At 42.3% G+C, this 57,671-nt stretch carries 37 protein-coding genes, 1 tRNA gene and 1 rRNA gene (1 of these 39 running past the window's edge); 25 read left to right on the plus strand and 14 right to left on the minus strand.

All coding sequences use genetic code 11. The features are described from left to right. Positions 1–32 precede the first annotated feature (32 nt). A 5S ribosomal RNA gene (gene rrf, locus C234_RS0107350) occupies positions 33–143 on the plus strand. 169 nt (positions 144–312) lie between these two features. On the opposite strand, the gene C234_RS17415 is transcribed toward rrf, so the two are convergent. The 5 genes from C234_RS17415 to C234_RS0107375 all read right to left on the minus strand — a co-directional run bounded on the left by C234_RS17415 (position 313) and on the right by C234_RS0107375 (position 7,381). Then, complete coding sequence (locus C234_RS17415; RefSeq protein WP_158330266.1) at positions 313–840, minus strand: transposase; 528 nt, start codon at positions 838–840, stop codon at positions 313–315. A 359-nt stretch (positions 841–1,199) separates the two neighbouring features. Further along, positions 1,200–1,451, minus strand: coding sequence for an ISAon1 family transposase N-terminal region protein (locus tag C234_RS16100; protein WP_051290195.1), 252 nt, complete (start codon positions 1,449–1,451; stop codon positions 1,200–1,202). A 161-nt stretch (positions 1,452–1,612) separates the two neighbouring features. Continuing rightward, positions 1,613–2,485, minus strand: coding sequence for a hypothetical protein (locus C234_RS0107365; protein WP_027325223.1), 873 nt, complete (start codon positions 2,483–2,485; stop codon positions 1,613–1,615). 27 nt (positions 2,486–2,512) lie between these two features. Further along, positions 2,513–4,183, minus strand: coding sequence for a SusD/RagB family nutrient-binding outer membrane lipoprotein (locus C234_RS0107370; protein ID WP_027325224.1), 1,671 nt, complete (start codon positions 4,181–4,183; stop codon positions 2,513–2,515). A gap of 12 nt (positions 4,184–4,195) precedes the next feature. Next, positions 4,196–7,381, minus strand: a complete 3,186-nt coding sequence (locus tag C234_RS0107375) for a SusC/RagA family TonB-linked outer membrane protein (protein WP_027325225.1) — start codon at positions 7,379–7,381, stop codon at positions 4,196–4,198. Positions 7,382–8,114: 733 nt separating this feature from the next. Between C234_RS0107375 and C234_RS0107380 the strand changes: the two genes are divergently transcribed. The 6 genes from C234_RS0107380 (at position 8,115) to C234_RS0107405 (ending at position 19,263) form a co-directional block, all read left to right on the plus strand. Beyond that, complete coding sequence (locus C234_RS0107380; protein WP_027325226.1) at positions 8,115–9,278, plus strand: site-specific integrase; 1,164 nt, start codon at positions 8,115–8,117, stop codon at positions 9,276–9,278. Further along, complete coding sequence (locus C234_RS0107385; RefSeq protein ID WP_282705525.1) at positions 9,275–12,304, plus strand: SusC/RagA family TonB-linked outer membrane protein; 3,030 nt, start codon at positions 9,275–9,277, stop codon at positions 12,302–12,304. The genes C234_RS0107380 and C234_RS0107385 overlap by 4 nt, the downstream gene beginning before the upstream one ends. 29 nt (positions 12,305–12,333) lie before the next feature. Further along, complete coding sequence (locus C234_RS0107390; RefSeq protein WP_034538249.1) at positions 12,334–13,965, plus strand: RagB/SusD family nutrient uptake outer membrane protein; 1,632 nt, start codon at positions 12,334–12,336, stop codon at positions 13,963–13,965. Between the two features lie 262 nt (positions 13,966–14,227). Next, entirely contained in the window at positions 14,228–15,487 is a 1,260-nt protein-coding gene (gene hflX / locus C234_RS0107395; RefSeq protein WP_027325229.1) for a GTPase HflX, read from the plus strand. A 60-nt stretch (positions 15,488–15,547) separates the two neighbouring features. Then, positions 15,548–17,542 carry a DUF4954 family protein gene (locus C234_RS0107400; protein WP_027325230.1) on the plus strand — a complete coding sequence of 665 codons (1,995 nt, stop codon included), beginning with the start codon at positions 15,548–15,550 and terminating at the stop codon, positions 17,540–17,542. 83 nt (positions 17,543–17,625) lie between these two features. Continuing rightward, entirely contained in the window at positions 17,626–19,263 is a 1,638-nt protein-coding gene (locus C234_RS0107405; RefSeq protein ID WP_027325231.1) for a fumarate hydratase, read from the plus strand. 142 nt (positions 19,264–19,405) lie between these two features. Here C234_RS0107405 and rsgA read toward each other — a convergent pair whose 3' ends face one another. The 4 genes from rsgA to C234_RS0107425 all read right to left on the minus strand — a co-directional run bounded on the left by rsgA (position 19,406) and on the right by C234_RS0107425 (position 22,616). Continuing rightward, positions 19,406–20,338, minus strand: coding sequence for a ribosome small subunit-dependent GTPase A (rsgA, locus tag C234_RS0107410; protein ID WP_027325232.1), 933 nt, complete (start codon positions 20,336–20,338; stop codon positions 19,406–19,408). A gap of 360 nt (positions 20,339–20,698) precedes the next feature. After that, on the minus strand, positions 20,699–21,259 hold the full coding sequence (gene frr, locus C234_RS0107415) for a ribosome recycling factor (protein WP_027325233.1): 561 nt from the start codon (positions 21,257–21,259) through the stop codon (positions 20,699–20,701). A gap of 53 nt (positions 21,260–21,312) precedes the next feature. Then, a complete protein-coding gene (locus C234_RS0107420; protein WP_027325234.1) occupies positions 21,313–22,224 on the minus strand; it encodes a DMT family transporter in 912 nt (303 codons plus the stop codon). A 319-nt stretch (positions 22,225–22,543) separates the two neighbouring features. Continuing rightward, positions 22,544–22,616 (minus strand) — tRNA-Met (locus tag C234_RS0107425). Between the two features lie 237 nt (positions 22,617–22,853). On the opposite strand from C234_RS0107425, the gene C234_RS0107430 reads away from it, so the two are divergent. From C234_RS0107430 to C234_RS0107440, 3 genes are read left to right on the plus strand one after another with little or no spacing between them, the layout of a single operon-like run. Further along, positions 22,854–23,444 carry a TetR/AcrR family transcriptional regulator gene (locus C234_RS0107430; protein WP_027325235.1) on the plus strand — a complete coding sequence of 197 codons (591 nt, stop codon included), beginning with the start codon at positions 22,854–22,856 and terminating at the stop codon, positions 23,442–23,444. Positions 23,445–23,462: 18 nt separating this feature from the next. Then, positions 23,463–24,209 (plus strand): 3-oxoacyl-[acyl-carrier-protein] reductase, encoded by a 747-nt coding sequence (gene fabG / locus C234_RS0107435; RefSeq protein WP_027325236.1) that lies wholly within the window; start codon positions 23,463–23,465, stop codon positions 24,207–24,209. Positions 24,210–24,218: 9 nt separating this feature from the next. Continuing rightward, positions 24,219–24,884, plus strand: a complete 666-nt coding sequence (locus C234_RS0107440) for an RluA family pseudouridine synthase (protein ID WP_027325237.1) — start codon at positions 24,219–24,221, stop codon at positions 24,882–24,884. A 55-nt stretch (positions 24,885–24,939) separates the two neighbouring features. On the opposite strand, the gene C234_RS17765 is transcribed toward C234_RS0107440, so the two are convergent. Together C234_RS17765 and C234_RS0107450 are read right to left on the minus strand one after the other, a co-directional pair. Next, positions 24,940–25,191: a hypothetical protein gene (locus C234_RS17765; protein WP_027325238.1), complete on the minus strand. Its 252-nt coding sequence runs from the start codon at positions 25,189–25,191 to the stop codon at positions 24,940–24,942. A 239-nt stretch (positions 25,192–25,430) separates the two neighbouring features. After that, positions 25,431–26,792: a sigma-54-dependent transcriptional regulator gene (locus tag C234_RS0107450; protein ID WP_027325239.1), complete on the minus strand. Its 1,362-nt coding sequence runs from the start codon at positions 26,790–26,792 to the stop codon at positions 25,431–25,433. Between the two features lie 90 nt (positions 26,793–26,882). Between C234_RS0107450 and C234_RS0107455 the strand changes: the two genes are divergently transcribed. The 5 genes from C234_RS0107455 to C234_RS0107475 all read left to right on the plus strand — a co-directional run bounded on the left by C234_RS0107455 (position 26,883) and on the right by C234_RS0107475 (position 35,109). Then, positions 26,883–27,719: a peptidylprolyl isomerase gene (locus C234_RS0107455; protein ID WP_027325240.1), complete on the plus strand. Its 837-nt coding sequence runs from the start codon at positions 26,883–26,885 to the stop codon at positions 27,717–27,719. Positions 27,720–27,746: 27 nt separating this feature from the next. Next, positions 27,747–28,988 carry a M16 family metallopeptidase gene (locus tag C234_RS0107460; RefSeq protein ID WP_027325241.1) on the plus strand — a complete coding sequence of 414 codons (1,242 nt, stop codon included), beginning with the start codon at positions 27,747–27,749 and terminating at the stop codon, positions 28,986–28,988. A gap of 86 nt (positions 28,989–29,074) precedes the next feature. Continuing rightward, positions 29,075–30,424: an MATE family efflux transporter gene (locus C234_RS0107465; protein ID WP_027325242.1), complete on the plus strand. Its 1,350-nt coding sequence runs from the start codon at positions 29,075–29,077 to the stop codon at positions 30,422–30,424. Between the two features lie 23 nt (positions 30,425–30,447). Beyond that, the gene (locus C234_RS0107470) at positions 30,448–32,778 is read left to right on the plus strand and encodes a hybrid sensor histidine kinase/response regulator (protein ID WP_027325243.1); all 2,331 of its coding nucleotides are present in this window, start codon (positions 30,448–30,450) and stop codon (positions 32,776–32,778) included. A 198-nt stretch (positions 32,779–32,976) separates the two neighbouring features. Further along, on the plus strand, positions 32,977–35,109 hold the full coding sequence (locus tag C234_RS0107475; protein WP_081688138.1) for a DUF5686 family protein: 2,133 nt from the start codon (positions 32,977–32,979) through the stop codon (positions 35,107–35,109). Positions 35,110–35,445: 336 nt separating this feature from the next. Here C234_RS0107475 and C234_RS0107480 read toward each other — a convergent pair whose 3' ends face one another. The 3 genes from C234_RS0107480 to C234_RS0107490 all read right to left on the minus strand — a co-directional run bounded on the left by C234_RS0107480 (position 35,446) and on the right by C234_RS0107490 (position 43,343). Next, positions 35,446–36,357 (minus strand): nucleotidyltransferase family protein, encoded by a 912-nt coding sequence (locus C234_RS0107480; RefSeq protein WP_027325245.1) that lies wholly within the window; start codon positions 36,355–36,357, stop codon positions 35,446–35,448. 75 nt (positions 36,358–36,432) lie between these two features. Further along, on the minus strand, positions 36,433–38,787 hold the full coding sequence (gene tamL, locus C234_RS0107485; protein ID WP_027325246.1) for a translocation and assembly module lipoprotein TamL: 2,355 nt from the start codon (positions 38,785–38,787) through the stop codon (positions 36,433–36,435). Positions 38,788–38,804: 17 nt separating this feature from the next. Beyond that, positions 38,805–43,343, minus strand: coding sequence for a translocation/assembly module TamB domain-containing protein (locus C234_RS0107490; RefSeq protein WP_027325247.1), 4,539 nt, complete (start codon positions 43,341–43,343; stop codon positions 38,805–38,807). 941 nt (positions 43,344–44,284) lie between these two features. Here C234_RS0107490 and C234_RS0107505 point away from each other — a divergent pair. From C234_RS0107505 to rodA, 10 genes are all read left to right on the plus strand, one after another. After that, entirely contained in the window at positions 44,285–46,474 is a 2,190-nt protein-coding gene (locus C234_RS0107505; RefSeq protein WP_027325250.1) for a glutamine synthetase III family protein, read from the plus strand. 81 nt (positions 46,475–46,555) lie between these two features. Beyond that, on the plus strand, positions 46,556–47,257 hold the full coding sequence (locus C234_RS0107510; protein ID WP_027325251.1) for a Crp/Fnr family transcriptional regulator: 702 nt from the start codon (positions 46,556–46,558) through the stop codon (positions 47,255–47,257). A gap of 210 nt (positions 47,258–47,467) precedes the next feature. Further along, positions 47,468–49,426, plus strand: a complete 1,959-nt coding sequence (gene abc-f, locus C234_RS0107520; protein ID WP_027325252.1) for a ribosomal protection-like ABC-F family protein — start codon at positions 47,468–47,470, stop codon at positions 49,424–49,426. 52 nt (positions 49,427–49,478) lie between these two features. Further along, positions 49,479–51,515 carry a M13 family metallopeptidase gene (locus C234_RS0107525; protein ID WP_027325253.1) on the plus strand — a complete coding sequence of 679 codons (2,037 nt, stop codon included), beginning with the start codon at positions 49,479–49,481 and terminating at the stop codon, positions 51,513–51,515. Between the two features lie 90 nt (positions 51,516–51,605). After that, positions 51,606–53,129, plus strand: a complete 1,524-nt coding sequence (gene purH, locus C234_RS0107530) for a bifunctional phosphoribosylaminoimidazolecarboxamide formyltransferase/IMP cyclohydrolase (protein ID WP_027325254.1) — start codon at positions 51,606–51,608, stop codon at positions 53,127–53,129. A 123-nt stretch (positions 53,130–53,252) separates the two neighbouring features. Then, entirely contained in the window at positions 53,253–54,275 is a 1,023-nt protein-coding gene (locus C234_RS0107535; RefSeq protein ID WP_027325255.1) for a rod shape-determining protein, read from the plus strand. Positions 54,276–54,415: 140 nt separating this feature from the next. Next, positions 54,416–55,261, plus strand: coding sequence for a rod shape-determining protein MreC (gene mreC / locus C234_RS0107540; RefSeq protein ID WP_027325256.1), 846 nt, complete (start codon positions 54,416–54,418; stop codon positions 55,259–55,261). Further along, entirely contained in the window at positions 55,258–55,755 is a 498-nt protein-coding gene (mreD, locus tag C234_RS0107545) for a rod shape-determining protein MreD (RefSeq protein ID WP_027325257.1), read from the plus strand. Before mreC ends, mreD begins: the two co-directional genes overlap by 4 nt. Positions 55,756–55,757: 2 nt before the next feature. Continuing rightward, positions 55,758–57,620: a penicillin-binding transpeptidase domain-containing protein gene (locus C234_RS0107550; RefSeq protein ID WP_027325258.1), complete on the plus strand. Its 1,863-nt coding sequence runs from the start codon at positions 55,758–55,760 to the stop codon at positions 57,618–57,620. Continuing rightward, positions 57,601–57,671: the start of a rod shape-determining protein RodA gene (gene rodA / locus C234_RS0107555; RefSeq protein ID WP_027325259.1), read on the plus strand. It continues 1,387 nt past the right edge of the window; 71 of the gene's 1,458 nt are visible here — the first part of the coding sequence; its start codon is at positions 57,601–57,603; its stop codon lies beyond the right edge, outside the window. The genes C234_RS0107550 and rodA overlap by 20 nt, the downstream gene beginning before the upstream one ends.

Here is a 57,671-nt window from a genome sequence, read left to right on the forward strand (position 1 = left end):
TTTTTTTCTTTTTTCTCATGTCATAACCTTTTTCAGGTGGTTATAGCGCGAGGGTTCCACCTCTTCCCATTCCGAACAGAGCCGTTAAGCCTCGCCGCGCCGATGGTACTGCGTCACAGTGGGAGAGTAGGTCGCCGCCTTTTTTTTCTTGTATTCCCCTCTTTTCCCCTCAGAAGGAAGAGAGGGGAATCTTGTTTTTACCCACCCTTCACCTGCCGGTCACTGTATACATGCTGTTTAGGATATGGTAGATAATTAGGAATCACAGCACGAAATTAGTCTCGTCGTAGTGCTCATACAAGGTTGCCGAGATTACATTAAAGCTCTTGAAGCCGCTTGATCCACTTGTTCATGCCGGCGCGCAAGAGACATCCTTGCCACATCTTTGTGTGAGTTCTTAGAGAATATCATACGTAAGGAGTGGGTAAGTGAATAAGCTTTCTTCAGCTCAGGATACTGCTCAAAGAGCAGTTCTGCTCTCCATTTTTGGCTAGGTGTCCATTTGTCAACCGATTTAAAATGAAGGTATCGACTACGGGCTATAAGTTGCTTGGAGGTATCACCATTTGGCAGTATTTTGGCAATGTATCTTAGTCCTGACAACTTAGCCTCTTCACGAACATCAGTATCTGCTTGTATCGCCTCCCGACGATGGGCGATGCGCATCTCTTGTAGGGCATCACAAGCATATGAAAGCGGTCGATGGTGCGAAGCGCCCAAGGAAAACGCCCCCGGGCAATAGCCGGCATAATTGGACATATCCAAGGTGATTTCCTTGGCCATCTGTCTTTTTTCGCGATCTATACGCCTTAATACCTCACAAATGGTGTCGGCTTTCACACCCTTGATAATAATGGCGATGATTGTTCCCTTTTCCCTCTAGATGCACGATTGGTAACCAATGTATAGAGTTCTCCATTGCTAGGAGCTGTTTCATTTATACAGATACTCACCCATATTCTCCGGGAAAATCAACCAATCCTCTGCGTGCGGAAGTTTAGGTAGTCACTCAAGATCTCTTTATCCTGTTTTTCAAAACTATCGCCATTGATGTGGTGGTATAGGTCAAGCGAACGGGAGGTCGTGGGGATCCTCTTCATACAATCCTTCTAAAAAAGTCGCAAACTCTTTCGAGTAGCGGGTTCCCTCTGCTTTGAGGTCGTAACTCTCTGAAAAGTAACGATCGCTACTTTCTCATATCAACGACGCCGGCGGACAATTAAGTCTACGCCTTTATTGCGAATCGGGAAATCACGAATCACAACAGCTTCGCGAAAAACTTTAGACTCTAAGTCCGAATTCTTCTTATAGCTATCCATGAGCATCTCATCAAGATAGATTCGAATTAAAGAGTTATCCTCTTCAATGCGGACTTCCTTAAATTTTAACAAAATATCCGATGGAAGAAGTAATTGAGCTAATGATAAAAGACCTTGATATAGATATACCATTCTTCTTGTACAGACTAACTAAATTATACGCATGGTCCACATGAGTTTACTGGTGAGCCTTAAAGAGAAGTGAACACAATAACAGAAAGGGGCTTTCCGAACAAAAGCCCCTTTCTGAGTATCTATAACATCGCAATCTGTTAAATTAGAAAAATTATATTTTAATTTTTAATTTTCCAGTTTTGAGAAGTTCCAAAAGTCCCTTGATCTACGGCTATTGTTCCGTTAAAATCTATCAATCCGTTGCAAGCATCAATGCTTCCGGAACCCACGACATACAAATTAGTGTATTTACCAAAAGTAGGGTATAATACTTGCTTAGGAACTGTTACAGTATATGATACAGGATCTACAATGATGCGTAAATTAGCATCTTCAAAAAATCCTTGCACTTCCAATTCTGTATCTGAGATTTTGACACCTACAGCATTATAGGTAGCACCACCATAAAATACACTGTTATCAGTAATTGTCAAATCACCTACAAAATCATCTAAATTCAACGCACATACTACGGGGTATGTAACCGAAGATGAATATCCCCTATCTTCTACTTGCCAACCTAAAAATGCTTTGTTATTATAACCGGTATATTTATTCCATCCGGGTATAATATCACCATTTTTTAAAACAACGTTAGCAGTAATTGTTACTTTTTCTCCCGCCGTGCGAGTATCCAAACCAAACTTCTTATAAATGTCGTTGATATCAAGAGCTATCTCAGTCGGAAACTCTTTTATATTGTCAACTACCACTTTAGAAGAAACCTTGCCGTCCAAGCCAGTAAATACACACAATAATTGAGCGTAATCCATCATAGAGTAGTCACCTTGTTGCTTAGGGATTAACAATTTCACCTTACAGTTGGTTTCTCCATTTCCGGATTCTAAAACTCCATCCGAATTTGCGGCACGGGTAATATCAATAACCACTCCTCTTTTAACGTCCTCTAATGGATAAGGGAGATCTCGGTCGCAACTGATATTCAGTAATGACACCAAGCCTAAAAATAGCAAAAGCTTTATATATTTCATACTATCCTTTTTTTATAATTAAACAAATTATTTATCCCAAAATAGAATCTTTGCACTTAAGTCTCTGCCAACATTTGTAACGTTTGCCCCATTACGAGTCACTTCCGTATTAGGATACCACATTGCACGAGGATATGCATTGATTCCTTTCAATGGGATATTTACAGGGCCGGGCTCAGGTTCCTTGTTGTTTTTAAAAGGAGATTGAGCAAACTGGGTTTCTTGGGGCAACAAAGTCGGATATCCCGTACGACGTATATCGCTATAAGCTTCTATGGGGTTAAAAAAGTTTGCAATCCATTTTTGTGTCATCACAATACGAAGCTTCTCTAAATCTGTACTTGCAGCATCATATTTAGCTAATATTTTAGTTACAAATTCGGTGATTTTTTCATTAGTTATTACAGGAGCAGTCTCATCCGAAGCTTTTGTTACAGCATTGACATGTGCAATAGAAAGACGGATTCCCTCTTCTAGTTTTGCCTTTGCATCTCCATCAACTTCTTTCGCTAAATATAATTCAGCCAATAAGAAAGGCACAGAATAAGCTTGCAACATTTTCTCGGGAGCAATGCCGTTACCTACTGCTTCACTGCATTTTCCACCTTCTCCATCATCATATTTTCCCCCACACGGATATATACCGATAAATGTCGAGGTCACACGTTGGTCATTGGCAGCTGCGGCTCCCGCTGAAGCAAAGAAAATAGAAACAAATGCGCCATCACGATAGTCTGTATTATTCTGCGCAGTAGCATCATTTTTAATTTGATTCACCCAGTAATATGGGATACGAGGATCTACTATACCGACAAACGGATTATTTTTCACATTCAAGTCCATTCCTTTCATTGTCTCATACAACCATGGACTGATATAATAAGTGCTCTGTCCTCCAAGATACTCATCAACGTATGCGGGATGACGTTCATCCGGATTGTCTTGTTTGGTATGTTTTAATTCCAAATCTTCTCCGCTTTTCATGAAGTTATTTTCAGCCAACAATTGTGTCAATTGCTGGTTCCATCCTTCTATTTGGTCTTTCGCTTTACGCGACTGTACCAGTAATTTTAACTTGAGCGTATTCGCCATTCGGATCCACTTGTTTTTATCTCCTTTATAAAACAAGTCATCGGCTCCTGGTTTCAATAAATTACCTGCTTCAGTGTTATTCAAATCGGCTACACCTGCATCAATTAAGCTTAAAAGCGATTTATAAATATCTTGACTTTTATCTACAGCAGGCGCATAATTTTCCGGCACGTTGTATTCCGAATATGGAATATCTCCCCAAAGATCTACCAACTGCGCGAAAGTATATGCTTTAAGCAACTTTCCAACACCTGCATAAATTAGATTTCCACCTGCCTCTGCAGCTGTAATCATAGCATCTACATTTTTTAAACCATAGACATAGGCTTGCCCCCACGTATTTGTCAGAGTAGAATAAGTAGGCGTTATACTAAAATTATCAACTTCACGAGAAGTAAGATGAAATACATAAGATTGCAGACTACTCCCAATATAATACCCTGGAGAAAAAGAATATCCAATTTCTCGTTCCGCACCGGTAAGTAGCTTTTTAAGTTCGGCAGAAGTCGGAAGATTAGGGTCATCATTTATATCCAGATAGCTGTCGCAACTTAATAATACTAACAAACATACCGGAATTAGATAAAAATATTTTTTCAGTCTCATAATGTTCTTGTTTTAGAATGTTAATTTGAGGTTAAAGCCATAACGTCTCGTATTAGGAGCCGTTGTAAAGTCAATTCCCTGTACGTTTCCACCACCGTAAGTATTTAATGTAGGGTCATAATTAGTGTGTTTAGGTACATTCGGAGCATAGAACCATAGATTACGCGCAACAAACGAGATGCTGGCCGAACCAATAAATGTTTTCGCTAATAATGATTTTGGTAATTGATAGCCTAATACCACTTCACGAAGCCGGATAGTAGTTGCGTCATACACGGCCGCCTCGTCTACGCCATTAACAGCAAAGGTAGATACGCCACTGCTGGGAGTGAACCACAAATCTGATTCAGTCAATTGTACGGTATTCCGGATTTTATTGCCATTTTCATCAAGAAGCGGTTTCTTCGTAGCAGGGTCTCCTAAATATCCGGGTAGAATACGCGTTCCATAACGATCTTCCGTATCTTTCGTAACACCTCTTCCTAAAACATCTGTCAAGAAACTGGACCATACGCATCCACCAACCTGAGCATCAAGCATAAATGACAATGAAAAACCTTTATAAGTAAAAGTATTATTCAGACTCGCTTTGTACTTCGGTGCCGGATTACCTATATAACCATTTTCATTATCGATCAAATAAGCTCCTGAAGCAGGGTCAACCAATAAGTTACCTTCTTCATCCCGGGCATACTTCTCTCCGACCAACATACCATAAGGTTGTCCCACGTCTAAAACAGCCCCGGGAGTTGTAAAACCGGTACTCAAAGACACACGGGTAACGTCTTTAGCCAATTCTTTTACTTCACTCCGGTTTAATGTATAAGTAGCATACATATCCCATTTGAAATCATTATTCATTATGGGAATAATGCCTAAACCTACTTCTATACCCTTATTGTTCATTTTACCGAAATTAGTATAATACCTGTTATAGCCGGTAGATTCAGGAAGACTCAATGGAGCGATTTGATTGGTTGAATTACGCGTATATAAAGTCAGGTCTAAATTGACACGGCTGTTCAAAAATTGTAATTCAGTTCCGACTTCCCATTCTGATGTGAACTCAGGTTCCAATTTCGGGTCAAAAGTATAACTCGGCACTTCCAATATCGGTTGTCCCATATATGGTTTCTCTAATAAGAAAGCTCCATTTTTATAATATGCAGAAGCATCGCGACCTACTTTTGCCCAGCTCAAACGAATTTTTCCGAATTTAATAATATCTTCGTTGATATGGAAAGCATCTGTAAAGACAAAAGAAGCGCTGACCGAAGGATAGAAGAAACTCCGATTGTCTTTAGGGAGAGTAGACGAGAAGTCATTACGTCCGGTAAATCCCAAAAATGCAAAATTCTTATATCCTAACGTCACATCTCCAAAAATAGCCCACAAACGAGTCCTCGTATAATTATCAGGATCAACAGTCTGGGATTCTGTATTTGTCAGATTATATACTCCCGGAGACATAATATTGAGTCCGACAGTTTTTGTATTCTGACTGGTAAACTGATTAACGTTGTGTCCCAATGTAGCTTTTACATTAAAATCACTGTTCAAGTCTTTATCAAACCGGAATAATAAAGTAGACTCTATTTCTTGGGTATCATAAGTTTCTTTTAGAATCCGGCCTTTTCCTCCTAAAGCTCTGGACCCAAGATTCAGCACCTCCATACGATCCATTTTATAATCATTAATACCCACTCTATAATCTACAGAAAGCCAACTTGTAATATCATATCCCACATTAAAGTTTGCGACAGTACGATCCATTTGCGTCCGAATTTTATTATATCTCCATGACCATAACGGGTTATCCGCCTGATCCCCAACAAAGAAAAGAGATTTGTGATCGGGAGTTTCATAAGGGAAAGACATATCCCAGTTACGACCCAAAATCAAAGCACGCGCAAAGGAAGAAGCGCCAATAGCAGAAGACTGATTATTACCAAACATAGGACCATTTTGCTTATTACGCGAATAAGAAACATTACCGCCAACCCGAATTCCATTGGACAACTGTTGGGTTCCTCCTACACTAATTGAATAGCGCCCAAAATCAGCAAATGGAATATAACTGTCTTGCTGCATACGAGAAATAGTAGCTGTAAAATTACCCGTTTCTGAGTATTTATTAATATTAAGAGATAAATCATAGATGCCTCCTGTTTCAAACAAATCTTTTACATTGTTTTTAAAAGCTTTGTAAGGAACCATCTCCGGCATATCAGGATATGCTTTCCCATATATATTAGCAGCATACATACGCAAAGGTACCTCCGTAACATCGGTAAAAGCAGCTCCCCATGAGCCATTACTACCACCAGGTATAAAGTTACTTCCCGTACCGAAAGAGTTTTGATAGTCGGGCAAAGAAGCAATCTTTTCAAATGTATATGACGCATTCAAGCTGACTTCCAGACCTTTACCAATAACTTTATTCGATTTCGATCCTGTTTTCGTTGTAATAAGAACAACTCCATTAGCCGCTCGAGAGCCATAAAGAGCTGCGGCAGCGGCCCCCTTCAAAACGTTCATCGATTCAATATCATTAGGATCCAGTGTTGAAAGTGCACTACCATAAGCGCCACCAGCATTTGTAGCCTGATTAGAAGATGCAATTTCCGAGTTACTATATGGAACACCATCTACTACATAAAGAGGTTCATTTCCTCCTAAGAATGAAGAGTTACCACGAATGGTAATACGAGTGGCAGAGCCTGCCATGCCCGAAGGAGCACTGATATTCACACCGGGGATTTTACCTTCCAAAGAACGAAGCATATCCGGTTCCGCTTTTTGGAGAGCCTCTTCAGCTTTCACTTTAGAAACTGCATATCCTAAGGAACGTTCTGCACGCCTAATACCTGCAGCTGTAACAACTATTTCATCAAGTACTTTGGCGTCAGATTTTAGGACAATCCTTACGCTCGGTCTAATTGCCACTTCCTGTGTTTGCATGCCAATGTACGAAACCTGCAAAGTCTTTGCGGAACTTGGTACATTGGGCAAAGTGAAATTACCATTCATATCAGTAATCGTACCTTGAGATGTACCTTTTACTAATACGGAGGCACCAACAACTGGCTGCCCATCTTCTTCGGAAATCACAACACCTGTGACTTTCAGTGTTTGGGCAGTTACCAGGCCTATACCTACAAAAAGGCAAGCCAACAACAGCATTAATTTTCTTTTCATAAATTCTCTCTTAAAGTTAAACCTTACATTAATTGTTTCTTTACTCTAACAAAATGCAAATATATTAATAAAAATGAAACGAACAATTTTTTTAATAAAAAAAGGTTGATATTGTAGCAAAATGATATATTTAAACAAGATTATATGTTTTACAGCACGTTTATTGTTTGTAAATGAAATCATCTACCAGACATTATGTGACATTATGAATAATCAAAAAGAATAATTTATCTTCAAATAAGAAGATTTATGGCTGTAAAAAAGGCTTATATTTATTCGTATTGATATTACAATAGGTATTAGTGATAAAAAAGTGCATTTAAAGTAAATGCTTGTAAAAAATAAAGAATTCTATTCTTTTATCAGCATAGGTACAATTCAGATTAAGATTACTTTAGGCATAGTATTGAGGAATTTCAAAGTTTACATAAAAAGGTTCTTCAATTCTCATAATAATTGACTAAAGAAATTAAGAAGCACTTCTTAACTCTTATCTGATGAGTTTTCAGCTGCGGTTTAAAAGCAGTAAATTATTTTATGCTAAGAATTATCCGTCTGCCGATTGAGTTTTATTCGTCTGGCAAATGGGAGACGAATAAAACTCAATCGGCAGACGGATAAAACATAAATGACAGACGAAGTAGTTTTTATAAGAAGACAAATAAAATGCTAAAGGATATCCATAGGATACAGGATTGAATTAAAACAATAAAGAGGATTAAAATTAAAGCTAATGGAAAAAATCAGTTATAAGTTAGTTTTCAACAGAAAGAAAAAGTTTAATGATCAAGGGAGGGCATTGGTACAAGTAGAGGCTTATTTAAATAAAAAAAAGATGTATTTTTCAACTAGAATATATCTCAAACCTGAACAATGGGATACAAAAAGGCGTATGGTGAAAAAACATCCTAATGCAGATGGATTGAATAGAATGTTATATGATTATGTAGCACAAATAGAAAAGGTAGAGTTAGAGTTATGGCAACAGGGGCAAAAAATCAGTTTGCATTCGCTAAAACATTTATTAGCTATACCGCAAGAAACCAGAAAGTCTTTCCTTGCATTCTATAGGCAAGAAGTGGAGAATTCTTCATTAAAAGCATCCACTCAAAGGAATCACCTTACTACATATAATATACTGAAGAAGTATAGGGGAAATATTTCATTTGCAGACATTACATTCGATTTCTTGATTTCCTTTGACCACTATTTGCGAACAGAAAAATATCATATTAATACAATAGCCAAGCATATGAAACATTTGAAACGATACGTTAATGTAGCTATTAATAAAGGATATATGGATGTGCAGAGTTATGCTTTCAGGCAATATAAAATAAAAACGATAGAGGGGCATCATACGCATTTGTCTCCAGAGGAACTAGCACAGTTGGAAAAATGTTTTCTGGAAGGGAAATATACCCGATTGAGAAAAACCAAAGATGCCTTTCTGTTCTGCTGTTATGCCGGGCTAAGATATTCCGACTTTGTCAATCTTAAACAAGAAAATTTAGTAGAGCTATATGGAGACACTTGGTTAATTTTTCAGTCTGTAAAAACCAAAGTAGAAATCAGAATACCTTTGTATCTTTTATTCGAAGGAAAAGCTTTGAATATTTTAAAATATTACCAACACGATCTGAATGGTTTTTTCAGATTACGTGATAATTCAAATATTAATAAAGAATTACTTCTGCTATCCAAATTGGCAGGAATAAAAAAAAGAATTTCTTTTCACACGGCCCGGCATACAAATGCCACCTTGTTAATATATAGTGGAGCAAATATTACAACTGTACAGAAACTTCTAGGACATAAAAGTATGAAGACAACACAAATATATGCCGATATTATGGATATAACACTCATTAAAGATCTGGAAAGAGTGACATATTGATCCAAGTCTCTGTACCAAGTTCCGCAAAGACTTTGCAGGTTTCGTACATTGGTATGCAGACACAGGAAGTGGGGATTAAAGCGAATTTGAAAATCATCTTGAAATCTGCTGCTCAACAGATTGATGAGGTGATGGTAGTGGCTTATGGAACAGCAAAGAAGTCTTCTTTTACAGGTTCGGCAGCGACTGTTAAAGCAGACAAAATAGAACAACGTCAAGTCTCCAATATAACTGGAGCTATGTCCGGTATAGTAGCTGGCGTGCAGGTGACCAGTAGCAACTCCGGGGGGCAGCCGGGAGTTGCGTCTAAATTGCGTATTCGCGGTGTAGGCTCAATGGCTGCTGGTAATGAGCCGTTGTATGTTATTGACGGGGTTCCTTTCGATGGAGATTTGTCTACTCTTAATCCTTCAGATATTGAGTCGACGACAGTGTTGAAAGATGCCGCCTCCAATGCTTTATATGGTGCTCGTGGTGCAAACGGTGTTGTCTTGTTAACTACTAAAAAGGGAAAAATAGGAGATGCAGTTATTACTTTAGATGCAAAATGGGGAACTAATTCAAGAGCAGTTCCTAACTACGATGTGCTCAAGAACCCGGCAACGTATTTGGAAAAAGCTTATGAAGCAATTTACAATAGCGTGTTCGGGACAAGTAAATATCCCACAGTGGAAGCTGCCCATAAAAGGGCTAATGCCTTACTTCCGACTAATAGTGGCGGTGGATTGGGATACCAAATATATACTGTTCCGGCCGGAGAGTATCTGATAGGTATGGATGGTAAGTTGAATCCCAAAGCGACATTGGGATATTCGGATGGGACTTACTATTATACGCCGGACGATTGGTATAATGAATTATTTGATAAAGGTAATCTTCGTCAAGAATATAATGTCGCTATTTCTGGGGCTTCTGAAAAAATAAATTATTATATGTCTGCCGGCTATTTGGATGATAGCGGTTTGATTGCAGGATCGGGATTTAAACGCTATTCTACGCGATTAAAGGCTGATTATCAGGCAAAAAAATGGTTGAAGATCGGTGCGAATGTTGCCTATACAAACTATAATATGGAGTATCCGGCAAGTCAGGATAATAAGTCAGGTAATTCTTCTGCCAATTTATTTTATATAGCTAATAATATCGCTCCTATCTATCCGATGTATAGCCGTGATGCGGAAGGTAATATTCGAAAAGACAGCTATGGATTTACTGTATATGATTTTGGTGATCGAACTACCGGGGGGAAATTTAAACGTACATTCATGAGTGGATCTAATCCGGCTGTAATGGTGGAATTAGATAAGCGCAGTTATAAGGCTGATGTGTTAAGTAGCCGATGGTATGCTACTGTAAATTTATACGAAGGGTTAAAGTTTACTTATAACATTGGGCTTGATGTAGATAATACAACTTATAGACGTTTGTACAATGCATATTATGGACAATATGCTCAGGTAGGTGGTATCGTATATGCGGGCTCGAATCGCACATATGGTTTTAACCAGCAACAATTGCTTACTTATTTGAAAGAGTTTGGGAAGCACTCCTTTGATTTCCTTATAGGTCATGAAGCTTATGACTATAAATATAATTATCTTAGAGGAAGTAAGGAGAAATTGTTTAACCCATCGATAATTGAGATTGATAATGCTATTAAAAACCCGTCAATAAATTCATATACTGATAATTATGCGACAGAAGGTTGGTTAAGCCGCATTCAATATGATTATAATGGGAAATACATTTTTAGTGCTTCTTATCGTCGCGATGCCTCTTCGCGATTTTTGAAAGAAAATCGTTGGGGTAATTTCGGTTCCTTGGGAGGGGCTTGGGTGGTAACCAAGGAGGATTTTATGAAAAACCTTACTTGGATAGACTTCTTGAAGTTTAAAATGAGCTATGGAGTTCAGGGTAATGATGCCCTTCTTTTTACAGATAAAGAGACACAGAACTATTATCCCTATATGGACCAATATAAAATCTCTAATAACAATGATAATTTTGCTACATCTTTGGAGTATAAAGGAAACAAAAATATCACATGGGAAACGTCTTACTCTTTCAATACTGGATTTGATTTTACTTTATTTAAGGAGAAACTAAATGGAGGTATAGAATATTTTAATAGAAAGACTACTGATTTGTTGTATTACATGCCTGTAAATCCATCGAATGGGTATGCTTTTTATCCGAAGAATGTGGGCTCAATTTCTAATAGTGGGTTAGAGTTTGATCTGAATTACAATGTTGTAAAAAATAGAGACATAAATTGGAATGTATATATTAATGCTACATTTATTAAAAATAAGATTAACGAACTAGCTCCGGAACTAGAGGGCCAATTAATTGATGGGAGCCGTATCTATAAAGAAGGCAAATCAATGTATCAAATGTATCTTAGGAGATATGCGGGAGTCAGTGAGAAGGGAGAGGCTCTTTACTATATCAAAACTAAAGATGCGGATGGGAAAGAAGTATTAGGCACTACTACCGAATGGAATAAGGCAGACCGTTTTGAAACAGGTGATTTATTATCTGATGTATATGGTGGATTCGGAACTACAATTAATGCTTATGGTTTCGATTTCTCTATTTCTTGTGCTTACCAGTTGGGAGGTAAGATATACGATGGAGCTTATGCCTCATTTATGCATCCGGGAAGTGCGTCTCGTGCCGGTCAAAACTGGCATAAGGACATTTTGAAGTCTTGGTCGGCGGCAAACAGTAAAACAGATATTCCTCGAGTTAACGCATCCGATCAATACACAAATAGTGCTTCCGATCGATTTATTATAAGCTCTAATTACTTGGATATTACGAATATCACATTAGGATATACTTTGCCTATCTCTTTGATTAAAAAAGTCCAAGTGAATAGCTTACGCGTATATTTGGCAGCAGATAATGTGGCTCTCTTTTCCAAACGAAAAGGGCTTGATCCGCGGCAATCCTACACATCGGCCAATGCTTATACATATTCGCCCATGCGTACGATTTCTGGCGGTATAAAAATTACATTTTAGAATCTTGTAATATTTAAATATTTAAGAATATGAATAAGTATAAGAAGTTTATATATATCCTTCCCACAGCTTTTTTAATGTTGGCGGTTTCATGCACAGATCTTGATGCAGTCCCTGAAGGAGGAACTATGACAACGGATCAAAAAGAAAAGGTTCAATCTTCCGATCCGTCTAAATTGGAGGCTGATGTGACAGCACTCTCGGCATTGCTTACAAAGTATGGAGCTATTTATGACTGGGCTGGAAGAATGAATCATTTTGATTTTGGTTTTTCTTCTGTCTGCTTGATGTTAGATACAAGTGGGATGGATATGCCTTCAGAAAATACCGGATATAATTGGTATAATGATGAACTGTTAATGACAGATCGTACTGAGACTGGGCGTGTAACATATTTTATGTGGAATCAGTTTTATAGTCATATAAAAAAGTGTAATGATATTTTGCAAATAGCTCCCTCAAATACAGAAAGTGTGCTATTGAAAAAATATCGTGGACAAGCACTTGCCAATCGTGCATGGGCTTATTTGAATTTGATACAAATTTATCAGTTTACATACAAGGGCCATGAGGAAGCCCCTGGAGTACCTGTTATTACCGAAGATATGACTGTTGAGCAAATCAATAATAATCCGCGTGCATCGGTGAAGAATGTGTATACACGTATCATGGAGGATTTGAATGAGGCCGTTACTTTATTAACTGAAGATCGTTCTGATAAATCACAGGTGAACCTGAATGTAGCATACGGAATTCGTGCACGTGCTAATCTGTTGATGAATAATTGGCAAGCTGCGGCAGAAGATGCGGGAAAGGCTCTTTTGGGATACTCTCCTTACTCAAGAGAAGCAGTAAGCAAACCGACATTCAATGATGCAAGAGATAATGATTCATGGCTATGGGCAAGTATCGTGACTGAAGAAAATGATATTGTTAAATCAGGTATATTGAATTTCCCATCCATGATGTGTTCTTTTACAGGGAATGGGTATTCCCCCGGTTATGCCGCACGCTATATAAACAGTAAATTATATGATCAGATTCCTGAAACAGATGTAAGAAAAGGATGGTGGGCTGAAGCGGAAGAAATAATAGAGAATGGAGAGCTTGTAGGTTATGATTTTACAAAGTCTCGTAATGTAGACTGGACTTGGAAAATTAATGAGGGAGGCCAAGATTATAATATTGCTGAATATTTAGGTTGGAGAGCACCTTATTTGAATGTTAAGTTTGGTCCATATAAGAATATTTATAATAATCCGACTAATGCATGTGATTTCCCATTGATGCGGGCTGAAGAAATGATATTAATTAGGGCTGAAGCCTTTGCACAGCAGGACAAGAATGGAGAGGCAGCAATTGCTCTGAAAGAATTGATGAAAGAACGAGATAAAAGTTGGAATGAGGCAAGTGTGACGGTTGATGATATTTGGCTTCAACGCCGGATTGAACTTTGGGGTGAAGGTTTTTCTTTTTTTGATCTTATGCGTTTGAAGAAACCATTGGACAGAACAGAAGCGAATTATCCTGCAGCTGCTGCTTTCAATCTTCCGGCAGAGTCTCAAATTTTTTTATGGTTGATTCCGGAGGATGAAATTAATCAAAACAAAGGACTTAATAAAGAGGACAATAATCCCATAGCGACTATTCCTAAACCGTAGAAGTTGTTTATTATAAGGACCGTTTAGGAGATCTGAAAGTTTTATGCCAAACTTTTCGATGTTAGATGCCTAATCGTTCTTAATGTTATAAATAGGTAAGGCTGCTTCATTCACTCTGTGAAGTTGATAGCCTTACTTATTTTTTTATAAGTGGAGTATAATATTTGCTCTTCTTATTATTTGAACGCAAATTCAATTAACTTAAGTTTGACTTTTAGATTAGCTTCATGTATATTTGTGGCGATTTGTTATAAGACGATACATGAAAGAATTTATAATATCCGAAGCTAAAGTAGAGAGCGCTGTGCTGGTGGGGCTCATCACCCAGGCACAAGATGAACGTAAGACGAATGAATATCTGGACGAATTGGCTTTCCTTGCCGAAACGGCCGGAGCTGAGGTGGTGAAAAGATTTACGCAAAGGTTGCCGACAGCTAATTCGGTGACTTATGTGGGAAAAGGAAAACTGGATGAGATAAAGCAATATATACTTAACGAGGAGGAAGAGGAGCGGGAAGTAGGGATGGTCATTTTCGATGACGAACTTTCAGCGAAACAAATTCGTAATATTGAAGCTGAACTGAAAGTAAAAATTCTCGATAGGACTTCGCTGATTCTTGATATATTCGCCATGCGCGCACAAACGGCAAATGCCAAAACTCAAGTGGAGTTGGCGCAATATAAATATATGTTGCCGCGCTTGCAGCGTTTATGGACGCACTTGGAACGCCAGAGCGGCGGATCGGGTAGCGGTAGCGGGAAAGGAGGTTCTGTCGGTTTGCGCGGACCGGGTGAAACACAGCTTGAGATGGACCGCCGTATTATCTTAAACCGTATGTCGTTGCTGAAAGAGCGTTTGGTAGAAATAGACAAACAAAAAGCCACGCAACGTAAAAATCGCGGACGGATGATTCGTGTGGCATTGGTAGGCTATACCAATGTAGGCAAATCTACTATGATGAATCTGCTGTCGAAGAGCGAAGTTTTTGCTGAGAATAAGTTGTTTGCTACACTGGATACCACCGTGCGCAAAGTGATTATCGATAACCTTCCTTTCCTATTGTCCGATACGGTAGGCTTTATTCGTAAACTGCCGACTGACTTAGTGGATTCTTTTAAATCTACATTGGATGAGGTGAGGGAGGCCGACCTGCTTGTGCATGTGGTAGATATTTCGCACCCCGGATTTGAGGAGCAAATTGAGATTGTGAATAAAACTTTGGCTGACATCGGAGGTGGCGGAAAGCCTATGATTCTCGTTTTTAACAAGATAGATGCTTATACTTATATAGAAAAAGCTCCTGACGACCTTACCCCCCCGACAAAAGAAAACTTAACACTCGAAGATCTGATGAAGACATGGATGGCTAAAATGGAGGATAGCTGCCTTTTTATTTCCGCCCGTGACAGAATCCATATAGATGAACTGAAAAGTGTTGTTTACAAAAGAGTGAAAGAATTGCACGTTCAGAAATATCCCTATAACGATTTTCTTTATCAGATTTACGACGAGGAAGAGTAATAATTGATAGGTCGCTCATGTGAATGGGAGAACGGCGTATCCATACATTATATATCCGTTATGAAAGATTATCGCAGGTTGACTGAAGATGAAGTTCTTCAGTTAAAGAGTCAATCATGTCTGGCTGATGATTGGGGAAAAGTTTTGGTAGCCAATGGATTCAATGGTGAGTATGTGCATCATACCCGTTTCTCCGGAGAAGTAAAATTAGGCGTATTTGATGCGGATTTTACATTGCCCGGAGGTATTAGGAAACATTCGGGATTACGGCATGTTACGTTGCATAATGTAACGGTGGGAGATAACTGCTGCATTGAGAATATACAAAATTATATTGCCAATTATGAGATTGGCAATGACACGTTTATCGAAAATGTAGATATCATTCTGGTAGACGGAGTAAGCACTTTCGGTAATGGGGTGGAAGTGTCGGTACTCAACGAAACAGGAGGGCGGGAAGTTTTGATCAATGATAAGCTGTCGGCGCATCAGGCATATATTCTAGCGCTTTACCGGCATCGTCCGGAGTTGATTAACCGTATGAAAGCAATTACGGACTATTATTCTAATAAGCATGCTTCGACCGTAGGTAGCATAGGCAACCATGTAATGATTGTAAATGCCGGATCGATAAAAAATGTCCGGATAGGTGATTATTGCCATATTTGCGGAACCAGCCGTCTTTCCAACGGAAGTATCAACAGTAACGTAACAGCTCCCGTGCATTTGGGGCATGGAGTGATTTGTGACGATTTTATTATTTCTTCCGGTTCCGATGTGGACGATGGGACGATGTTAACTCGTTGTTTTGTAGGACAAGCTTGCAAGTTGGGGCATAATTATTCGGCTTCAGATTCTTTATTCTTTAGTAACTGCCAAGGGGAAAACGGTGAGGCGTGCGCTATTTTTGCCGGTCCTTTTACCGTGACACATCATAAGTCCACTTTGCTCATTGCCGGGATGTTCTCCTTTATGAACGCAGGTTCGGGATCAAATCAGAGCAATCATATGTATAAATTGGGCCCTATTCATCAGGGTACAATGGAAAGAGGAGCGAAGACAACTTCTGATTCGTACATTTTGTGGCCGGCACGTGTGGGGGCTTTCTCATTGGTGATGGGACGCCATGTGAATCATGCCGACACTTCTAACCTTCCTTTCTCGTATTTGATTGAACAACAAAATACAACTTATTTGGTTCCCGGAGTGAATTTGAGAAGTGTGGGTACTATCCGCGATGCTCAGAAATGGCCGAAACGGGATAATCGGAAAGATCCGAATTGTTTGGATCACATTAATTATAACCTGCTGAGTCCTTATACAATTCAAAAAATGTTCAAAGGACGCGCTATCCTGAAAGAGTTGAAACGTGTCTCCGGCGAAACATCCGAGATTTATTCTTTTCAGAGCGCCAAAATTAAGAATTCTTCTTTGAATAATGGAATTAGGTTGTACGAAATAGCGATTCATAAGTTTCTCGGAAACTCAATTATTAAACGACTCGAGGGTATTAATTTCCAAAGTAATGAAGAGATTCGCCGACGGTTGAAGCCTGATACGGAAATCGGTACGGGTGAATGGGTGGATATTTCGGGGCTGATAGCTCCTAAAAGTGAAATAGACCGTTTGCTCGATGGCATAGAAAATGGTTCTGTCAACCGCTTGAAGTCGATTAATAGCTCGTTTGCGGAAATGCATGAAAATTATTATACTTATGAATGGACTTGGGCATATCATAAAATACGGGAGTTTTATGGATTGGATCCGGATAAGATAACGGCTGAAGATATAATTGCCATTGTGAAAGCTTGGAAAGAGGCTGTCGTCGGGCTGGACCGAATGGTATACGATGACGCTCGAAAAGAATTCTCTCTTTCTTCCATGACCGGCTTTGGGGCTGATGGAACCCGTGATGAAATGAAGATGGATTTTGAACAGGTACGCGGAGATTTTGAAAGCAACTTATTCGTGAAAGCGGTATTGAAGCACATTGAAGAAAAAACGGCATTGGGCGATGAACTGATTCGGCGGATCTCCGGTATTCCCAACGCATGAAAAAAACGGCTTCTTCTGTTGATGAATCATTCTTAATCATTACCTTTGTGTCACTAACTAACTTTACGTAATAAAAAAAGCTTATGGCAACACCTCCGTTTAAGTATCAACCCATGTTCGAGAAAGGGAAAGATACGACTGAGTACTATCTGCTTACAAAAGACTATGTGTCGGTAAGCGAGTTTGAAGGGAAACCTGTTTTGAAAATTGAGAAAGAAGGCCTTACGGCAATGGCTAATGCCGCTTTCCGCGATGTGTCCTTTATGCTTCGTCGTTCGCACAACGAACAAGTGGCCAAGATCTTGAGTGATCCGGAAGCCAGCGATAATGACAAATACGTTGCGCTGACTTTCTTGCGTAATGCAGAAGTAGCGGCAAAAGGGGTACTTCCTTTCTGTCAGGATACCGGTACTGCCATTATTCACGGAGAAAAAGGGCAGCAGGTATGGACGGGCTATTGTGACGAAGAGGCCCTCTCGCTGGGAGTCTACAAGACTTATACTGAAGAAAACTTGCGTTATTCGCAAAACGCACCGTTGAACATGTATGATGAGGTGAATACGAAGTGTAATTTGCCTGCGCAAATCGACATCGAAGCTACCGAAGGGATGGAGTATGAGTTTCTTTGTGTAACCAAAGGTGGCGGTTCGGCCAATAAAACATACCTGTATCAGGAAACAAAGGCGATCTTGAATCCTGCCACATTGGTACCGTTTTTGGTAGAGAAGATGAAAACGTTAGGGACGGCTGCCTGTCCCCCTTATCATATCGCGTTTGTTATCGGCGGAACGTCGGCCGAGAAGAACTTGCTGACGGTAAAGCTTGCCTCCACTCGTTTCTACGACAATTTGCCGACTACCGGAAATGAGTTCGGACGTGCTTTCCGCGATATCGAACTGGAAAAGCAGGTCTTAGAAGAGGCTCATAGGATCGGGTTGGGTGCCCAATTTGGCGGAAAATATCTGGCGCACGACGTTCGCATTATTCGTTTGCCTCGTCACGGGGCTTCTTGTCCGGTGGGGCTGGGTGTTTCTTGTTCAGCCGACCGGAACGTCAGATGTAAAATCAATAAAGACGGTATTTGGATTGAAAAATTGGATTCCAACCCGGGTAATCTGATTCCGGCCGAGCTCCGCAATGCAGGTGAAGGTGATGCCGTGAAGATCGATCTGAACCGTCCGATGCCGGAAATATTGAAAGAATTGAGTAAATATCCGGTAGCTACCCGTTTATCTTTGAACGGTACTATCATTGTGGGGCGGGATATTGCTCATGCCAAGCTGAAAGAACGTTTGGATCGTGGAGAGGACTTGCCGCAGTACATTAAGGATCATCCCATCTATTATGCCGGTCCGGCTAAAACTCCTTCCGGTATGGCTTGCGGTTCTATGGGGCCCACCACTGCAGGGCGTATGGACTCGTATGTCGGACTTTTCCAAAGCCATGGTGGTAGCTTGATTATGTTGGCAAAAGGCAACCGTAGTCAGCAGGTAACCGACGCTTGCCAGAAATACGGTGGATTTTATCTTGGATCGATTGGAGGCCCGGCTGCTATTCTGGCCCAGAATAATATCAAAAGTATTGAGTGCGTGGAATACCCTGAACTAGGGATGGAGGCTATCTGGAAAATTGAAGTAGAGGACTTTCCGGCGTTTATTCTGGTTGATGACAAAGGAAACGATTTCTTTAAACAGATAAAGCCTTGTTGCTCAAATAAATAGAAGAGTAGGATTATTACGCGGCATTCATTCGCTGATAAAAAATAGTTGTAAACACGAAGGGATATTTGGCATCTTTTGTGCAAGTATCCCTTCATCTCTTTATGCTTATCCGGCTATCGGCATTTTGCGAGAATTTGAAGGTTTAGTAGGCAGCACGGTATTTGCCTTCTTCTTTGTCTTCCAACATACTCAAATAAGAGGTGTAACGAGACTCGCTGATGAGGTGTTGTTCTATTGCTTGCCGCACAGCACATCCCGGTTCGTGTCGGTGGGTGCAATTGCCGTATTTACAGTGAACGGATGCTTTGAATATTTCGGGAAAGTAATGCCCTATTTCCTCTTCTTCCATATCGAATGTTCCGAACCCTTTGATTCCCGGAGTGTCGATAATATATCCCCCCTCGTCTATGGGAAACATTTCGGAGAAAGTAGTGGTATGCATCCCTTTGTTGTGATAGGCGGAGATTTCTCCGGTTTTCAAATTAACTTCAGGAAGTATGGAGTTGATCAGTGTAGATTTACCCACCCCGGAGTGTCCTGAGAAAAGAGTGATTTTACCTGCCAATTCTTTCTTTATGGTCTCAATTCCTTTACCTTCTATAGCCGAGATTTGGAAGCAGGGGTAGCCTATTTGGCTGTATAGATTGATGAGTGCGTCGAGATAATGCAACTCGTCATCGTTATATACATCTATCTTGTTGAATATCAGTTTCACGGGAATCCGGTAAGCTTCGGCGGATGCCAGAAACCGATCGATGAAAGTCGTTGATGTTTCAGGGTAGTTCACCGTTACGATAAGCATGCACTGGTCGAGGTTGGCCGCTAAAATATGAGATTGCTTGGAAAGATTGGAAGATCGCCGGATGATATAGTTTTTACGGTCTTCTATTTCATGAATATAAGCTGTTCCTTCTCGGTTGACTGCAATCCGGACACGATCTCCCACAGCTACAGGATTTGTACTGCGAATTCCTTTCAGGCGAAAGTTTCCTTTGATTTTGCATTCAATGGTCCTTCCGTCATCGGTTTTCACCTGATACCAACTTCCCGTGTTTTTGATTACTAATCCTTTCATGCTTCGGCTAGTTATATATTGTTGTTCGATTATAAGATTTGTAGATACTGTTTCTTCTTTGAACCGTTTTGATAGTTGTCAACCGAGTGAAGTCGGCCGAAGAAGATATGTGCTTAGCAGTGGATACAATATTGATCCCGAAAATGTGTAGTAAAAAAAGTTTTCAACTACTTAGTTCTTGATTGGCTCACCCATGAAGCGAGAATTTTCGTTCAATCTGATACTTCCGAAGAGTTCGGGTGTCTACCGGTTCGTTTAGCTGTGGTTCGATTGTATCTTAGAAAAAAGGAGAGTTAGAAAGAGTGCGGCATTAAAGCGCAGTCAGCTTTTAACTCTCCATTTCTTTTTTCAAGCCTGCTTTTACACAGTCATAATTTCTTTGTCTTTTTCCGCAAGCATATCCTCTATCTGCTTGATATACTTATCATGAATTTTCTGAAGTTTAGCTTCCGCATTTTTTTGCTCGTCTTCCGCCAAACCGTCTTTTACGGCTTTTTTCAGAGAGTCGATGCCGTCGCGGCGGGCGTTCCGGACACTGACTTTTGCCGTTTCGCCCTCTCCTTTGCATTGTTTTGCCAATTGCTTGCGGCGTTCTTCAGTCAAAGGAGGAATACCGATACGGATAATCTCTCCATTGTTTTCGGGCATGATGCCGAGATCAGAGTCGATGATAGCTTTTTCGATCACACGGAACATGCTTTTGTCCCAAGGTTTGATAGCAATGCTACGGGCATCGGGAGTAGTAACGGCTGCTACATTGCTGATGGGTACCATACTTCCGTAAGAGTCTACCCGGATTCCATCCAATAGTCGGGTACTCGCTTTGCCGGCACGGATATGTGCGAGCGCTTCTTCGAGATACATAATGGCCATGTCCATCTTTTCTTGTGCATGGTCAAGGCAAGTTTTTACGTCTACCATATCTTTTTTGATCTTTTAAGTTGCTATTCGATTGAATGATTAGCAAAAGTATATTATTTTTTGCTAATCTGCAACAGCACACTCATCTTTTTTATGATCGTCTTGCCGATGATGATGAGGGTTACGGCAGTTATAATCATCGCAATGCCGATAATTAGTCGGGGGGTAAGTTTCTCTTTAAAGAGGAGCACGCCGAAAAACAAAGCTGTCACGGGTTCCAATGCTCCTAATATGGCAGTCGGTGTAGAACCAATATAATGAACAGCCATTGCCGTGCATACTAATGAGACGGCGGTGGGCAGAATAGCCAGAGCGAATATGTCTCCCCATAGCCATGCAGATGGAATAGCTTGGAGTTCCGTGCAGAAGTTCAAGCGGACAATATATACCGATAAGCCGAAAAGGAGAGCGTAGAACGTAAGTTTGGCTGTCGGCATTTGTTTTAGGGTAGAGCGGTTCACTCCTATGATATATATGGCGTAAGAGAGCGAAGAAAGCAGAACAAAAATGATACCGACAGTGGATAAAGGCTTTTCTCCGTCTCCTTGATACAATAAGCCGATGCCCGACAATGCCAACATGATGGAAAAAACTGTAATGCCTGAAATCTTTTCTTTAAAAAACACTCCCATGATTATCGCTACCATGACCGGGTAAACAAACAATATGGTTGAGGCGATTCCGGCATCCATGTGCTTGTAGCTGATAAATAGGAATAAGGAGGAAAAAGAAAAAAGAAATCCCATGATGAGCAATGGCGGAATGTCGCTCTTTTTAATGGCGAAAGATTGATGTTGGATCTTCATCAAAATTGCCAATACAATGGCGGCTAATAAATAGCGGTAGAATAGCACGCTGTCGACGCTCATGCCGGCTGCGTATAGCGGAAGCGTAAAAAGAGGATTCATGCCGTAGCTGGCTGCGGCGATTGCTCCGTAAATAAAGCCCTTGGTTCTGTTGTTCATTACTTTTTTGACTTGTGAATATAAAAAAGTCCGCAAAGGTAGGTAGTTTATACATGATAAACAAATGTTTAGCTCTTTACGTCGTATTATTTAATATCCTTTTACCCAAAGTCCTTTTTGAGATAATTTGCTATGGGTGCATTTTAAAAAGTGAGAGAATCTTGATAGAACGAAATTCCTTTTTAAAGAAAAAATCCCCTTCTTTTAGTTTTGATTGTGTAAAACAATGTAAGACTAAAGCAAGAGGATTGTTATGTTTCTACAGGTAAATTATAAAAAAAGCTGCCTCATTTTTGTTTTGAGGCAGCTTTTTTATTAGTTGCGGAGGCCTGACTCGAACAGACGACCTTTGGGTTATGAGCCCAACGAGCTACCAACTGCTCCACTCCGCGATGTTTTACGGGTGCAAAGGTACTGCTTATTTTTGAATAAACAAATTATTTCTATATTATTTTCGATAAAACTTTTCTATCTTTCCTTATTTTGTTGAAATATAGGGTGGTACATATTTCTTATTTGGACCCTTAATTCATTGTGGGAGTGTTAAATATTCTGTCTGTTTTCTTGTGTGGTCTAAAGAAAAGAATTACTTTTGCTCAAAATATTTAGCATTGTGCAGTTTATAACCTATGACCGTATCCAAAACAAAAGCCAAATTGGTTGATGTCGCCCGCCAGCTTTTTGCAAAGATGGGGGTCGAAAATACAACGATGAATGACATCGCTCTTGCTTCTAAAAAAGGCAGGAGGACCCTTTACACCTACTTTAAAAGTAAGGATGATATTTATTTGGCCGTTGTGGAATCTGAACTCGACATGCTATCGGATATGATGAAGCGAGTAGCCGGAAAAGATATTTCACCGGATCAAAAGATTCTGGAAATGATATACACTCGATTGGATGCGGTAAAGGAAGTGGTTTATCGCAACGGTACGTTGCGAGCCAATTTTTTTCGTGATATATGGAACGTAGAAAAAGTTCGAAAGAAGTTTGACGCAAAAGAAAAGCTACTTTTTAAGGCTGTTCTTTTAGAAGGGCAAACAAAAGGAGTCTTTCAGATTGATGATATTGAAATGACTGCTGAATTGGTGCATTATTGTGTGAAAGGAATTGAGGTCCCTTATATTCGTGGCCAGATAGGGGCTCATTTAGATGAAGAAACAAGAAAGAAATATGTAGTCAATATTGTATTTGGCGCATTGCATAGGACAAAATTTTAATTAAACTAATTTTATAGTATGGGATTATTAACAGGAAAGACAGCTATTGTTACCGGTGCTGCTCGCGGTATTGGTAAGGCAATTGCTTTGAAGTTTGCTTCCGAAGGGGCAAATATTGCATTTACTGACCTTCTTATTGACGAGAATGCCGAAAAAACAGCTAAAGAGCTGGAGGCAATGGGGGTGAAAGCCAAAGGATACGCTTCGAATGCAGCCAATTTTGAAGATACGGCAAAAGTTGTAGAAGAAATTCATAACGACTTTGGACGCATTGATATTCTGGTGAACAATGCAGGTATTACTCGTGATGGATTGATGATGCGTATGAGCGAACAGCAATGGGATATGGTAATCAATGTAAATCTGAAGTCGGCATTTAACTTTATACATGCTTGTACGCCGGTGATGATGCGCCAAAAATCGGGTAGTATTATCAATATGGCTTCTGTGGTAGGTGTTCACGGCAATGCCGGGCAAGCCAACTATGCTGCTTCGAAGGCCGGAATGATTGCTTTGGCTAAATCTATTGCTCAGGAACTGGGCTCTCGCGGTATTCGTGCGAACGCTATTGCGCCCGGTTTTATCCTGACGGATATGACAGCCGCTCTTTCAGAAGAAGTAAGAGCAGAGTGGGCGAAAAAAATTCCTTTGCGTCGTGGCGGCACTCCTGAAGATGTGGCAAACATCGCTACTTTTCTGGCTTCTGACATGTCTTCATACGTGTCGGGTCAGGTGATGCAAGTAGATGGTGGTATGAATATGTAGTTCTTCAGGATGACTGTTGTATACGAAGATAATCATATTATTGTAGTCAACAAGACCGTTTCTGAAATTGTACAAGGAGACAAGACGGGGGATATTCCGCTTTCGGATATTGTAAAGCTGTATTTAAAAGAGAAATACCAAAAGCCCGGAAATGTTTTTCTAGGTGTTACACACAGATTAGACCGCCCGGTGAGCGGTCTTGTTGTTTTTGCAAAAACCGGAAAAGCGCTGGCCCGTTTGAATGAAATGTTTCGTACGGGCGAAGTGAAAAAGACTTATTGGGCTGTCGTAAAAAATGTTCCGAAAGAGCCGGAAGGGGAATTAGTTCATTTTTTAGTGCGTAATGAGAAGCAAAACAAAAGTTATGCTTACGAAAAGGAAGTGCCGAATAGCAAAAAGGCTGTTTTGCATTATCGTCTGATTAGCCATTCGAAGACTTACAATCTGCTTGAGGTCGATTTAAAAACCGGACGACATCATCAGATTCGTTGTCAGTTGGCTAAAATGGGATGCCCTATTAAGGGAGATTTAAAATACGGGGCTCAACGTTCGAATCCGGATGGAGGCATATGTTTGCATGCTCGGAAAATATCTTTCGTACATCCTGTTTCGAAAAGACTTATTGAACTTGAGGCTCCTCTACCGGATGGTAGTTTGTGGAAAGAGTTTGGATAGCATAAAAAAGCCATCCCCGGAATAGACAAGTAGGGATGGCTTTTTTGTAGTGTGCTTACTGTTGTTCGGCAAACTGTTCTGTCGGTTCAGTATTAGGCTCTTCCTTGGTGGGCTCAGGTACTGCTGTTGTGTCTTTGGCAGTCGTATCTTTGACAATTGTGTCAGGAGATATTGTGTCATTGACGGCAACAGCCAGCATAACATCGGCAGGGACTATCACAGCTTTTGCAGAGTTCTGAGCCTTCACCAAGAATGAACCACTACAAACAAACATAAACATTGCTACTACTAAGACAATTTTTTTCATTACTGTTTGCTTAATGATTTCTTCAATAAAAGTTTCAAATCTCTCGTTTCAAGTTAAGGAATCGGTTGTTACTATTTTAATGTCTGACATATCTTATTTTTCTATTTATTTATAGTCAAAGCTCGTGCCAAACCAATTTGAGGTTTGCAATCTTTTGATTATTAGATAAATAAGATTCTGATGGAATGTGGAGGTATGTTGAGGATGTGTGGAATGTGTGGATTTATTCCACACTTTTGCTATAATTGAATATCATATAATTTTAATTTATTATACAATGTCTTCCGGTCTATATTCAGTAATCGGGCAGCTTTGCTTTTATTGTTTCCTGTCTGGCGAAGCGCTTCCAGAATCTGTTCTTTTTCCATCTCTTCATTATGCAACGCCATGTTGTCAAAGACAGGAGGGGTTTCTAAAATCTCAGCTCCTAAATCTTCAATAGTAATAAATTTCCCTTGAGCTAATAAAGTTGCCCGTTTTACAAGGTTTTTCATTTGGCGCAGGTTCCCCGGCCAATGGAAATTAAGTAAGGCTTGAGATGATTTGGAATCAAATCCGATGAGCTGCTTATCCAATTCTTTGTTGGCCTGGTCGAGAAAGAAGTTGGCAAAAAGAAGTATATCTTCACGGCGATCTTTCAAATCAGGAATTTGTAAGGTGAACTCGTTGATGCGATGATAGAGGTCTTCTCGGAAAGCTCCTTTTTCTATAGCTTGCTCCAGATTCTCATTAGTGGCGGATATAAGACGAATATCCACATTAATTTCTTGGGTTGAGCCTATCGGACGAATCTTTCGCTCTTGCAGGGCACGAAGTAGCTGCACTTGCACTTCGTAGCTGAGGTTACCGATCTCATCTAAAAAGATCGTACCACCGTTAGCTGCAACAAAAGCTCCCGTCTTATCTGTTAAGGCTCCGGTAAAAGAACCTTTTACATGTCCGAAGAATTCGGATGCCGCCAACTCCTTTGGAATTGCCCCGCAGTCGACCGCGATGAACGCCTGGTCGCTACGTTTACTTAGTTGATGTATGCGATGAGCTACATATTCTTTCCCTGTACCACTGGAGCCGTTGATGAGAACCGACATATTGGTTGGAGCTACCAGCCCCACGTATCCGTAGAGTTGTTTGGCCGCATCGCTTTCCCCTTCGAGAAAAGAGCTTTGATGTTTTTCGTCAGTTTGAGATTCCGCTTTCTTTGTTGCACTTGTTTTATACCCGATAGATACGTTAGAAGTACTTTTTTCTTTCAATGCTTCCGATATCTTTTTCAACAGTTCTTCAGGATTCACCGGTTTGGCTATATAGTCGCCTGCGCCTAATTTTATGGCCTGTACTGCCGATTGTATATCGGCATAGCCGGTCATTATGATTAAAGGTATCGCTATTTGTTCTTTGTTCATCCATTTTAAGAGATCAATACCTTCTTGGTCGGGTAGTCGCAAGTCTGATAAAATCAGATCTACCGTCTGTACTTCAATATATTTTTGAGCACGGGCAATGGTGCTCACAGACGATACTTGAAATCCTTTTTTGCTTAACCAGGTTTTCAGCATCATCCCAAAAGTAATATCATCTTCAACAATTAATATTGATTTCATTTTGCGACCTTTTGCCTCTTTTAAGGGACAAAGATAAGAGATTCCATGTGAAAATAGTATCTTTGCAGACTTAAATTAAATAAAAGTGTTATGAAAAATACGCTATTGTTAGTATTAACCATACTGTTTTGCGGTCTTGTCAGCTGTAAAAGCGGATCTAAAAAAGAAGGAAATATGGATAACCAAACGTTGGTAAGAATTGAAACGAGTTTAGGGGATATTAAAGTTAAGTTGTATAACGAGACGCCCAAACATCGCGATAATTTTATAAAGTTGGCAAAACAGGGAGCCTATGAAGGAACCCTATTCCATCGTGTAATAAAAGATTTTATGATTCAGGCGGGAGATCCTGATTCTAAGAATGCTCCGAAGGGAAAAATGCTAGGAAGCGGTGATGTGGGATACACTCTTCCCGCAGAATTTGTATATCCTCAATTATTTCATAAAAAAGGAGTTTTGTCCGCTGCCCGTCAAGGAGATAATGTGAATCCGAAAAAAGAGTCTTCCGGTTGTCAATTTTACATTGTAACAGGAAAAGTGTTCAACGACTCTACATTGTTGAGCATGGAAAATCAGAAGAATGAAAACCGTGTGAATATTATTTTCAACACATTGGCGCAGAAGCATATGAAAGAAATTTATAAGATGCGGAAAGCGAATGATGAAGACGGACTTTACGAGCTTCAGGAAAAACTCTTTGAAGAGGCTCAAAGAGAGGCTGCGAAAGAACCGGATTTTCATTTTACGGCAGAACAGATAAAAGCTTATACGACAATCGGTGGTACTCCTCATTTGGACGGCGAATATACCGTGTTTGGAGAAGTAGTGGAAGGAATGGAAGTTGTAGAGAAGATACAATGTGTCAAAACCGATCGCAGTGACCGTCCGGAAGAAGATGTGAAAATTTTGAAAGTGGTGGTATTGTAAATTTGGTTATATCATTTCTTCTTGGTAATGAAGATAAACAGGCATGTTCTTGATAACGGGTTGCGTCTGATACATACGCAAGATCAAAGCACCCAAATGGTAGCTTTGAATGTATTATATGATGTAGGTGCTCGCGACGAGCATCCCGATCATACAGGATTTGCTCACCTGTTCGAGCATTTGATGTTTGGAGGATCGCTTCATATTCCCGATTATGATACCCCGCTTCAATTGGCCGGTGGAGAAAATAATGCCTGGACAAATAATGATATTACCAATTATTATCTTACTGTTCCGCGTCAAAATGCTGAAATAGGATTTTGGTTGGAGTCCGATCGAATGTTAAGCTTGAACTTTAGCGAACGAAGTTTAGATATTCAACGGGGAGTAGTGATGGAAGAATTCAAACAACGCTGTTTGAACCAGCCTTACGGGGATGTCGGGCATATCTTGCGCCCCTTGGCTTATCAGGTACATCCTTATCAATATCCCACTATCGGAAAAGAATTGGCTCATATTGCCAATGCGACTTTGGATGAAGTGAAAGAGTTTTTCTTTTGTTTTTATGCGCCTAATAATGCTATATTATCCGTAACCGGCAATATTTCTTTTGAAAAGGCAATCTCTTTGACCGAAAAATGGTTTGCTTCTATTCCTCGTCGCGAAGTGATTCGACGGAAGTTGCAGCAAGAGCCCCAACAAACAGAGGAGAGACGTTTGACTGTTGAACGCAATGTTCCTCTCGATGCTTTATTTATAGCATATCATATGTGCGATCATCATCATCCCGATTATTATGCTTTTGATATATTGTCCGATTTATTGAGTAACGGGTGTTCCAGCCGATTGAATCAGCGCTTAGTTCATAAGAAGCAGCTGTTTTCTAACATCGACGCTTATATATCCGGCAGTGTGGATGCCGGTTTGTTTCATATTTGTGGGAAACCGTCGCCCGGTATTTCATTGGAGCAGGCAGAGGCGGCTGTGTACGAAGAGTTGGAACATTTGCAACAAGAATTTGTCGAGGATTATGAACTTGAGAAAGTGAAAAATAAATTTGAATCGACTCAGATTTTCGGGAATATTAATTATTTGAATGTTGCTACCAATCTGGCATGGTTTGAATTGCTCAATAAAGCTGAAGATATGGAACAAGAGGTAGCGCGTTATCGTTCGGTCACCGCCGAACACCTGCAAAGGGTGGCGCGTGATACTTTCAAAAAAGAGAATCGGGTAGTGCTTTTTTACAACCGTACAGAGAATAAGTAATAAATCGGTTGTCAGATATGTATGAATACAATTTTATTCTTCTAATGGATATCACTTCAAAAATATTATAGCAAAAAGGAAAAAGAATGATAAATAGTTATAGAACATATAAATCGCATTATAAAGCGTTGTTCTTTCTTGGATTGCCGATTGTGATCGGGCAGGTGGGAGTAATTGTTCTCGGGTTTGCCGACACATTGATGATCGGGCATCACAGTACGCTAGAGTTAGGAGCGGCTTCCTTTGTCAATAATGTTTTTAATTTAGCTATTATATTCAGCACCGGATTCTCGTACGGGCTTACGCCTATTGTCGGCGGCCTTTATGGAACACGTCAGTTTCCACCGGCAGGACAGGCGTTGCGTTGCAGTCTCTTGGCCAACTTTCTGGTAGCTGTATTACTTACTCTGATTATGGGAGTGCTTTGGCTGAATGTAGAAAATTTAGGCCAGCCCGAAGAATTAATCCCATTGATAAAGCCATATTATCTTGTGCTTTTGGCATCGTTGGTATTTGTGATGTTGTTTAATGGATTTAAGCAATTTACCGATGGAATAACGGATACGAAAACTGCCATGTGGATATTGTTGGGAGGAAATGTGCTGAACATTATCGGTAACTATCTGCTGATTTATGGAAAACTTGGCTTCCCTGAGTTAGGATTGCTGGGAGCCGGAATTAGTACCTTATTTTCGCGTATCATGATGGTGGTGGTATTTGTTGCAGTGTTTGCCTGGAGCCCTCGTTTTCTTCGTTACAAGATAGGTTTTTTCCGTTTGGGTTGGTCTCGTTCCGTACTTCGTCGTTTAAATGCTTTTGGATGGCCTATCGGACTTCAAATGGGCATGGAAGCCGCTTCTTTCAGTTTGAGCACTGTAATGATCGGTTGGCTGGGCACTATCGCTCTGGCTTCCCATCAAATCATGCTTACCATTTCTCAGTTTACCTTTATGATGTATTACGGCATGGGAGCTGCTGTTGCGGTGAGAGTCAGCAATTTTAAGGGGCAAAACGATATGGTGAACGTACGTCGTTCGGCTTACGCGGGTTTTCATTTGATGATGCTATTGGGCTTCGTCCTTTCTTCGATTGTGTTTTTTTGTCGCAATTATCTGGGAGGCTGGTTTACCGACAGCACCCAAGTGGCAGGAATGGTTACTTCGTTAGTGTATCCCTTTTTAATTTATCAGTTTGGTGATGGATTGCAAATAACCTTTGCCAACGCTTTACGTGGAATTTCGGATGTAAAACCGATGATGTTCATCGCCTTTATAGCCTACTTCCTTATTTCTCTTCCTGTTGGATACTTTTGTGGATTTACATTGGGATGGGGGATAATTGGTGTTTGGATGGCGTTTCCTTTTGGGCTAACCAGTGCCGGTTTAATGCTTTGGTTACGTTTTCGGCAGCAAATCAAGTTGCGGCCTTTAACTTGACATTTAATACATAAAACAGCCTTATGTCTTCTTTTCGTTCTACAAAACTGAAAATAGCTGTTGGCTACTCTTTGCTTCTTGCCATGCTCATTTTTTCTTTGGTATTTGTTTACCATGAGATGGAGAATTTGTCTACGGCGGATAATTTGCAGGATTTGAAAACAGACAGCTTGTTATTGCTTTTGCATGAAAAAGACCGGAATACGATTGAAATGTTACGTGTGCTGAATGAGGCCAATGACAGTTTACTTTCCGCTTCGGAGATAGAAGAAATTATTTCGGAACAAGACTCTGTAATTACACGGCATCGGGTGCAAAATCGTGTGATCACCAAGCGGGATACGTTGGTGACGAAACCTAAGAAAAAAGGTTTTTTCAAACGTTTGGGCGAAGTGTTTGTTCCTTCGAAAAAGGAAACTGCTTTGCTGGTTAACACTTCTCTTGAATTTGCCACCGATACGATCCTTGAACCGTTTGCTGCGACGGATTCTCTCCAATACAAAATACGCATGGCTACCAGGCAAAAACGAATCCGGACAAAAAAAAGCATCCGCAGAAACAGTGACGCATACCAGCGAATGAATGAGTTGTTGACCAACCGAATGGATAGTTTGATTAAAGCATATGAAGTAGATATACTGCAACGATCCAGACAAGAAGCTGAGCTTTATCAGTCTGTCAGGAAACGTTCTTCTCACATTATCGGCGGAATAGCGATCGGCGGCGTATTGCTTTCGGCTATATTTCTTATGTTGGTGATGAGGGATATAACCAGAAAAAACCGCTATCGTAAACAGTTGGAAGAAGCCAATAAGAGAGCCGAGGCGTTATTGGCCGCCCGTGAGAAACTGATGCTGACCATTACGCATGATTTTAAAGCTCCTTTAAGTTCTATTATCGGGTATACCGAACTTCTTTCTCGCTTGACGGAAGATGAACGTCAACGTTTCTATTTGGACAATATGAAGAGTTCGTCAGACCATCTGTTGAAGCTGGTAAGCGATCTTCTCGACTTTCATCGGCTCGATTTGAATAAAGCGGAAGTGAATCGTGTTTCATTTACTCCGGCGCAACTATTCGAAGAGATAGCTGTAAGTTTCAGACCGATAATGGATGAAAAAGGCTTGACGCTGAAATGCTTTGTGGAGCCGGAGCTTTCGGAGAGATATGTCAGCGATCCGCTACGTCTTCGTCAGATTATAAATAATTTATTATCGAATGCTGTGAAGTTTACCGAACAAGGAAGCGTTACTTTGACTGCTGCTTACGAAAATTCACGCTTGACGATTGAAATAACCGACACAGGCAAGGGAATAGCGGCGGAAGATTGTGAACGTATTTTTCAAGAATTCACCCGCTTGCCCGGAGCTCAAGGAGCGGATGGTTTCGGATTGGGCCTTTCAATCGTCCATAAGTTGGTAACTCTGCTCGAAGGAAAGATATATGTAGATAGTACATTAGGTGAGGGAAGCTGTTTTACTGTTGTTGTGCCGTTGTATCCGGTGGCAAAAAGTGTTTGTAGCGATGATGGTCATAAAGAAACCGAGACTTTGCCGGCTGAGGATCGGAATGCCGAAGAGGCGGGTTCTGCCGAAGATTTCCGTATCTTATTGATAGATGATGATAAAATTCAACTTGAGCTGACAGCTGCAATGCTCCGAGAGCAAGGAATTATTGCGGTTTGCTGCCAGCAACTTGACGAACTTATGTGCCAACTGCGGGATTCTACTTTCGACCTTTTGCTGACGGACATACAGATGCCTGCTATCGATGGGTTTGATTTGCTTCGCTTACTGAGAGCGTCGAACATACCTCAGGCGCGACAGATTCCTGTGATAGCCGTCACAGCACGGAGTGAAATGGATGAGGCTGCCTTACGTGAACATGGGTTTACAGGATGCCTGCATAAACCCTTTACTGTGACAGAGCTGATTTCGGCGATTGGTATCAAGCAGATAATGAGGAATGCCGCAGATACATCCCTTAATATGCCGGCACAACCTTCCTCTTCGCTTTGCTTCTCTGCGTTGACAGCGTTTTCCGGAGATGATCCGGAGGCTGCCCGAACCATTGTCCGGACCTTTATTGAGGAAACCGCTAAAAATGCTTCGTGGATGAAACAAGCTTTGGAACACAAAGATGTAGACAAAATATCGGATATGGCACACAAGATTCTTCCCTTATTTACAATAATCAATGCTTCCGATTCTTTACTTGCGCTCAAATGGCTCGAAACCAGACGAGGATCCGACTTCTCTGATGAGGTAGAGCAGATGACCACAAATGTTTTGGAAAGAATCGATAAAGTAATTGATGCTGCCAACAGCTATTTACATAACAGTCTTCCTATCTAATAAGATATAAGCCATATTCTTGTTATGCGCGCTCCAAGTGGCTTTTAAATAACCCCATATTTAAAAAGAATTGCTGAATGTCATTGATTCTAATAATCTTTTTTATATTTGTGCCTTTATAGGCTTAAGAAATGACAATCATTGAAAGATAACATATCGATAGGATGGATAATATGTTTGTTCCTTCTGTTCCCGTTGATGGGAGGAGCAAGCGTTGTACTGAATCCCTATACCCGTGAAGAGATATCGGTAGATTCCATTATCGAACGTGTCATGACTTTTGCTCCTGCTTATGAAACTATTGTGGACGAATATCGCGCCAATCTTTATATCAAGGGCAAAATACATATTCGAAAAAAGAATTTTATTCTTCGTTACGTTCCTTCGATGTTTCGTTTGCAGAAAGGAGTACGCGAATATTTGCTCGAGACATATAGCGAGTTGCATTATACCGCTCCTAACATTTACGATCAGAAAGTGAAAGCTGCCCAGGGAACGGTAAGAGGAACCAAAGGTGTACCCGGACTCCTCGAATATTTCAATATAAACATCTATTCTTCTTCTTTGTTGAAAGACGAACGTTTGCTTTCACCCCTTGCAAAGAACGGCCATAAATATTACACATATCGGATAGACAGTATTATGGGAGACCCTAATAGTCTGGATTATCGGATACGTTTTATTCCTAAGACAAAGAGTGATCAATTGGTTAGCGGATGCATGATTGTCAGCAGCAATGTATGGAGCGTGCGTAAGATAGAATTCTCGGGACGGTCGGAACTAATAACTTTCGCATGTCGTATTTTAATGGGAGAGGTAAACAAACCCGATGAGTTTTTACCGTTACGTTATGATGTTAACGCTTCTTTTAACTTTGTGGGAAATAAAATTGATGGCAACTATACGGCTTCATTGAGCTATAACTCAATTGAGTTGAAAGAAAAGAATGTCCGTAAGAAAGAAAAAAAGAAATATAACCTTTCGGAATCATTTTCTTTACAATGTGATACGAACGCTTATAAAACCGATCCTTCTACTTTTGCCACTCTTCGTCCCATTCCTCTCGATACAAGAGAGAAAGAGCTGTATCGAAAATATGAATCTCGGCAAGATACGGCGTTGAGAATGAAAAAAATGAAAGGACAGTCTTTCTGGGGTACTGTAGGTGATTTGATGGTAGAAGATTATAAAATCAACTTGGCTAATATAGGGAGTTTGCGTTTCTCACCTTTCATCAACCCCTTGTTGTTCAGTTATAGCGGTAGCAATGGTCTTTCTTATCGTCAGGATTTTCGTTACAACAGGTTGTTTAAAGGAGATAGGTTGTTGCGGGTGGTACCGAAATTGGGCTACAACTTCACACGTAAGGAGCTCTATTGGTCGATGAATGCTTCTTTTGAATATTGGCCTCAAAAGAGAGGCTTCTTACGGCTGAACGCCGGAAGCGGGAACCGAATTTACAGCAGTAAAGTGCTGGAAGAGTTGAAAGAGATACCCGATAGTATATTTGACTTTAACCAAATACATCTCGATTATTTTAAAGACTTATACCTGAATGTTTTTCATTCTTGTGAAATAACGAATGGGTTGGAGCTTAGCTTAGGATTTTCATCTCATCAGCGAAAAGCGGTAGAACGCTCCAAATTTGTTTTCGATGGGAGTGCCCCCGTACCTTCTGATGAATTCTTGAGCAAATTTAAAAATACGTATATCAGTTTTGCTCCTCGTGTTCGTGTGGAGTGGACACCGGGCATGTATTATTATATGAACGGAAAACGGAAAATGAATCTGCATTCTTATTATCCCACCTTTTCCATCGATTATGAACGTGGTATCAAAGGGATATTTCATAGTACAGGCGAATATGAGAAGGTGGAGTTCGATATTCAGCATAAAGTGAAAATGGATTTGATGCGTAATATCTATTATCGAATGGGTATGGGGATGTTTACGAATCAGCATGAATTATATTTTGTAGACTTTGCCAACTTCTCCCGTCATAATTTGCCTGTCGGTTGGAATGATGAGATCGGCGGAGTTTTTCAATTGCTTGATGCACGTTGGTATAACTCTTCCCGCAGGTATTTAAGGGCACATTTCACTTATGAAGCTCCATTCCTGGTTTTGAAACATCTGATGAAGCGTACCCGTTATGTACAAAATGAACGTATTTACCTCAGTGCGCTTTCGATGCCTCACTTGCGTCCTTATATAGAGGCCGGATATGGCATAGGAACGCATATCTTTGATTTCGGATTTTTTATAGGAGGAGGGAACTGGAAGTTCGATCAATTGGGATGTAAGTTCACATTCGAGTTGTTCAATCGATAACTTTTTTAAAACGTTACTATTGAGGTCTTGCGGAATCACGGCGGGCTTTGAAAAAAGGCGAGCGTGTCAAAATTAAACTGAGACCTGGGAAAGTTGTGAATTGTAAGAGACAAATATAAAACAGCCCTATCAAACTTCATTTTGAGGTAATGATAGGGCTATTTTACAGCAACTCAAGATTGTCAAGTTTCAGATTGGAAGTTTATCTTCGTTGTATTTGAATTTTGACCTCGTGAATTTCCCCCAAAGGCTCAGTCGGATATTCCGACAGTCCCCTTCTGTTTTGTCAGAAGGGAGGAGCCTGTGGGGACACGAAAATCACACGGAAATGTTTGTTTAAAACAATTTTGCAGGATATTCGCCTGCATCGACCAATGCTTTAATCTTATCTACCACGCTCTGACGATCTTCAGGATAAGTTACTCCAAACCATTTGCTGGTAGTATCGAGTACTTCCACTGTCGCTGTGCCGTCGTTTATCAATTTATCCACCATCAAAGGTATGAAGAACTCGCTTTTCAGATTTTCCATGTTCTTCGGATCGCTCAAGAATGTTTTGAAGAATTCGTAGCTGTAAGCAAAGTAGTCCGGCGTGAATCCCCAGAAATTCATGCTGACGGGTGTATTGTCGGGAGTGGCTACCCATTCGCCGTTATCATCGATATACTTCACCTCACCGTCGATACGCTGAATTTTGGTGCGCTCTACAACCGAAGTCAACAGATTGCGGTCATCGGTTTCACAGATGCCGCGAGACACTGTTCCGCTTTCACTCAAAGTATTTCCCACACGGAAACCGACCATGGAGTAAACGTGTTTTGAGTTTTCAGGAAGAGCGGAAAGAAATTTTCCCATTACGCGAAATGAGTCGCGTCCGTAAAAGTCGTCGCAATTAATCACGGCAAAAGGCTCTTTTATCACCTCCGATCCCATCATTACCGCATGGTTTGTCCCCCAAGGTTTCGTACGTTCCGGAGGGCAGGTAAAACCTTCGGGGAGAGCGTCCAACGACTGGAAAACCATTTCGCAAGGAATGTGTCCTTCGTATTTAGAGATAATTTTATCACGAAAATCCTGCTCGAAATCTTTGCGGATAACAAAGACGAGCTTGCCGAATCCCGCGTTAATCGCATCATATATGGAATAATCCATGATTGTTTCACCATTAGGGCCCAGTCCGTCTAATTGTTTCAATCCTCCGTAACGGCTGCCCATACCGGCCGCCAATAAGAATAAAGTTGGTTTCATAAGTTCTGTAATATTTTAAAAGGTTAGTGATGTCAACGGCATCAGATCTTACTGCAAAAGTACGAATTTTATTATTTAAAACGGATAACCGATGGCAAAATGGATACCTAAATTTTTCAGGAAGCTTCCGGTAACATTATAGTATCCTTTCCGGTCGGTATTATAAGGAAGGTGCAAAGGCACTCCAAAGTCGAGCCGGAACACCATGATATCCATGTTGTAGCGCAGGCCTGCTCCGGTTCCCAAGGCAATCTGTTTGGCAAACGTCTTCAATCGGAGCCGAGTATCCTCTCCTTTCTCATCTTCACGTAACATCCACACATTGCCTGCGTCCAGAAACATGGCGCCCCAAAGACTTTTGAATATACGGAAGCGGTACTCCGCGTTCGCCTCCATGCGGAAAGTACCTGTCTGATCGAGATAAGAGTAACGGCTTTCTTCCGGATGATAGCCTCCGGGGCCGATGCTGCGTATTGTAAAAGCCCGTATGCTATTGGCTCCTCCTACATAAAACTGTTCGCTATAGGGAGCGATCAAAGCATTGCCGTATGTGAAGAGTGCGCCTAAAGCCAAGCGGGTGGCTATTTTGTTGTTTCGATCCATGTTCCACAGATAGCGGAACTCCGAATTCAGTTTTATAAACTGAGCAAAAGGCGCGCCCAACAAGTTCTTTTCTTTTTCATCGAAAGGCTTTCCGGAAGCCCGGTAGATTACCGAAGTCAGGTTTCCTGCCGAAGCGGCTGTCGTTTGCCACCATATCGGATTTCTCACTCTGCGCAACGAAGCATTATCGTACGTATAAGTATATTCCATAGCCGGAATAAACTGATTCTGCAAACTGGTATAAAGCGCCCTGTTTTCCTTTGCTATCTCTTTAAACTCCTCCGACTGGTATTGCAATACATTAAAATTCAATTTAAAGGGTGTAAGACTATGTTTGCTTACACGTGTGGGATGAAAATCGTAAGTGGCATTTCCCCCAAACGACAGCAGCTTATAATATTTGGCTCTGTTGAGTTGGTTCACATATACACGGAAAGTGGTTGTGGCAGGAAAGTCGAACTCTCGTTTGCCGAAACGTGGAAAAACAACCCTCGGAAAGGTTAGGGATGTGGAAAGTCCCATTTCCCAGCTATTCATCAATGAATTTTTCTTCCCCGATCCTGTTTGCCATTCGTAAGAGCCTTTTAATTGCACGTTCCAGCTTTCGCCTCCTCCGAACACATTGTTCCGGGTTACGCCGAAAGAGGCGCCCGGTCCTGCCTGGTCGTTACTCTTGGTAACCACGTTTACTTCCAGTTCGGCATCCAAAGGCTTCGCAAAAGAGGCTTGTAACTGTATGTCGAGTGTGTCGGAAACCCCAATGGTATCTCGAGGGATATATTGCAAATCGAGATAACTGAAGATAGCCAATTGACTCAACTTCTCCTGAATCTGCTCCTGTCGGTGCTGATTGTACAATCGATTGGAGCCGGACATACGTTTTTGCTCATTCTTCACATACTCCTGATAGTTCAACCAACGGTAAAGCATGTTGGGACGCACTCTCAGTTTCTCATGATAATGAATGAGTATATCTTTGTACCGAACGCTGTCGGTGGGCGATTCTCCGTTTTTCCCAAACAGATAAACCGATACATTGCCTAAATAATATTGCCTTTGGGCAGCAGCCGGCAAACCCGGCACAGGTGTGAGGCGAAGACTGATGTGTCCTCCGGGAACCAATGTCGTATCTGCTTGATATGTCATATAATCCGGACGGAAATAGAAGTATCCTCTGTTGCGCAACAAGCTGCTGATACGGGTGCGTTCCTCATCCAGTTCCACGACATTGAACTGTTCTCCCGGAGTAATGTAAGAGTTTTGTCGTCCGCTTTCTATAATCTCCAATGTATGAGGAGTGAAACGGTGATAATAAATTGTATCAATAAAATAAGGGTTCTTCATGTCTACCGTATAGCGTACAGACGCTTTCAAACTGTCTTTCTTGTCGAAGATTGTTTCGTAGGTTACTTTCCCATTGAAATATCCGTAGTCGCGAAGTATGTTGCCGGCTATCTTTACCCTGATATCGGGGTTGACTGTGGAAATGAATACAGGCGGATTGGCTGCAAAGCGTTTAAACATCCATCTTCCCAATCCTTTTTCATAATTTACAAAATTATTATACATCCACATTTTAAAGGGAATTGGCAGAAAACCTCCCATTATCTTCGTGCTGGGAGTTTTGTCAAGAGCTGCGTGAATTTCGGTCATCGCTGTTTGCCCCGTGCGAGTTTTCGGTTCGTTCAAGACTTTTGTTTTCTGTCCTGTATAAAGCACCTCTCCTTTAGGCAGGTTTTTTGTAAGCGAACAGCCGCTTAACAGGTACAAGGAGCAGACGATCAACAAAACCCCGCATTTCTTGCTGCTATATAATAAACCTTTCATATTTCCGAATCTTTTCTTTATTGTGTGTCATTTTTGCTTTTTCTATCTTTCTTCCTTCTGAAGATGAACAATTCGCTCAGTTTGTCCAACTTTTTACGGAATACCATTCCGACACCCGCCTCCGTTATTTCTCCTTCAAGTATGCTCTCGTAGTTTTTATCGTAGAACAGCCGGACGTAACGAGTGCCTGCCGGGTCTAAGCGATACTCCAAAGATAAATTGTCGATGAAGGTTTCGGCATCGTTCTCTACATTCTGTCCGGTAGATACTTTCCCGCCTATAACGATACGGAAACGATTGTTAAGGAACCGGTGCGAATAACGGAAGCTATAGTCGGTTCGTTTCCCGCCGGCTTCTGCGTCATCGTGTCCTTCGATGCCGAAGGAAAAACTGGCATTCTTCAGATTTCCCATCAACGCATTGATCTGGCTGGTCAGTACAGAGTTGATTGCCGCGCCCATATTCAATAGATTTCCGCTTCGGGCGCCGCTGCCGATCGGGCCTGTTCCCAAATATGTTTTCGCCACCATAATATAAAGCGCCTGTTTACCCCTTTCTTGCGAATCCATAGCGGCAAGCTGATTCTGAATGGTAGCATCGTCGGGGGCTTCTACATCGAAGGCGAAAGAGATCCGGTCCAACCGTTCTTTGACAATTATAGAAACATCGAAATTTACCATTCGCGAATTTCCACGTTCTCCGTCGGCTACAGAAGCGCGTATGCGGTCGGTCGCTTTGAACTTCAATGTCGGTTTCCTCGGATCGCCCACCCAGTCTATATAACTTCCGTTTTCTATTTCAAATTCTTTTGCAGCAATTACCGGTAACGAATATTTCATCAATCCGCCGGTCAAGGTGTAACGCCCCGTTAGATTCAAATCTCCTTGCGGAGTATGCTTCAACGACAAGTCGCCTCCTCCTTCGAGTTCTATTCTGTCATTGCCCTCTAAGTCCAAATCAACTTTCAAGCGAACCGAGGGGTCGATGTGTACCGTCATATTCATATCGAGTCCGCCCAGGGAAACGCTTGGAACCTCCTTGCGCTTCACTTCGATGGTATCTCTGAATGACGTGAAGGTAACCATGCTTCCCAAACGATCTTGCACCGTAAGCGGCGAGTCGGTTAAAATATACGCCACATCCGTGCTGCCCAACAGGTTTATATTCCCACGCATCACCAACCCGTCTAAAGGTCCTTTGACAGATGCCCGCAAGTCGGCCAATACTTTTCCGTATACCAAACTTTCACGGGTGCGGTCGGCATCCAACAGGAGATAGTTGTCGGCGAACATGTTTAAACTTGCTACCGGACGTTTCATGTCGCGGAAGTCGATATACCCGTCGATTGTGAACGGATTATTTCCTGTGGTATAAATAGCCAGTTTATCAAAATCCAATCGGTTGTCCGTTAGTCTTATCGGACGATGATCGAGCCGGAATCGGGCGGCATACTGGCGAGACGCCACAACAGCGGTGTCCATCACCAGCTCGCCGTTTACCAATGGTTTGTCGGTCTGCCCTGTTATATGCAAGTCTCCATTCATGGCTCCCGACAGCGTCACTACTTGATTGGGAATAAATGCGTTCGCTATGCGAAGCGGGAAACGTGCTAATTGTGTGATGACCTCTACATTATCGCTTCCTTGTCCGGCAGGAATTAATTTACCGTCAATCGTCATGACTTCTTCCTGTTCATGAGTCAAGTATCCGTTCAAATATTGCTTTCCTTGTTCGCCGGGCAACCAAGTAGCCCCCAATGAGATATTCCCAATCGGTTGACGTTCGTAAGCCAGTTCGTTCATAAACACTTCCGCCGAAACCTGAAGTTCCTTCTCCGACTGAATATAATGGGCTTCGGCCGAAAACAAACCTGTTATTTCCGGGAAGTAAGGAAGCATGTCGCTTAGTTCATTCAAACGAATCCGATGAATTTCGACATTGATATTCTGCAGAGACGTTGTGTCTTCTTCCACCGAGTGGGCGCGAAAAGCCATACCTTCATCACTGGCCATGTCTACATTGGCATATACCCGTTTGTTTTTATGCAGATAAACCCAATTGCTGTTTTCTTTAAAATGGAATTTGCGGAATGCGACGACGGGTTCTTCGGGGATAAGCCGGAATATCAATCCGTCGCCTTTGCCATCCCCCTCGGTCGAAGGACGTACATTGACGCCTAATAAAGCTCCTTGTTGTCCTTGCTTGTTTTTATATTCAACCATCAATTCGGCGTCCCGGTTGCGTACAGTCCCCGTCAATGTGGCGGCAAAAGAAAACTGCGGATTATTGGGCGCGTTGATTACGCCTCCCTTGAAATCCATTTGCGCGGTATCTTGCTTCACCGTAAAAAAGATAGTATCCAATTGCAGGGTGTCTACTTTCAGCAAATGAACAGCCGCGATGGCATTCATCCCCCAGTCGGGGGCGGTGGAGGCTTTTACGGAAATCTCATGAAAATCAATATCCTTCATTTCCAGATAATCTGCCAGCGGATTCTCTTTTCCGGCGGAAAAAGAGAGAACGGCTGTTGGCAAAGATTGGCGCAATTCCGCATGGTTCAGCATTTTTTCATCGAGTTGCTTCTTCAATACCTCAACAAACTCTCCGGTCTGATGTATAAACGGCTGTATGCCGGAGAGAGCATCGAGGCGGATATCCATATCTCCGGAAACCAAGCGGGTTAATACTTGATTCTTACGAAACTCGGCTCCAAAGCTAAAAGCTGTTTCCTGTTTCGTCGGTTTGGGGACTATTCCCAGTTTGTACAAATCGATTCGGTCTACATCGACATTCAATTCTCCGTCCGGATATTTGCGCGCCAAATTATATGCTCCATCAGCTGTCATTTTCAGCAAATCATTATCGCTCGTAATCTGTGCTGTGGCTAAAGCCCCTTTCAGGTTCCCGTCCAAATGAATATTCGACAGGTGGTAGTTGCTGTAATGGAGGGTGTCTACCGAAAGAGTTACCTTGGCCAGTGAGCCATAAGATGAGAAATCCAGCCCTTTTCCGCTAATATCGGAAGAAAGAGACAGCTCGTATATGGAATCTTTCGGCAGGAAATGGTGAAGCTGGAAGTTGTCTACTTTCAGCCGGGCGCTGTACATTTCGGACGAGCTGTTTAATGCGCCCGACAGATGTATGTTGCCGGTTCCCTCTTGCAGATGGAGTCCGGCTCTATATTGCGGTCCTTCTAATTCGAACTTTCCTTTCAGCTTCATACTGTCGGGAATTGCAATCGATCCGTCAAGAGGCTTCCCGTTCAGGGTTGCCAGGAAATCAAGTTTTTGGGTAAGGATATCTAAATCCAGCTCCCCCGAACGGCTCAGGCTATCGGACCAATTGGTCAGAAAGCCTTCTCCTTTCATCGAGAAAGCTCCCGGCAAATCAATGGTAAGAGGCAATAGCTTCACTTCTTTCAGGTCGCCCTCCATCCCGCCTTGAATCATCAGCGGGCGAAAAGGATATGACTCCTTGAAAGATTCCGGTAATCCGCCGGCAAACAAGATGATATCTTCTTTTCCCAAATAGGCTTTCAATCGGGCGAAAACCGTTCCTCCGGCGGAAGCATTCATCAGATCCCAATGAGTGCGTGCCGAAAGCGATATGTCCGAATGCGGAGTGAGCAGTTTCAATCGCGGCACTCCAATAATGGAGTCGTTGGAGAAGATTTCTCCTGTAAAAGAAGTGACGTTTATGCCGGAACGCTCGTTCATACTCAACTCGCGGACCACTGCTTTCATGTTTCTGCCTTGGTAGAGCAAAGAGTCCAATCCGATATGCAGATCGCGCACGGCTATGTGCGAAGCGTCGAAACCTTCGCGAGGTTCTGAGGCGCCGATGTCATAACGCATACTTCCTTCTGAGAGCCGAAGCTGTTTCAATCCGTAGAATTGCCGTTGCAAATCGATCATCCCCTCTTTCATTGTTGCCGTTCCGATGTGAGCCGCGACGCGCGCCGTATCCGAAAGTGTCAGCATGCTGAAAGAAACGTTTTCCAGTTTTAACCGGCGAAGATCGATCTTCCAATTCACCGGCGAAGATGCCGTCGTGTCTTCGGCAACGGTTATCGTATCATTCATCAGCAGCTGTACATGGGTATTGGAAAGCTCGGCACGATTGACAAGCGCAGTTTCTTTTTTTAAATCGACTCCGTCGCTTCTCAGTATAAAGCTCCCGATAACGCCCCGTATCCGCATTTCTTTTATCAGATGGGCGGTATTGACGGAGGCTTGTTGCAGAGAGACATTATCTACTACCACCGTTCCTTTGAGCAACGGTATCAGGCGAACTTTGACATTCAAGCTCTCCAACGACAACAGGGTATCGGGCGAATGAATTACTTCTACTCCGCGCACTAACAGATTAAGAGGGAAACGCAAGTCGATCCGGCGAACGCGGATATCCATCCCTGTAGATTTCGAAGCGTAAGCAGTCACCTCGCGTCGCAAAAGATTTTGGACAGGAGGAACATAGAGTAACACAATCAGTATTACGAATAGCAATATAGGGGTAAGCAACGTCCAGCCCACCCGTTTTACCCATTTCCGTTTCATGCAGCAGTAAGTATCAATATTGAGAACACTACAAAGGAAACAAAATATTTCGTAAAACAACCATTTTTACAGAAACAAAATAGAAGCGATCGGGCAAATCGGCTGTTTTTATTGAATGATGAGAAATGGCACAGATACAGGGCGGTTGCGTTGAAAAGCATCTGTGTTTACAAATGAAGAGGCGTTCTGCGGGCTAAGATGAGGTGCGGTTCGACCGGTTTTGTCGGTCGCGTGGCAAGGCAACTCTCTATATAATGAAGAGGCGGAGGGGGTTGCTCCCGTACAAAAACGATATTTGCCGAAGTCATCCTTGCTTACACAAAAGGCCGGAAAGGAGAAATTCAAAAGCGTTGATACGATGGAACGGAAACTTCTTTTGGGTGAAACAGAGGCTCTGCTTCGATGAAACAGAGGCTCTGCTTCGATGAAACAGAGCCTCTCTTTCGATAAAACAGAGGCTCTCTTTCGATAAAACAGAGGCTCTCTTTTGATGAAACAGAGGCTCTCTTTTGATGAAACAGAGGCTCTCTTTTGATGAAACAAAAAGTTTCCCGCCGATGAAACAAAAGTTTCCCACCGGGGAAACAAAAGTTTCCTGCTGGGGAAACAAAAGTTTCCCACTGATGAAACAAAAGTTTCCCATCGGGGAAACTAACCTGTTTGACAATTTGAAGCTTTTGCTTTATAGCTTTCAATGTTTGAAACAAATAGGCTTCCCCACATGAAGCCGGCATGTCGGAACAAAGTCGCAATGTCCCATCTTCCGAGTGCGGCTTGTCTCTGTCGCTTAATGTCTGTTCCGTTGAATCGACAGAATCTGCCATTTGGAGGCTTACTGCTGAAAAAGTAAGCTTTTTCTCGAAATTACCCCATAAAAAAGAAGGGTGGTTTCAAGAAAATGGGTAATTTTGCAGCATCAACCCACAAAAAAGAGTACATCTATGTCGAAAATGAGATTTTTTGCCCTGCAAGAACTTTCCACTCGGAAGCCTTTGAAGGTTGTCGCTCCTTCCAACAAGCTTTCCGATTATTATGGTAGCCATGTGTTCGATCGCAAGAAGATGCAGGAGTATCTTCCCAAAGAAGCTTATAAAGCTGTAATTGAAGCCAATGAAAAAGGCACTCCAATCAACCGCGAGATGGCGGACTTGATAGCCAACGGTATGAAGAGCTGGGCGAAATCGCTCAATGTGACGCATTATACACACTGGTTTCAACCTCTGACAGACGGAACCGCCGAAAAACATGATGGATTTATTGAATTCGGTGAAGATGGTGAAGTCATCGAACGCTTTTCCGGAAAACTGCTGATTCAGCAAGAACCCGACGCTTCCTCCTTCCCTAACGGAGGAATCCGCAACACGTTCGAAGCGAGGGGATATACGGCGTGGGACGTTTCTTCACCGGCTTTTGTAGTAGACACTACGCTTTGCATTCCCACCATATTTATTTCTTATACGGGTGAAGCGCTCGATTACAAGACTCCTTTGCTGAAAGCCCTTGGAGCCGTAGACAAAGCGGCCACCGAAGTTTGCCAGCTTTTCGACAAGAACATTACGCGCGTGTACACTAATCTCGGATGGGAACAGGAATATTTCCTTGTCGACTCTTCTTTATACAATGCACGTCCCGATCTTTGCCTCACAGGTCGTACGCTGATGGGGCATTCTTCTGCCAAAGACCAACAACTGGAAGATCATTATTTCGGTTCCATTCCTCCGCGTGTGACCGCTTTTATGAAGGAACTTGAAATAGAATGCCATAAACTCGGAATTCCCGCCAAAACAAGACACAACGAAGTGGCGCCCAATCAGTTCGAACTGGCTCCGGTATTTGAAAACTGCAACCTGGCCAACGACCATAACCAGCTCGTCATGGACTTGATGAAGCGCATTGCCCGCAAACATCATTTCAACGTGCTACTGCATGAGAAGCCTTACAACGGGGTCAACGGATCGGGGAAGCATAACAATTGGTCGTTATGCACGGATACGGGAATAAACCTTTTCACTCCCGGAAAAAACCCGAAGGGGAATATGCTTTTTCTTACTTTCCTTGTAAATGCGCTGATGATGGTTTACAAGAATCAAGACTTGCTGCGGGCTTCGATTATGAGCGCCGGAAACAGTCACCGTCTGGGAGCCAATGAAGCTCCTCCCGCTATTTTGTCGTGCTTTTTAGGAAGAGAGCTGTCGGCTACTCTGGACGAAATAGTACGTCAGGTGGGAAATGATAAAATGACTCCCGAAGAGAAGACTACGCTTAAGCTCGGGATCGGGCGAATCCCCGAAATCTTACTCGACACGACCGACCGCAACCGTACATCTCCTTTTGCCTTCACCGGAAACCGCTTCGAATTCCGGGCGGCAGGATCTTCTTCCAATTGCGCGGCGGCGATGATTGCTATCAACGCCGCCATGGCAAACCAGCTCAATGAATTCCGCGCTTCTGTGGAGAAGCTCATGGAAGATGGCGTGGGTAAGGATGAAGCTATCTTCCGTACATTGAAAGAGACCATTATAGCTTCCGAACCTATACGTTTTGAAGGCGACGGATACTCTGAAGAATGGAAACAGGAGGCAGCCCGCCGGGGACTGACAAACATTTGCCATGTGCCGCAAGCGCTGATGCATTATGTAGACAACCAATCGAAAGCGGTACTCATCGGCGAACGGATATTTAATGAAATGGAATTGAATTGCCGGTTGGAGGTCGAGCTCGAGAAATATACGATGAAGGTGCAAATTGAAAGTCGTGTGTTGGGCGACCTTGCCATTAACCACATTGTTCCTATCGCCGTCGCTTATCAAAACAGGCTTCTTGAGAATCTGCGCGGCTTGAAAGAGGTCTTTTCTGCGGAAGAATACGAGCAAATGAGCGTCGACCGCAAAGACCTGATTCGTGAAATATCACGCAGAGTTACGGCGATTAAAATATTGGTTCGCGAAATGACCGAAGCACGCAAGGTGGCCAATCGCAAAGAAAATTATAAAGAAAAAGCATTCGATTACGAAGAAAAAGTACGACCTTACCTCGATAGCATACGCGATCATATCGACCATTTGGAAATGGAAGTGGACGATGAAATATGGCCGTTGCCCAAATACAGGGAATTGCTGTTCACCAAATAGCATCTCTTTTTTCCTTTATTCATTTTTTTTTTCACATTTTCTTTTTACTTTTGTGCTATATAACACAGTTTTGTAGTACTCATGGTAAAAATAAACATATCAGACATCAATGTTTCGGAACCTTTATCCGATATGTTAGCTCCTTTGAATAGCGAACAAAGAGAGTTCCTGATGAATAATTACACAATACAGACCTACAAAAAAAATGAGATCATCTATTGTGAAGGTGAAACGCCGCGCCAGCTTATGTGCCTTATCAGTGGGAAAGTGAAGATTTTCAAAGATGGTGTCGGAGGAAGAAGCCAAATTATACGAATGATTAAGCCCCGCGAGTATTTCGCTTACCGGGCTTATTTTGCAAAAGAAGACTTCGTCACTGCGGCGGCTGCCTTTGAACCTGCCGTTGTCTGTTTGATTCCGATGAGTGTAATCTCTACTTTAATTACCCAGAACAACAATTTGGCCATGTTCTTTATTCGCCAACTCTCTATTGATTTGGGCATATCCGATGAGCGGACAGTCAATCTGACGCAGAAACATATCCGTGGTCGTCTGGCAGAATCTTTACTATTCCTTAAAGAAAACTACGGCTTGGAAGAAGACGGCTCTACTTTAAGTATTTATCTCTCGCGGGAAGATTTGGCAAACTTGTCGAACATGACAACTTCCAATGCCATACGTACCCTTTCTCAGTTTGCTACGGAACGATTGATAACCATCGACGGCAGAAAAATCAAAATTATCGATGAGGAAAGATTGAAGAAGATAAGCAAAATCGGATGATGTATGAGTATTCAGGCGGACCGGTTTTTCCTTCCTTTTTATGTATCAACTCGTTCAACTTCTGTAACACGATGTTCGGGCGCGCTTTCCCCCGGATTGCGGAAACAAAGATAAATTGCCGTTCGGGCAATTTTTATCCGACTTTTCTTATTCCGAACTAAAGTATGCGTTATCTTTGCAAATCGGAATTTTTATAAACCAGAGACAGAAGTGATTTCAGTAGAAAGATTATCGGTAGAGTTTAATGCGACGGCACTCTTTGAGGATGTCAGCTATGTGATAAATAAGAAAGACCGCATTGCCCTGGTGGGAAAGAACGGAGCGGGCAAATCGACCATGCTGAAAATATTGGCGGGCATGCAGACGCCCACACGGGGCACGGTGGCCCTCCCCAAAGACGTGACGGTGGGCTATCTGCCTCAGGTGATGATTCTTTCGGATGTCCGCACGGTGATGGAAGAAGCGGAACTGGCATTCAGCCATATATTTGAGCTTCAGGCGGAATTGGAGCGGATGAATCGCGAACTGTCCGACCGGACCGACTATGAGTCTGAGGAGTATCATGCGCTTATCGACAGGTTTACGCGCGAGAACGACCGCTTCCTGATGATGGGAGGAACAAATTTTCATGCCGAAATAGAGCGGACGCTGATGGGACTGGGTTTCGTCAGAGAAGACTTCAACCGTCTTACCTCCGAATTCTCGGGCGGATGGAGAATGCGTATCGAACTGGCGAAACTGTTGTTGAGGCGTCCGGATGTGTTGTTGCTCGACGAGCCTACCAACCATTTGGATATCGAGAGCATCCAATGGCTGGAAAACTTTCTGTCGACCCGTGCCAACGCCGTAGTGTTGGTGAGCCACGACCGTGCTTTCCTTAATAATGTGACTACCCGCACCATTGAAATATCTTGCGGACAAATCTATGATTATAAAGTGAGGTACGACGAGTTTGTCGTATTGCGCAAAGAGCGTCGCGAACAACAGCTTCGCGCGTACGAGAATCAGCAGAAGCAAATTGAAGATACGGAAAATTTTATCGAACGGTTTCGATACAAAGCCACAAAAGCCGTTCAGGTGCAGAGCCGCATCAAGCAGTTGGAGCGGATCGAACGCATAGAGGTAGACGAAGAAGACAACTCTTCGTTGCGGTTGAAGTTTCCTCCGGCGGGGCGGAGCGGGAATTATCCGCTCATTTGCGAAGAGGTGAGTAAGAGCTATGGCGAGCATACTGTTTTCCGCAGGGTGAACTTCACAATCAACCGCGGCGAGAAAGTAGCTTTTGTGGGGAAAAACGGTGAAGGGAAATCGACTTTGGTGAAATGTATCATGGACGAAATCGACTATGGCGGAAAACTTACGGTAGGGCATAACGTGCAGATCGGATATTTTGCGCAGAATCAGGCGCAAATGCTCGATGAAAATTTCACGGTGTTCGATACCATCGACCGGGTGGCGGTCGGAGATATCCGGTTAAAGATACGCGATATATTGGGAGCCTTCATGTTTGGAGGCGAAGCCTCCGACAAAAAAGTCAAAGTGCTTTCCGGAGGAGAACGCACCCGGCTGGCTATGATCAAACTTCTGCTCGAACCGGTCAATTTCCTTATTCTCGACGAGCCGACCAATCATTTGGATATGCGTTCGAAAGATGTTTTGAAAGAAGCCATTCGCGAGTTCGACGGAACCGTGATTATTGTGAGCCACGACCGTGATTTTCTCGACGGACTGGTAAGCAAGGTTTACGAGTTTGGCGGCGGAGCGGTGCGCGAGCATTTGGGGGGTATATATGAGTTTCTGCAAAAGAAAAAGATCGAAAGCCTGAATGAACTCCAGAAAGAAACGGTCCTGTCGCCTGCCGCTCCCGCTCAGGCAAAAGCCGTTGATGCGGACGGAGAAAAAGCTTCGGAAAACAAGCTTTCGTATGAAGCGCAGAAAGAACTGAATAAGCGAATGAAAAAGCTCGAACGCCGGGTAGCCGACTGTGAGAAGACGATAGAAAAGATGGAAGCGGACATCGCTCTTTTGGAAGAAAAGATGGCGACCCCCGAAGGCGCTTCGGACAAACAACTTTACGAACAGTATCAGAACATGAAACAAAGGCTGGACGCTATCGTGGAAGAGTGGGAAGAAGCTTCCATCGAGTTAGAGAATGCGTCGGGGATGTAGATACGAACCGATTCGATATTTGTATATTGCAATTTTAAAAAAAACATGAATTATGAAAATAACCAAGTATTTACCGATTTTTGCTCTTTGCCTTATGACGACAGGATGTAACAGCAGGAAAGAAGCTGCGCTTGCTTCGGGTATCAACCTTGCTAATTTGGATACTACGGCTCTGCCGGGTACGGATTTTTATCAATATGCTTGCGGTGGTTGGATGAAGAACCATCCGCTGACAGGCGAGTATTCGCGTTTCGGATCTTTCGACATGTTGCGCGAAAACAACAGGGAACAATTGAAAGAACTGATTGTGGAACTGGCTGCCAAAGAAGACAATGTGCCCGGAAGCGCTGCTCAAAAGGTGGGTGATCTTTACAACATTGCCATGGACAGCGTGAAGCTTAATAAGGAAGGCGCCGCGCCTGTAAAAAAAGAGCTGGAAGCGATAGCGGCTCTGAAGGATAAAAGCGAAATATATGCGTTCATTGCCGAACAGCATAAGAAAGGCATTCATCCGTATTTCCACTTCTATGTAAGCGCGGACGACATGAATAGTTCGATGAATATCGTTCATACTTACCAAGGCGGCCTGGGAATGGGAGAACGCGACTATTATCTGGAAGACGACGAGCAGACGAAAAACATACGCGATAAATACCAACAGCACATTGCCCGGATGTTTGGTCTGGCAGGATACGATGAAGCGACTGCCCGAAAAGCGGTCGAAGCTGTGATGAACATCGAGACGCGTTTGGCCAAAGCCGCCCGTTCGCAAGTCGAATTGCGCGATCCGCATGCCAACTACAATAAGATGACAGTGGATACGCTGAAGATAAATTATCCTACTTTCGACACTGATGCTTTCTTTTCGGCAGCAGGGCTGAAAGACTTGAAAGAACTTAATGTGGGACAACCTCAGTCGTTCAAGGAAGTTGCCGATATCATAAATTCCGTACCCCTCGACAAGCAGAAACTCTATTTGCAGTGGGGAGTAATCAATACGGCCGCTTCTTTCCTGAGCGATGACTTCGTGGCGCAGGATTTCGAATTTTACGGCAAGACGATGTCGGGCAAGAAAGAAATGCAGCCACGCTGGAAACGTGCGGTGGCCACCGTCGACGGCTCTCTCGGCGAAGTGGTGGGACAGATGTATGTGGAAAAATATTTCCCGGCCGAAGCCAAACAACGAATGGTGACTTTGGTGAAGAATCTGCAAACGTCTTTGGGCGACCGCATCAAGGCGCTTGAATGGATGAGCGAACCGACGAAGGAAAAGGCGTTGGAAAAACTATCGACTTTTCATGTGAAAATAGGGTATCCCGACAAATGGAAAGACTATTCCGCTTTAGAGATCAAAAACGATTCGTATTGGGCAAACATCGAACGTGCCAGTCGTTGGGAGTATGAGGATATGATGGCTAAGGCAGGGAAGCCGGTGGACAAGGATGAATGGCTCATGACTCCTCAGACGGTGAACGCTTATTACAACCCGACGACGAACGAGATATGTTTCCCCGCCGCTATTCTTCAAGCTCCTTTCTTCGATATGAATGCCGACGACGCGATGAACTACGGAGCCATCGGTGTGGTGATCGGCCATGAAATGACGCACGGCTTCGATGATCAGGGACGTCAATACGACAAGGACGGAAATTTGAAAGACTGGTGGACGGAAGAAGACGCGCGGAAATTTAACGAGCGCGCTCAGATGATGGTAACCTTCTTCGACAGCATCCGGGTGGCTCCGGGAGTGTATGCGAACGGTCAGCTGACATTGGGTGAGAATATCGCCGACCATGGCGGATTGCTTGTTTCTTATCAGGCCTTTAAAAAAGCAATGGAGAAGTCTCCGCTGGGAGTTGTCGACGGCTTTACACCCGAACAGCGCTTCTTCTTGGCCTATGCCAATGTGTGGGCGGGAAACATCCGTCCCGAAGAGATATTGCGGCTTACCAAGCTCGATCCGCACTCGCTGGGCAAATGGCGTGTAAACGGGGCATTGCCGCATATAGGACCTTGGTATGAAGCTTTCCGTATCACCGAAAAAGACCCGATATTCGTGCCTGAAGATAAACGAGTATCTATTTGGTAATCATTTTTTTAATTAATTCACATCCCATTTGTTACGTACGATAAACAATATTTCGTAACTTTGCGCATCAAATACTTAATAAGCAATTCAATGTTAGGGTCTAAAAGAATAAAAAACGCGCTGGTATCTGTATACCATAAAGAAGGCTTGGATGAGATTATTACCAAACTTCATGAGGAGGGAGTGGAGTTTCTGTCGACAGGCGGAACCCGTCAGTTTATAGAATCGTTGGGATATCCTTGTAAGGCTGTGGAAGACTTGACTTCGTATCCTTCTATTCTGGGAGGGAGGGTGAAGACTTTGCATCCGAAAATTTTCGGTGGAATCCTTTGCCGACGTTCGTTGGAGCAAGATATTCAGCAAATTGAGAAATACGAAATCCCCGAAATAGATTTGGTTATTGTCGATTTGTATCCGTTCGAAGCGACTGTAGCTTCGGGTGCGTCGGAAAGCGAAATCATTGAGAAAATCGATATCGGGGGAATCTCTTTGATCCGTGCCGCCGCCAAGAATTATAACGATGTGATTATCGTTGCGTCTCAGGCTCAATATAAGCCTTTGCTGGATATGCTGATGGAGCACGGAGCCAGTTCTTCTTTGGAAGAACGTCGTTGGATGGCTAAGGAAGCATTTGCGGTATCTTCTCATTACGATTCGGCTATTTTTAATTATTTTGATGCCGGCGAAGGCTCTGCTTTCCGTTATTCCACAAACAACCCGAAGATGCTCCGATATGGTGAGAATCCGCATCAGAGAGGATATTTCTATGGTAATTTGGACGATATGTTCGATCAGATTCATGGAAAGGAGATTTCTTACAACAATTTGTTGGACATCAATGCGGCTGTCGAACTGATAGATGAGTTCGACGATGTGACCTTTGCCATTTTGAAGCATAATAATGCTTGCGGATTGGCTTCACGTTCTTCTGTTTCGGAGGCATGGAAAGATGCGCTGGCAGGCGATCCCGTTTCGGCTTTCGGAGGAGTGTTGATTACGAACGGAGTGATTGATAAAGAAGCTGCGGAAGAAATCAACAAGATATTCTTCGAAGTGATTATCGCGCCGGACTACGATGTGGATGCGCTTGAAATATTGGGACAAAAAAAGAATCGTATCATTCTGGTTCGCAAAGAAAACAAACTTCCTAAAAAACAATTCCGCTCATTATTGAACGGCGTGTTGGCGCAAGACAAGGATTTGAACATTGAAACAGCGGCGGACTTGAGAATTGTGACGGAAAAAGCTCCTACGGCAACCGAAATAGCCGATATGCTTTTTGCCAATAAAATCGTTAAGAACAGTAAATCGAATGCGATAGTACTGGCAAAAGGGAAGCAGTTGCTGGCAAGCGGAGTGGGGCAGACTTCACGTGTGGATGCTTTGAAGCAAGCTATCGAGAAAGCGAAATCGTTCGGGTTCGACTTGAAAGGAGCGGTTATGGCATCCGACGCTTTCTTTCCTTTCCCCGACTGCGTAGAGATAGCAGACAAAGAAGGTGTTTCTGCTGTAATTCAACCGGGTGGTTCGATAAAGGACGATTTGTCTTTTGCTTACTGCAATGAGCACGGAATGGCAATGGCTGTTACCGGAATAAGACATTTTAAACACTAATTTAATAGCCAATCAGACTATTTGCGATTTACGATTGAAAGATGATTTGAACGTGAATGGTGAGATTGTAGAATAAGAGAATTTTTAATCGTAAACTGTAAACCAATAAAATCTTAAAATAATATGGGATTATTTTCTTTTACACAAGAAATAGCGATGGACTTGGGGACGGCCAATACCATCATCATCACTAACGGAAAGATAGTGGTGGATGAACCTTCGGTTGTTGCGTTGGACCGCCGTACAGATAAAATGATTGCCGTGGGTGAAAAGGCAAAACTGATGCATGAAAAGACTCATGAAAATATACGTACCATTCGTCCGCTGAGAGATGGAGTGATTGCCGACTTTCATGCATGTGAACAGATGATGCGAGGATTGATTAAGCAAGTAAATACTCGCAATCGTTTGTTTTCGCCTTCTTTGCGAATGGTTATTGGTGTTCCTTCAGGAAGTACGGAAGTGGAATTGCGTGCAGTCCGTGACTCTGCCGTACCTGCAGGAGGACGTGATGTTTATCTGATTTTTGAGCCGATGGCTGCCGCTATAGGTATCGGAATTGACGTAGAAGCTCCCGAAGGCAATATGATTGTAGATATAGGCGGGGGATCGACTGAAATCGCGGTTATATCTTTGGGGGGTATTGTTTCCAATAATTCTATCCGTATTGCCGGTGATGATTTGACGGCGGATATTCAAGAATACATGAATCGCCAGCATAATGTAAAGGTGAGTGAACGTATGGCGGAACGTATTAAAATTAATGTAGGCGCCGCTTTAACAGAATTGGGTGAAGATGCTCCGGAGGATTATATCGTTCACGGACCTAACCGTATTACGGCTTTACCGATGGAGGTGCCTGTGTGTTATCAGGAAATCGCTCATTGTTTGGAAAAATCTGTTTCTAAAATTGAAACCGCTATCTTGAGCGCTTTGGAGAATACTCCTCCCGAATTGTATGCGGATATCGTTCATAATGGAATTTATCTGGCCGGAGGTGGAGCTTTGTTGCGTGGATTGGATAAACGTTTGACCGATAAAATCAATATACCTTTCCATATTGCCGAAGATCCTTTGCATGCGGTTGCCAAAGGAACAGGTATAGCTTTGAAAAATGTAGAACGCTTCTCGTTCTTGATGAGATAACACTTGATAAGGATGTGAGTAAAGAAAGTGTCTGAAGAGTGATTAGGAATAAAGTTTTCTTTTGCTATAGCTTGTCCGTGACGGGATTAAACATAAGATGCGGATTTCTCAGACACCTCCTTTATTCTTAAAGGGAAAATATGCGGAATCTGATAAACTTCCTTCTGAAATACAATTACTGGTTCCTCTTTATTTTGTTAGAGGTAGCCAGTTTTGTTTTGTTATTTCGGTTCAACCGGTATCAACAGAGTGCTTTTTTCACTTCTGCGAATATGGTTGCAGGGATTGTTTATGAAATTTCCGGAGGTATTTCTTCTTATTTTCACTTAAAATCGGCGAACAGTGATTTACTTGATCGGAACATTGTGCTCGAGCAACAAATCAGAAATTTGGAAAGAGCGTTGAAAGAACACCGAATGGATTCGATTACGATCAATGCCATTAGAGAGATACCGCAAACCGATTATAAGTTGTTTAAGGCGGAGGTTATTAAAAACAGCATTAATCTGGGGGATAATTATATTACATTGAATAAAGGTTACAATGAAGGTATCAGACCTGAAATGGGAGTGGTAGACGGGAATGGAATAGTAGGTATTGTATATGAAACGTCTCCCTCTTATTCGTTGGTTATTTCTGTATTGAACAGTAAATCGAACATAAGCTGCAAGATTGTAGGCAGCGATTATTTTGGGTATTTGAAATGGGAACGAGGTGATTCTCGTTATGCTTATTTGAAAGATTTGCCCCGGCATGCGGAATTTAATCTGGGGGATACGGTAGTGACTAGTGGGTTCTCGACCGTTTTTCCGGAGGGTATTATCGTTGGCACTGTAGATGATATGTCCGATTCTCATGATGGCTTGTCATATTTGCTGAAAATCAAACTCGCGACAGATTTTGGTAAGATTAGTGATGTCCGGGTTATTGCGCGAAACGGTCAACAAGAATTGAAGGAACTCGATAATAAGATTATAAGGCAATGATAATAACTTATATACATAGAATCGGATGGTTCATTGGGTTGGCTCTGCTTCAGGTGCTTATTCTCAATAATGTTCATATTGGCGGATATGCGACTCCTTTTCTTTATATCTATTTTATTTTGAAGTTTAGCTCCGGTTGCTCACGGAATGAGTTGATGTTGTGGGCTTTCTTTTTTGGGCTGACAATCGATATCTTTGCCGATACGCCCGGAATGAATGCGGCGGCTACTGTATTGCTGGCTTTTCTTCGTCCTTCGTTATTGCGTTTGTTTATGCCGCGTGATAATCTGGATAGTATTGTTCCTTCTTTCCGGACAATGGGTGTCGGTCCCTTTATGAAATATACTGTTAGTAGTGTCTTTGTTCATTGTCTGGTGTTGCTTTCCATTGAGTTTTTCTCATTTTCGGGTATTGGGCTGTTATTGTTGCAGGTAATTGCCTGCACTCTTCTTACTGTCACTTGCATTGCCGCTATAGAGGGAATAAGGAGCTAAGAATGGCAAAAGATTATACGTTAGAAAAGAGGAAATTCGTTGTCGGAGGAATAGCTCTGTCCATCGTTATTATCTATTTGATACGTCTTTTTGTTTTACAGATAATGACCGACGATTACAAGAAGCATGCGGACAGTAATGCTTTTCTGAATAAAATTCAGTATCCTTCGCGTGGAGCCATCTATGACAGAAACGGGAAATTGCTGGTGTTTAATCAACCTGCATATGATATTACTGTTATTCCCAAAGAGATTGAAAATCTGGATACGCTTGACCTCTGCGAATCACTGGGTATTACTCGCGCCCAATTCCTGAAGATAATGAACGATATGAGAGATCGTTATCGGAATCCCGGATACTCTAAATATACCAATCAACCGTTTATGTCTCAACTGTCCGCCGAAGAATGCGGTGTATTTCAGGAGAAATTGTTTAAATTCAGAGGGTTCTATGTTCAGCGGCGCACTATTCGCCAGTATAGTTATAATGCTGCCGCTCATGCTTTGGGCGACATTGGAGAGGTCTCGGTGAAAGATATGGAGGCGGATGAGGACGGATATTATATTCGCGGGGATTACATCGGAAAGCTCGGAGTAGAAAGGACTTATGAAAAATACCTGCGTGGTGAGAAAGGAGTGGAGGTGTTGCTTAGAGATGCTCATGGTCGTATTCAAGGACATTATATGGATGGCGAATATGACAAGCCTTCTATTCCGGGAAAGAATTTGACTTTGAGTTTGGATATCGATTTGCAAATGTTGGGCGAACGATTACTGAAGAATAAAATCGGAAGTATTGTTGCCATTGAACCGGAGAGCGGGGAGATTCTTTGTTTGGTATCTTCTCCGAATTATGATCCGCATTTGATGATTGGACGTCAGCGGGGTAAAAATCATTTGGTTTTACAACGCGACAAAAAGAAACCTCTTTTAAACCGTGCGTTGATGGGAGTGTATCCTCCCGGTTCTACTTTTAAAACGGCGCAAGGATTGACTTTTTTGCAGGAAGGTATTGTTTCTACACAAAGCCCTTTATTCCCGTGTTCGCATGGCTTTCATTACGGAAGACTTACTGTTGGATGCCATGCTCATGGTTCGCCATTGCCTTTGATCCCTTCTATTGCGACTTCATGCAACTCTTACTTTTGCTGGGGACTGTTTCGTATGTTTGGAGACCGGAAGTATGGCTCGCCTCAGAATGCTATTACGGTCTGGAAAGATCACATGGTATCTCAAGGTTTCGGTTATAAGTTAGGAGTTGACTTGCCGGGAGAAAAGAGAGGGTTGATTCCGAACGCGCAATTTTATGATAAAGCATATAGGGGGCATTGGAATGGGCTGACCGTAATTAGTATTGCTATCGGGCAGGGGGAGATCTTAACAACACCTTTGCAAATAGCTAACTTGGGAGCCACCATAGCTAATCGGGGATATTTCATTACTCCTCATATCGTGAAGGAAATACAAGGAGAGCAGTTGGACAGTCTTTATCGTTTTCCGCGTTATACAACAATAGATAAGAAGCATTATGAGGATGTGGCAATTGGTATGAGGGCTGCGGTGACCGGAGGAACATGTCGGGTGGCGGGAACAATACTTCCGAATGTGGAAATTTGCGGTAAAACCGGAACTGCGCAGAATCGAGGACACGACCATTCCGTTTTTATGGGATTTGCCCCTATGGATAAACCTAAGATTGCCGTCGCTGTTTATGTGGAGAATGGTGGCTTCGGTGCGGTATACGGTGTGCCGATCGGTACGTTGATAATGGAACAGTATTTGAATGGAACTTTGTCTCCGTCGAGCGAAGCGAAAGCAGAAGAGTATAGTAATAGAATAATTAGTTATGGCGACGAGGAACGTTAGTTTGTGGAAATCTTTAGATTGGGTAACTATTGTTGTTTACTTATTTCTGAT

It is taken from the genome of Bacteroides pyogenes DSM 20611 = JCM 6294, assembly GCF_000428105.1.
GTDB lineage: Bacteria > Bacteroidota > Bacteroidia > Bacteroidales > Bacteroidaceae > Bacteroides > Bacteroides pyogenes.

What these genes read in the sequence shown, in the direction of transcription:
- C234_RS0107380 (WP_027325226.1), top strand. Translation starts at nt 8,115, where the DNA reads ATGGAAAAAATCAGTTATAAGTTAGTTTTCAACAGAAAGAAAAAGTTT.
- C234_RS0107510 (WP_027325251.1), top strand. Translation starts at nt 46,556, where the DNA reads ATGGTAAAAATAAACATATCAGACATCAATGTTTCGGAACCTTTATCC.
- C234_RS0107475 (WP_081688138.1), top strand. Translation starts at nt 32,977, where the DNA reads ATGGGAGGAGCAAGCGTTGTACTGAATCCCTATACCCGTGAAGAGATA.
- C234_RS0107470 (WP_027325243.1), top strand. Translation starts at nt 30,448, where the DNA reads ATGTCTTCTTTTCGTTCTACAAAACTGAAAATAGCTGTTGGCTACTCT.
- C234_RS0107460 (WP_027325241.1), top strand. Translation starts at nt 27,747, where the DNA reads ATGAAGATAAACAGGCATGTTCTTGATAACGGGTTGCGTCTGATACAT.
- fabG (WP_027325236.1), top strand. Translation starts at nt 23,463, where the DNA reads ATGGGATTATTAACAGGAAAGACAGCTATTGTTACCGGTGCTGCTCGC.
- C234_RS17765 (WP_027325238.1), bottom strand. Translation starts at nt 25,191, where the DNA reads ATGAAAAAAATTGTCTTAGTAGTAGCAATGTTTATGTTTGTTTGTAGT.
- C234_RS0107365 (WP_027325223.1), bottom strand. Translation starts at nt 2,485, where the DNA reads ATGAAATATATAAAGCTTTTGCTATTTTTAGGCTTGGTGTCATTACTG.
- C234_RS0107480 (WP_027325245.1), bottom strand. Translation starts at nt 36,357, where the DNA reads ATGAAACCAACTTTATTCTTATTGGCGGCCGGTATGGGCAGCCGTTAC.
- mreD (WP_027325257.1), top strand. Translation starts at nt 55,258, where the DNA reads ATGATAATAACTTATATACATAGAATCGGATGGTTCATTGGGTTGGCT.
- hflX (WP_027325229.1), top strand. Translation starts at nt 14,228, where the DNA reads ATGAAAGAATTTATAATATCCGAAGCTAAAGTAGAGAGCGCTGTGCTG.
- C234_RS0107450 (WP_027325239.1), bottom strand. Translation starts at nt 26,792, where the DNA reads ATGAAATCAATATTAATTGTTGAAGATGATATTACTTTTGGGATGATG.
- C234_RS0107420 (WP_027325234.1), bottom strand. Translation starts at nt 22,224, where the DNA reads ATGAACAACAGAACCAAGGGCTTTATTTACGGAGCAATCGCCGCAGCC.
- C234_RS0107400 (WP_027325230.1), top strand. Translation starts at nt 15,548, where the DNA reads ATGAAAGATTATCGCAGGTTGACTGAAGATGAAGTTCTTCAGTTAAAG.
- C234_RS0107455 (WP_027325240.1), top strand. Translation starts at nt 26,883, where the DNA reads ATGAAAAATACGCTATTGTTAGTATTAACCATACTGTTTTGCGGTCTT.
- C234_RS0107375 (WP_027325225.1), bottom strand. Translation starts at nt 7,381, where the DNA reads ATGAAAAGAAAATTAATGCTGTTGTTGGCTTGCCTTTTTGTAGGTATA.
- C234_RS0107505 (WP_027325250.1), top strand. Translation starts at nt 44,285, where the DNA reads ATGTCGAAAATGAGATTTTTTGCCCTGCAAGAACTTTCCACTCGGAAG.
- C234_RS0107430 (WP_027325235.1), top strand. Translation starts at nt 22,854, where the DNA reads ATGACCGTATCCAAAACAAAAGCCAAATTGGTTGATGTCGCCCGCCAG.
- C234_RS0107440 (WP_027325237.1), top strand. Translation starts at nt 24,219, where the DNA reads ATGACTGTTGTATACGAAGATAATCATATTATTGTAGTCAACAAGACC.
- mreC (WP_027325256.1), top strand. Translation starts at nt 54,416, where the DNA reads ATGCGGAATCTGATAAACTTCCTTCTGAAATACAATTACTGGTTCCTC.
- purH (WP_027325254.1), top strand. Translation starts at nt 51,606, where the DNA reads ATGTTAGGGTCTAAAAGAATAAAAAACGCGCTGGTATCTGTATACCAT.
- tamL (WP_027325246.1), bottom strand. Translation starts at nt 38,787, where the DNA reads ATGAAAGGTTTATTATATAGCAGCAAGAAATGCGGGGTTTTGTTGATC.
- C234_RS0107390 (WP_034538249.1), top strand. Translation starts at nt 12,334, where the DNA reads ATGAATAAGTATAAGAAGTTTATATATATCCTTCCCACAGCTTTTTTA.
- C234_RS16100 (WP_051290195.1), bottom strand. Translation starts at nt 1,451, where the DNA reads ATGGTATATCTATATCAAGGTCTTTTATCATTAGCTCAATTACTTCTT.
- C234_RS0107465 (WP_027325242.1), top strand. Translation starts at nt 29,075, where the DNA reads ATGATAAATAGTTATAGAACATATAAATCGCATTATAAAGCGTTGTTC.
- C234_RS0107490 (WP_027325247.1), bottom strand. Translation starts at nt 43,343, where the DNA reads ATGAAACGGAAATGGGTAAAACGGGTGGGCTGGACGTTGCTTACCCCT.
- C234_RS0107405 (WP_027325231.1), top strand. Translation starts at nt 17,626, where the DNA reads ATGGCAACACCTCCGTTTAAGTATCAACCCATGTTCGAGAAAGGGAAA.
- C234_RS0107535 (WP_027325255.1), top strand. Translation starts at nt 53,253, where the DNA reads ATGGGATTATTTTCTTTTACACAAGAAATAGCGATGGACTTGGGGACG.
- frr (WP_027325233.1), bottom strand. Translation starts at nt 21,259, where the DNA reads ATGGTAGACGTAAAAACTTGCCTTGACCATGCACAAGAAAAGATGGAC.
- C234_RS0107370 (WP_027325224.1), bottom strand. Translation starts at nt 4,183, where the DNA reads ATGAGACTGAAAAAATATTTTTATCTAATTCCGGTATGTTTGTTAGTA.
- C234_RS0107525 (WP_027325253.1), top strand. Translation starts at nt 49,479, where the DNA reads ATGAAAATAACCAAGTATTTACCGATTTTTGCTCTTTGCCTTATGACG.
- rsgA (WP_027325232.1), bottom strand. Translation starts at nt 20,338, where the DNA reads ATGAAAGGATTAGTAATCAAAAACACGGGAAGTTGGTATCAGGTGAAA.
- C234_RS0107550 (WP_027325258.1), top strand. Translation starts at nt 55,758, where the DNA reads ATGGCAAAAGATTATACGTTAGAAAAGAGGAAATTCGTTGTCGGAGGA.